44 protein-coding genes, 4 tRNA genes, 1 pseudogene and 1 riboswitch (1 of these 50 cut by a window edge) are annotated in these 57,512 nt (G+C 74.3%); of the genes and pseudogenes, 21 read left to right on the top strand and 28 right to left on the bottom strand.

Translation table 11 applies throughout. The features are described 5' to 3' along the window. Positions 1 to 95: the start of a tyrosine-protein phosphatase gene (locus ACFVXH_RS11225; protein WP_387822362.1), read on the bottom strand. It extends 835 nt beyond the left edge of the window; the window shows 95 of its 930 coding nt (coding positions 1-95); it begins with the start codon at positions 93 to 95; its stop codon lies off the left edge, out of view. A gap of 414 nt (positions 96 to 509) precedes the next feature. Between ACFVXH_RS11225 and ACFVXH_RS11220 the strand changes: the two genes are divergently transcribed. The 8 genes and pseudogenes from ACFVXH_RS11220 to ACFVXH_RS11185 all read left to right on the top strand — a co-directional run bounded on the left by ACFVXH_RS11220 (position 510) and on the right by ACFVXH_RS11185 (position 10,859). Next, complete coding sequence (locus tag ACFVXH_RS11220; protein WP_387822359.1) at positions 510 to 2,870, top strand: hypothetical protein; 2,361 nt, start codon at positions 510 to 512, stop codon at positions 2,868 to 2,870. An 82-nt stretch (positions 2,871 to 2,952) separates the two neighbouring features. Next, complete coding sequence (pelF, locus tag ACFVXH_RS11215; RefSeq protein ID WP_074001823.1) at positions 2,953 to 4,467, top strand: GT4 family glycosyltransferase PelF; 1,515 nt, start codon at positions 2,953 to 2,955, stop codon at positions 4,465 to 4,467. A 150-nt stretch (positions 4,468 to 4,617) separates the two neighbouring features. Then, positions 4,618 to 6,150, top strand: a complete 1,533-nt coding sequence (locus ACFVXH_RS11210; protein ID WP_380780620.1) for a hypothetical protein — start codon at positions 4,618 to 4,620, stop codon at positions 6,148 to 6,150. A gap of 159 nt (positions 6,151 to 6,309) precedes the next feature. Beyond that, positions 6,310 to 7,302: an SDR family NAD(P)-dependent oxidoreductase gene (locus ACFVXH_RS11205; protein WP_117488606.1), complete on the top strand. Its 993-nt coding sequence runs from the start codon at positions 6,310 to 6,312 to the stop codon at positions 7,300 to 7,302. Between the two features lie 75 nt (positions 7,303 to 7,377). Next, positions 7,378 to 8,079 (top strand): annotated as a pseudogene (locus ACFVXH_RS11200) (NDP-sugar synthase); the annotation flags it as partial. Between the two features lie 125 nt (positions 8,080 to 8,204). Further along, positions 8,205 to 9,122, top strand: a complete 918-nt coding sequence (locus tag ACFVXH_RS11195; RefSeq protein WP_387822353.1) for an NAD-dependent epimerase/dehydratase family protein — start codon at positions 8,205 to 8,207, stop codon at positions 9,120 to 9,122. Continuing rightward, positions 9,119 to 9,814 (top strand): spherulation-specific family 4 protein, encoded by a 696-nt coding sequence (locus tag ACFVXH_RS11190; protein WP_387822350.1) that lies wholly within the window; start codon positions 9,119 to 9,121, stop codon positions 9,812 to 9,814. Before ACFVXH_RS11195 ends, ACFVXH_RS11190 begins: the two co-directional genes overlap by 4 nt. Before the next feature lie 22 nt (positions 9,815 to 9,836). Further along, the gene (locus ACFVXH_RS11185) at positions 9,837 to 10,859 is read left to right on the top strand and encodes an endo alpha-1,4 polygalactosaminidase (protein WP_387822347.1); all 1,023 of its coding nucleotides are present in this window, start codon (positions 9,837 to 9,839) and stop codon (positions 10,857 to 10,859) included. Between the two features lie 54 nt (positions 10,860 to 10,913). On the opposite strand, the gene ACFVXH_RS11180 is transcribed toward ACFVXH_RS11185, so the two are convergent. Beyond that, positions 10,914 to 11,114 (bottom strand): hypothetical protein, encoded by a 201-nt coding sequence (locus ACFVXH_RS11180; protein ID WP_049650146.1) that lies wholly within the window; start codon positions 11,112 to 11,114, stop codon positions 10,914 to 10,916. 143 nt (positions 11,115 to 11,257) lie between these two features. Between ACFVXH_RS11180 and ACFVXH_RS11175 the strand changes: the two genes are divergently transcribed. Further along, positions 11,258 to 12,211 carry an aldo/keto reductase gene (locus tag ACFVXH_RS11175; RefSeq protein ID WP_049650145.1) on the top strand — a complete coding sequence of 318 codons (954 nt, stop codon included), beginning with the start codon at positions 11,258 to 11,260 and terminating at the stop codon, positions 12,209 to 12,211. 97 nt (positions 12,212 to 12,308) lie between these two features. On the opposite strand, the gene ACFVXH_RS11170 is transcribed toward ACFVXH_RS11175, so the two are convergent. From ACFVXH_RS11170 to ACFVXH_RS11145, 6 genes are all read right to left on the bottom strand, one after another. Further along, a complete protein-coding gene (locus tag ACFVXH_RS11170; RefSeq protein WP_387822342.1) occupies positions 12,309 to 13,304 on the bottom strand; it encodes a C40 family peptidase in 996 nt (331 codons plus the stop codon). Beyond that, entirely contained in the window at positions 13,301 to 14,575 is a 1,275-nt protein-coding gene (locus ACFVXH_RS11165; protein WP_387822339.1) for an SPFH domain-containing protein, read from the bottom strand. The genes ACFVXH_RS11170 and ACFVXH_RS11165 overlap by 4 nt, the downstream gene beginning before the upstream one ends. Positions 14,576 to 14,769: 194 nt before the next feature. Beyond that, entirely contained in the window at positions 14,770 to 17,037 is a 2,268-nt protein-coding gene (locus ACFVXH_RS11160) for an Ig-like domain-containing protein (protein ID WP_387822336.1), read from the bottom strand. 352 nt (positions 17,038 to 17,389) lie between these two features. Beyond that, positions 17,390 to 17,465: transfer RNA gene (locus ACFVXH_RS11155), tRNA-Arg, on the bottom strand. Positions 17,466 to 17,499: 34 nt separating this feature from the next. Further along, positions 17,500 to 17,572, bottom strand: a tRNA-Arg gene (locus ACFVXH_RS11150). A gap of 217 nt (positions 17,573 to 17,789) precedes the next feature. After that, positions 17,790 to 17,883: transfer RNA gene (locus ACFVXH_RS11145), tRNA-Ser, on the bottom strand. Between the two features lie 177 nt (positions 17,884 to 18,060). Between ACFVXH_RS11145 and ACFVXH_RS11140 the strand changes: the two genes are divergently transcribed. Continuing rightward, positions 18,061 to 21,582, top strand: coding sequence for a PAS domain-containing protein (locus tag ACFVXH_RS11140; RefSeq protein WP_380744357.1), 3,522 nt, complete (start codon positions 18,061 to 18,063; stop codon positions 21,580 to 21,582). A gap of 67 nt (positions 21,583 to 21,649) precedes the next feature. On the opposite strand, the gene ACFVXH_RS11135 is transcribed toward ACFVXH_RS11140, so the two are convergent. Both ACFVXH_RS11135 and ACFVXH_RS11130 read right to left on the bottom strand, forming a co-directional pair. Beyond that, entirely contained in the window at positions 21,650 to 23,311 is a 1,662-nt protein-coding gene (locus tag ACFVXH_RS11135; protein WP_387822332.1) for a long-chain fatty acid--CoA ligase, read from the bottom strand. Between the two features lie 206 nt (positions 23,312 to 23,517). Further along, entirely contained in the window at positions 23,518 to 24,390 is an 873-nt protein-coding gene (locus ACFVXH_RS11130; protein ID WP_107086553.1) for a DUF1906 domain-containing protein, read from the bottom strand. Between the two features lie 152 nt (positions 24,391 to 24,542). On the opposite strand from ACFVXH_RS11130, the gene ACFVXH_RS11125 reads away from it, so the two are divergent. Further along, the gene (locus ACFVXH_RS11125) at positions 24,543 to 25,610 is read left to right on the top strand and encodes a DMT family transporter (protein ID WP_387822327.1); all 1,068 of its coding nucleotides are present in this window, start codon (positions 24,543 to 24,545) and stop codon (positions 25,608 to 25,610) included. Positions 25,611 to 25,669: 59 nt separating this feature from the next. On the opposite strand, the gene ACFVXH_RS11120 is transcribed toward ACFVXH_RS11125, so the two are convergent. Next, positions 25,670 to 26,470: a pyridoxal 5'-phosphate synthase gene (locus ACFVXH_RS11120; protein WP_234348562.1), complete on the bottom strand. Its 801-nt coding sequence runs from the start codon at positions 26,468 to 26,470 to the stop codon at positions 25,670 to 25,672. Between the two features lie 518 nt (positions 26,471 to 26,988). After that, positions 26,989 to 27,318, bottom strand: coding sequence for a hypothetical protein (locus ACFVXH_RS11115; RefSeq protein WP_387822324.1), 330 nt, complete (start codon positions 27,316 to 27,318; stop codon positions 26,989 to 26,991). On the opposite strand from ACFVXH_RS11115, the gene ACFVXH_RS11110 reads away from it, so the two are divergent. Beyond that, positions 27,317 to 27,499: a hypothetical protein gene (locus tag ACFVXH_RS11110; protein WP_387822321.1), complete on the top strand. Its 183-nt coding sequence runs from the start codon at positions 27,317 to 27,319 to the stop codon at positions 27,497 to 27,499. The two genes, ACFVXH_RS11115 and ACFVXH_RS11110, sit on opposite strands and share 2 nt — an antisense overlap. Positions 27,500 to 27,775: 276 nt before the next feature. Here the strand turns inward: ACFVXH_RS11110 and ACFVXH_RS11105 are convergent, their stop codons facing one another. The 5 genes from ACFVXH_RS11105 to ACFVXH_RS11085 all read right to left on the bottom strand — a co-directional run bounded on the left by ACFVXH_RS11105 (position 27,776) and on the right by ACFVXH_RS11085 (position 33,556). Continuing rightward, positions 27,776 to 29,140 carry an FAD-binding oxidoreductase gene (locus ACFVXH_RS11105; protein WP_387822318.1) on the bottom strand — a complete coding sequence of 455 codons (1,365 nt, stop codon included), beginning with the start codon at positions 29,138 to 29,140 and terminating at the stop codon, positions 27,776 to 27,778. 167 nt (positions 29,141 to 29,307) lie between these two features. Further along, positions 29,308 to 30,537, bottom strand: coding sequence for an MFS transporter (locus ACFVXH_RS11100; RefSeq protein WP_387822315.1), 1,230 nt, complete (start codon positions 30,535 to 30,537; stop codon positions 29,308 to 29,310). A gap of 45 nt (positions 30,538 to 30,582) precedes the next feature. Further along, a complete protein-coding gene (locus ACFVXH_RS11095) occupies positions 30,583 to 31,410 on the bottom strand; it encodes a MerR family transcriptional regulator (protein ID WP_074001836.1) in 828 nt (275 codons plus the stop codon). Positions 31,411 to 31,593: 183 nt separating this feature from the next. Beyond that, positions 31,594 to 31,681: transfer RNA gene (locus ACFVXH_RS11090), tRNA-Ser, on the bottom strand. Positions 31,682 to 31,744: 63 nt separating this feature from the next. Next, a complete protein-coding gene (locus ACFVXH_RS11085; protein ID WP_387822311.1) occupies positions 31,745 to 33,556 on the bottom strand; it encodes a S1C family serine protease in 1,812 nt (603 codons plus the stop codon). 266 nt (positions 33,557 to 33,822) lie between these two features. After that, a riboswitch (TPP riboswitch) is annotated at positions 33,823 to 33,967 on the top strand. Here ACFVXH_RS11085 and ACFVXH_RS11080 point away from each other — a divergent pair. From ACFVXH_RS11080 to ACFVXH_RS11065, 4 genes are all read left to right on the top strand, one after another. After that, complete coding sequence (locus ACFVXH_RS11080; RefSeq protein ID WP_079271981.1) at positions 33,960 to 35,378, top strand: cytosine permease; 1,419 nt, start codon at positions 33,960 to 33,962, stop codon at positions 35,376 to 35,378. (Overlaps the previous riboswitch by 8 nt.) Before the next feature lie 109 nt (positions 35,379 to 35,487). Then, complete coding sequence (locus tag ACFVXH_RS11075; protein ID WP_079271982.1) at positions 35,488 to 36,312, top strand: glycerophosphodiester phosphodiesterase family protein; 825 nt, start codon at positions 35,488 to 35,490, stop codon at positions 36,310 to 36,312. A gap of 427 nt (positions 36,313 to 36,739) precedes the next feature. Beyond that, a complete protein-coding gene (locus ACFVXH_RS11070) occupies positions 36,740 to 37,159 on the top strand; it encodes an ATP-binding protein (RefSeq protein WP_380744302.1) in 420 nt (139 codons plus the stop codon). A gap of 69 nt (positions 37,160 to 37,228) precedes the next feature. Continuing rightward, entirely contained in the window at positions 37,229 to 38,212 is a 984-nt protein-coding gene (locus ACFVXH_RS11065; RefSeq protein WP_049655150.1) for a DUF5926 family protein, read from the top strand. A 275-nt stretch (positions 38,213 to 38,487) separates the two neighbouring features. Here the strand turns inward: ACFVXH_RS11065 and ACFVXH_RS11060 are convergent, their stop codons facing one another. Beyond that, positions 38,488 to 39,150 carry a bifunctional DNA primase/polymerase gene (locus tag ACFVXH_RS11060; protein WP_049655147.1) on the bottom strand — a complete coding sequence of 221 codons (663 nt, stop codon included), beginning with the start codon at positions 39,148 to 39,150 and terminating at the stop codon, positions 38,488 to 38,490. A 614-nt stretch (positions 39,151 to 39,764) separates the two neighbouring features. Between ACFVXH_RS11060 and ACFVXH_RS11055 the strand changes: the two genes are divergently transcribed. Both ACFVXH_RS11055 and ACFVXH_RS11050 read left to right on the top strand, forming a co-directional pair. After that, entirely contained in the window at positions 39,765 to 41,213 is a 1,449-nt protein-coding gene (locus ACFVXH_RS11055) for a PP2C family protein-serine/threonine phosphatase (RefSeq protein WP_387822304.1), read from the top strand. A gap of 129 nt (positions 41,214 to 41,342) precedes the next feature. Continuing rightward, complete coding sequence (locus tag ACFVXH_RS11050) at positions 41,343 to 42,842, top strand: aminopeptidase P family protein (protein WP_375875085.1); 1,500 nt, start codon at positions 41,343 to 41,345, stop codon at positions 42,840 to 42,842. A gap of 97 nt (positions 42,843 to 42,939) precedes the next feature. Here ACFVXH_RS11050 and ACFVXH_RS11045 read toward each other — a convergent pair whose 3' ends face one another. From ACFVXH_RS11045 to ACFVXH_RS11035, 3 genes are all read right to left on the bottom strand, one after another. Continuing rightward, positions 42,940 to 44,124, bottom strand: a complete 1,185-nt coding sequence (locus ACFVXH_RS11045; RefSeq protein WP_387822300.1) for a hypothetical protein — start codon at positions 44,122 to 44,124, stop codon at positions 42,940 to 42,942. 256 nt (positions 44,125 to 44,380) lie between these two features. Beyond that, positions 44,381 to 45,829: a hypothetical protein gene (locus ACFVXH_RS11040; protein WP_387822297.1), complete on the bottom strand. Its 1,449-nt coding sequence runs from the start codon at positions 45,827 to 45,829 to the stop codon at positions 44,381 to 44,383. Beyond that, the gene (locus ACFVXH_RS11035) at positions 45,826 to 46,503 is read right to left on the bottom strand and encodes an RNA polymerase sigma factor (RefSeq protein WP_387822294.1); all 678 of its coding nucleotides are present in this window, start codon (positions 46,501 to 46,503) and stop codon (positions 45,826 to 45,828) included. Before ACFVXH_RS11035 ends, ACFVXH_RS11040 begins: the two co-directional genes overlap by 4 nt. Before the next feature lie 234 nt (positions 46,504 to 46,737). Here ACFVXH_RS11035 and ACFVXH_RS11030 point away from each other — a divergent pair, with 234 nt between their 5' ends. Next, positions 46,738 to 47,793 (top strand): helix-turn-helix domain-containing protein, encoded by a 1,056-nt coding sequence (locus ACFVXH_RS11030; protein ID WP_387822291.1) that lies wholly within the window; start codon positions 46,738 to 46,740, stop codon positions 47,791 to 47,793. A 9-nt stretch (positions 47,794 to 47,802) separates the two neighbouring features. Here the strand turns inward: ACFVXH_RS11030 and ACFVXH_RS11025 are convergent, their stop codons facing one another. The 7 genes from ACFVXH_RS11025 to ACFVXH_RS10995 all read right to left on the bottom strand — a co-directional run bounded on the left by ACFVXH_RS11025 (position 47,803) and on the right by ACFVXH_RS10995 (position 54,614). Beyond that, positions 47,803 to 48,624, bottom strand: a complete 822-nt coding sequence (locus ACFVXH_RS11025; RefSeq protein ID WP_387822288.1) for a MerR family transcriptional regulator — start codon at positions 48,622 to 48,624, stop codon at positions 47,803 to 47,805. A gap of 85 nt (positions 48,625 to 48,709) precedes the next feature. Further along, complete coding sequence (locus ACFVXH_RS11020; protein WP_375875080.1) at positions 48,710 to 49,960, bottom strand: hypothetical protein; 1,251 nt, start codon at positions 49,958 to 49,960, stop codon at positions 48,710 to 48,712. Positions 49,961 to 50,185: 225 nt separating this feature from the next. Beyond that, positions 50,186 to 51,328 carry an LPXTG cell wall anchor domain-containing protein gene (locus ACFVXH_RS11015; protein WP_387822284.1) on the bottom strand — a complete coding sequence of 381 codons (1,143 nt, stop codon included), beginning with the start codon at positions 51,326 to 51,328 and terminating at the stop codon, positions 50,186 to 50,188. A gap of 409 nt (positions 51,329 to 51,737) precedes the next feature. Continuing rightward, positions 51,738 to 52,319: an NAD(P)H-dependent oxidoreductase gene (locus ACFVXH_RS11010; protein WP_049651640.1), complete on the bottom strand. Its 582-nt coding sequence runs from the start codon at positions 52,317 to 52,319 to the stop codon at positions 51,738 to 51,740. A 156-nt stretch (positions 52,320 to 52,475) separates the two neighbouring features. Then, the gene (locus ACFVXH_RS11005; RefSeq protein ID WP_117488646.1) at positions 52,476 to 53,360 is read right to left on the bottom strand and encodes an NAD(P)-dependent oxidoreductase; all 885 of its coding nucleotides are present in this window, start codon (positions 53,358 to 53,360) and stop codon (positions 52,476 to 52,478) included. 109 nt (positions 53,361 to 53,469) lie between these two features. Further along, entirely contained in the window at positions 53,470 to 53,901 is a 432-nt protein-coding gene (locus ACFVXH_RS11000; RefSeq protein WP_049651638.1) for a hypothetical protein, read from the bottom strand. 152 nt (positions 53,902 to 54,053) lie between these two features. Then, the gene (locus ACFVXH_RS10995; RefSeq protein WP_387822280.1) at positions 54,054 to 54,614 is read right to left on the bottom strand and encodes a heme-binding protein; all 561 of its coding nucleotides are present in this window, start codon (positions 54,612 to 54,614) and stop codon (positions 54,054 to 54,056) included. Positions 54,615 to 54,944: 330 nt separating this feature from the next. Here ACFVXH_RS10995 and ACFVXH_RS10990 point away from each other — a divergent pair, with 330 nt between their 5' ends. After that, a complete protein-coding gene (locus tag ACFVXH_RS10990; protein WP_387822277.1) occupies positions 54,945 to 56,219 on the top strand; it encodes a sensor histidine kinase in 1,275 nt (424 codons plus the stop codon). A gap of 63 nt (positions 56,220 to 56,282) precedes the next feature. After that, complete coding sequence (locus ACFVXH_RS10985) at positions 56,283 to 56,945, top strand: response regulator (RefSeq protein WP_387822274.1); 663 nt, start codon at positions 56,283 to 56,285, stop codon at positions 56,943 to 56,945. Positions 56,946 to 57,512 lie beyond the last annotated feature (567 nt).

Here is a 57,512-nt window from a genome sequence, read left to right as displayed (position 1 = left end):
CCGAGACTGCGTCCGACCAGCGGCGTTCCGCCCGCCTCCGGTGACGCATTCCGTACGCTCGGGAATCCCCCGGACTCGGTATGCTGATCGACCATGTGAGCACCTCCATTGCATATTCGGACTGTCACATGGCACAGCCGTGCCCGATATTGCATGAACCTGCCCAACTGGGCGGCGAGATGTGCAAGAGTGTCATGCGCAACGACGACAGTGTAGGTGTCCCGCCCGCCCCACTGGGCCGCACCGTCGGTAACCACGTGTAGCAGTCAGCTTCCGGTTTTTCATTTTCAATTCACTATTTGCGCCGCCGGTCCGGTTCCGGTCACAATCAGCGCCTTCATGGCTTCGCCATGAACGTTGGTAACAGGTTCGCTGCACTCTCGCCCAATTGGTCCCTCGCACCACCGTCCCTCGACCAGGATGGGCCCGGGCAGCCTGCTGCCCGCGAACAGCTACACGGGCAGGCGAGCGCCGAGCAGCGTGACGCCTGCACCAAGGGGAGGATCACCATGGGTCGAGCGACCCGAAGAGTCGCCGCGTGCGCGGCGGCAGTCCTGCTGGCCAGCGGCTTGCAGACCACCCTGGCCCACGCCGACGCGGCGCCGCCCAGGATCGACCTCACCGTCCTGGTCGTCGACGACGGCGGCCCGTCCGTCGCTGCCATCACCGCCGAGTTGAAGAGCCAGGGCACGCCCTACAAGGTCATCAGCCTCAATGACCCCAACCGCCCCGTCATCAACTCCGCTTTCCTGAGCGACACGCTGAACGGCCAGCCCCGCGGGAAGTTCCAGGGCATCGTGCTGCCCAACGAAAACCCCTTCCCCAACAGTGCCACCGAGATGACGGCGATCGCGACCTACGAAGCCGCATTCAACGTCCGCCAGATCGACGCGTACACGTGGGCCAACCCGGCGGTGGGGCTGAACTACGCCCAGAATCCCGGATTCGTGGGCACTCTCGACGGATTCCAGGGCGCCACCACGGCGGCCGGAACTTCGGGCCCGTTCGGGTACCTCAAGGGCAGCGTCCCGTTCGAGGACAACGACCCGAACGTCGGCGAGAGCTACGGCTACCTGGCCACTCCGCTCGCCAGCCTGCCGGCCGGCGCCTCGTTCGTCCCGCTGGTCGACGCGCCGATACCCAACACGGCCAGCCGCGGTTCGCTGGTCGGCGAGTACACCCACGACGGCCGCAAGGAACTGGTCGTCACGTTCGTCTACAACCAGTACCAGCAGCAGTACCGGCTGCTGGCCCGCGGCATGGTCGACTGGCTCACCCAGGGCGTCCACCTCGGCTACGACCGCAACTACTTCGCCACCCACGTGGACGACGTCTTCCTGGCCGACGACCGCTGGGACACCGTGCTCAAGTGCACCCCCGGCGACGTCACCTGCCCGCCCGGCACCCCGGACACCGCCAACCCGATCCGGATGACCGTCGACGACGCCAACCACCTCAAGCAGTGGCAGGCCGCCAACAACTTCACCCTGGACATGGTGTTCAACGGTGGCGGCAGCGAGGACTGGAAGGCCGACCACCAGACCACGGTGGACCCCACGGCGAACCAGATGATCGCCGACCAGAGCAACTACCGGTGGGTCAACCACACCTACACCCACCCGTACCTGGGCTGCGAGCAGAACGTCACCGTGGTGCCGTGGGTCTGCGCCAAGAACACCGCGGGCGCCACCGTCTGGGTCGACCAGAACACCATCTCCTCCCAGATCAAGACCAACGCCGACTGGGCCACCGCGAACGGCCTGGGCTTCGACCCGCAGTCCCTGGTCACCGGCGAGCACTCCGGCCTGCTGACCGCCCCGCAGGAGACCAGCGACAACCCGAACCTGGCGCCGGCGCTGGCCGCCAACGGCATCAAGTTCACCGCCAGCGACGCCTCCCGCGAGACCGGCCAGCGGCCCGTCGGCGCCGCCCTGACCGTGCCGCGGTACCCGATGAACGTCTTCTACAACGCCGGTACGGCGAAGGAGGAGGCCGACGAGTACAACTGGATCTACACCAGCAAGGCCAACGGTGGCAGCGGCGTCTGCGAGAACAACGCCAACTCCACCTGCCTGCCCCAGCCGCTGGACACCACCACCGGCTACCAGTCGTACATCGTGCCGCTGGAGGCCCGGATCGACCTCGGCCACGTGCTGAGCAACGACCCGCGGCCGCACTTCGTGCACCAGTCGAACCTGTCCGAGGACCGCATCCTGTACCCGGTGCTGGAGAAGATCCTCGGCACCTACCGCTCGCTGCACGCGGACAGCGCCCCGATCGTGAACCTGAGCCAGCGCGAGATCGGCCAGGAGTTCCAGCGCCGCGCGGCCTGGAACACCGCCCTCGCCTCCGGCCAGGTCACCGCCTACCGGGTCGGCAGCACCGTCACCGTCAACGCGCCGTCCGGCGTTCAGGTCCAGGCCACCATGCCGACCGGAACCGCTCAGAAGCTGGCCATCGGAACGGGCGGGTTCGGTTCGTCCTACGCCGGTACCCTCTCGGGTTGGGTGTCCCCGGGCGCGCTGCAGAGCAGCGTCACCCTGCAGCTGCCGTCCGCGCCGGCCGCCCCGGCCCCCGTCGCGCCGGGCGTCGCGGCCAAGTCCGTCCCGGCCCCGGCGCCGGCGGACAAGAAGGTCGTGCCGCAGGGTGTCGCCACCCCGGTCCCGGTGGGGCCGAGCGACACCACCCGCAAGCCCGCTCCGTCCCTGGTCCCGGGTAGCGGAACCCCGGTGCCCGGCAAGGATGTCCTCGCTGGCACCATCGGTCAGGGCGGCAACGGCCACGACGACAAGGTTGCGACAAAGAACGGCAAGGCCTCTGGGGGGACGGCCACGCCGAGCAGCACCACCGGACGCTCCGGCAACCGGTAACCGGTAACCAGCACCACCCGCCACGGCTCCCGTTCCGGTCATCCAGGCCGGAACCTACGCAAGAACAGGAGGGGGGACAGGAATGCGCGTCACCCTGCTCACCGAGGGGACGTATCCGCACCAGCACGGCGGCGTGAGCGTCTGGTGCGACCAGCTCGTTCAGGGCATGCCGGACGTCGAGTTCGACGTCATCGCCGTCACCGGAACCGGCCACGAGCCACTGGCCTGGGAACTGCCCGCCAACGTACGGTCGGTCACCACCGCGCCGCTGTGGGGGCCCGCCTCGGAGGGCCGACCGCCCCGCGGCAAGGAGATGCGGCGCTTCCTCAACGCGTACGAGCGCTTCCTGCACTCCATCCTCGACCCGGTCTACACCACCCACTTCGGCACCGAGCTGTACAACTTCGCCGACCTCGCCCGGCACGGGCTGCTCAGCCCGGCGCTGCGCAGCGAGCGCGCGCTGCGCACCCTCCAGCAGGTCTGGACCCGCGACTACCTGCCGACCGCCGTCTCCCGGCCCACCCTGCACGACGCCCTGAACGCCACCGACCTGCTGGAGCACGCCCTGCGGCCGCTCTCGGTCGAGCCGCCCAAGGACGGCGTCGCGCACGCGGCCAGCGGCGGCCTCGCCACCCTGCCGGGGCTGATCGCCGCCCAGCAGTACGGCGTACCGTTTCTGCTCACCGAGCACGGCATCTACCTGCGCGAGCGCTACCTCGGCTACCGCACCGGCCCCTACCGCTGGCCGGTCAAGGCGCTGCTGCTCGGCTTCTACCGGATGCTCGCCGAGGAGAGCTACCGGCAGGCCGCCCTCGTCACCCCCGGCAACCGGTACAACCGGCGCTGGGAGGAGCGCGGCGGCACGCCGTCCTCGCACATCCGCACCGTCTACAACGGGGTGGACCCGGCGGCCTTCCCGCCGGCCGGCCCCGAGCCCGAGACGCCGACCCTCAGCTGGGCCGGCCGGGTCGACCCGATCAAGGACCTGGAGACGCTGATCCGGGCCTTCGCCATCGTCCAGCGGGAGATCCCCGAGGCGCGTCTGCGGCTCTTCGGCGGCACCCCCAAGGGCGGCGAGGCGTACCGGGACGGCTGCATAGCCCTGGCCGCCGAGCTCGGCATAGCCGACTCGGTGGCCTTCGAGGGCCGCGTCGCCGACATCACCGACGCGTACGCGGCGGGCAACGTGGTCATGCTCTCCAGCATCAGCGAGGGCTTCCCGTTCACCCTGATCGAGGCGATGTCCTGCGGCCGCGCGACCGTCTCGACCGACGTCGGCGGCGTGCGCGAGGCCGTCGGCGACACCGGACTGGTCGTCCCGCCGCGCGAACCCGAACCGATGGCGGCCGCCGCGATCGAGCTGCTGCGCGACGCCGAACGGCGCGCCCGGCTCGGCGAGGGCGCCCGGCTGCGGGTGATCGAGCAGTTCACCCTCCGCCAGAACATCGACGGCTTCCGCGGCATCTACACCGAGCTCCTGGGCACCGCCCGCTGGATGCCCGGCGGCATGGTCGCCGTCACCGACCAGGTCCCCAGCCCCGACTGGGACCAGCAGCTGGCCGCCGCCCGCCCCGAGCCGAGCGAGGTCGGCGCGTGAACGGGAACGGCGACAGAACCATCGAGAGGCGCGTGTCCCGCTCAGCGGCCGCCGAGCACAGCGAGGTGGACGCGTGAACGAGCGCAGCGAGCGAACCATCGAAAGGCGCGTGTCCCGCGAAGCGGCCGCCGAGCACAGCGAGGTGGATGCATGAGCGGTCCGTTGCGACTGATTCCGGGCGAGGCCGGCCCCGACCAGACCGTGCAGCTGCGCGCCCTGCCGCTCAAGCGCCGCCGTCCCGCCCCGTCGGAGCAGGAGCCGGAGCCGGAGCCGGATGACTCGCTCTACCTCCCCGCGGACCCGCTGGACGAGCTCGCCGAGCGCCTGCGCGACGTCTGCGCCGACGCCGTCCACCCGTACGAGATCGCGGCCTTCCTGGAGTCCGACGGCCTGTCGGACGAGCAGGCCGCCCTGCTGTACGGCCGCCCCGACGCGTTCACCGTCGCCGAGGAACTGTTCGAGAAGGTCGAGCGCCGCTACCCCGGCCCGAGCTCCGAGTTCGCCAACCCCTGGCGGGCCGACCCCTGGCGCTGCGTGGTGCGCGGCCTGGTGTTCGCCCTGCCGGGGCTCGGCTACCTGCTCGGCGCCAACCTGTTCGCGACCACCCGGATGCGCTTCGGCCTGCCCTCGGGCATGCTCGCGCTGTCCGTCGCCACGCTGGTCAGCTGGGGCTTCAACCAGGCGCTGGCGCACCGCTCCTACCGCTGGCTGGGCCGGCTGCGCCGCCGCGAGGCCGCGGTCTGCCTGGCCGTCGGCGCCCCGGTCGGCGCGCTGGTCGCGGCGGCCGCCGCGTACGTGGTCGGCGGGCCGCTGGGCGCGCTGTGCTTCGCCGCCGGGCAGTCCTGCTACCTGGGCGCGGCGACCGTGCTGCTGGTGCTCGGGCGGGAGAAGTTCCTGCTGCTGGCGCTGGCCCCGGCCTCGGTCGGCGCGGGCGTGGTGCTGGCGGCGGACGTCCCGCAGCCGGTCCGTACGGTCGTGCTGCTCGTCTCGCTGGTGCTGGCGGTCGGACTGGCCGTCCGGGAGCTGCTGGTCTGCATCCGCGGCGGCGAACGCGAGTCCGTCGAGCTGAGGCTGCCGGTCCGCCAGGAGGTCCCGCACCTGCTGTTCGGCCTGGCCTGCGGCGCGCTCACGCTGATCGCCGGCCTCGGCGGGACGATCCACCAGGCCGTGCAGTCCGGCGGCCTCCCCGCGCAGGCCACGTCGACCACCCCGACCGGGCCGGCCATGATCGCGCTGACGCTCAGCCTGGGCCTCGCCGAGTGGCTGCTCTTCCGCTACCGGGCGATGGCGGTGGCCGCGTTGCGCACCAGCCACACCAGCGGCCAGTTCACCCGCCGCACCGGCGGGATCCTGCTCGGCTGCCTCTTCATCTACCTCACCACCGTGGCCGCGCTGGACGCCGCCGCGACCGTGCTGTGGCCCGGCGCCCCCGCGCTCGGCGTGCCGCAGCTCGGCGCGATGCTGCTCCTCGGCGGCTCGCTCTGGCTGGCGCTGCTGCTGAACGCCTTCGGGTTCAGCTGGAGCACCGCCCTCGTCTGTCTGGCCGCCGCGGTCGCCGAGAGCGCCGGGCTGCTGGCGGGTGCGGACCCGATCGTCCTGCAGCTGATCGGCTGCGGGACGGCCGCCTTCGTCCTCACCGCACTGGCCGGGCCCGCGCTCGGCCGCACCACCCAGCACCGCTGAAAACGCACCACCCAGCACCGCTGAACACATCGAATATCCCGCACGCCTCCTTCGCGTGCACCGCCGTACCCGTTCCACCTGAGACACCCACCGGGCCAACGGCGGCCGGCCACCCCAGTGCGTCCGGCCGCCCCGGCAGATCGAGAAAGCGACATCCGCATGAGCAGCGTTGCGGTTACCGGAGCCGAGGGCTTCATCGGCTCCCACCTCGTCGAGACCCTGGTCGCCGACGGGCACCACGTCCGCGCGATGGTCCAGTACAACTCGTTCTCGTCCTTCGGCTGGCTGGAGACCCTGTCCGAGGAGGTGCTGGACTCGGTCGAGATCGTCCTCGGCGACGTCCGGGACCCGGGCTCGGTCAACGGCCTGGTCAAGGGCACCGAGGCGGTCTACCACCTGGCCGCCCTGATCGCGATCCCGTACTCCTACCGCGCCCCCCACTCGTACGTGGACACCAACGTCACCGGCACCCTGAACGTGCTGGAGGCGGTGCGCCACCAGGAGATCCCCCGCCTGGTGCACACCTCCACCAGCGAGACCTACGGCACCGCGCAGACCGTGCCGATCACCGAGGACCACCCGATCAACACCCAGTCCCCGTACGCCGCCTCCAAGGCCGGCGGGGACCGGCTGGCCGACAGCTACCACGCCAGCTTCGAGACCCCGGTCGTCACCCTGCGCCCGTTCAACACCTTCGGCCCGCGCCAGTCGATGCGCGCCGTCATCCCGACCGTGATCGCCCAGGTCGCGGCCGGCCAGACCGAGATCACCCTCGGCGACCTGCGCCCGACCCGCGACTTCACGTTCGTCAAGGACACCGCCAACGCCTTCCGCACGGTGGGCACCGCGCCCGCCGACACGGTGGTCGGCCGGACCTTCAACGCCGGCACCGGCGGCGAGATCTCGGTCGGCGACCTGGTCACCCTGGTCGGCAAGCTGATGGGCGTGGACCTGGTGGTGAAGGAGGACGAGCAGCGCATCCGTCCGACCAACTCCGAGGTCATGCGCCTGGTCGCGGACGCGACCCGGCTGCGCGAGGCCACCGGCTGGGCCCCGAACTTCAGCCTGGAGCAGGGCCTGGAGCAGACCATCGAGTTCTTCCGCGACCCGGCCAACCTGGCCCGCTACAAGACCGACATCTACAACGTCTGACCCGCCCCGACCGATCTTGCTCGTCCTGGTAACCAAGGTTCGTGTCCTGCACATCCTTTCCGTGGGGGAAACACCATGCACGCAGTGATCCTGGCCGGCGGTAAGGGCGTCCGTCTCCGCCCGTACACCACCGCGCTTCCCAAGCCGCTCGTCCCGATCGGCGACCAGCACGCGATCCTGGAGATCGTGATGCGCCAGCTCGCCGCCGCGGGCTTCCAGAGCGTCACCCTGGCCATCGGCCACCTCGGCCACATCATCCGCGCCTACGTCGGCAACGGCTCGCAGTGGGGCCTGCGGGTCGGCTACGCCGTCGAGGACAGCCCGCTCGGCACCATGGGCCCGCTGCTCACCATGCAGGAGCGCCTGCCCGAGCACTTCCTGGTGATGAACGGCGACATCCTGACCGACCTGGACTTCGCCGGGGTGCTCAAGCACCACGAGGCGTCCGGCGCCCCGCTGACCATCGCCACCTACGCCCGCCAGGTCAAGATCGACTTCGGCGTGCTGACCTCCGAAGAGGGCACCATCACCGGCTTCCAGGAGAAGCCCAGCATCGACTACCGCGTCTCGATGGGCGTGTACGGCGTCTCCCGCTCGGCGCTGGCCAAGTACACCCCCGGCCTGCCGCTGGGCTTCGACGAGCTGGTGCTCGACCTGCTGGCCGCCGAGACCCCGCCCGCCGCGTACGAGTTCGGCGGCTACTGGCTGGACATCGGCCGGCCCGACGACTACGACCGGGCCAACGCCGAGTTCTCCACCATCCGTCCGGTCCTGATGCCCTTCGAGTCGAGCGGCATCACACCGGGTGTCGCGGAGCTGCCGATCCCGGCCGCCCGCACCGCCCCGGACGACGCGACCACCGAGCCCGCCACCGCGGGCGCCGAGAGCGACGGACGGGCCGCGTGAGAATTCTGCTCCTCGGCGGCGACGGCTTCCTCGGCCGTCACGCCACCGCCGTCCTGCGGTCAGTGCCCGGTGCCACCGTGCTGACCGCGGGCCGGCGGCCCGCCCACGACCTCCGGCTGGACCTGGCCACCGCCCAGGCCGGCCCGCTCGGCGAGGAACTGTCCGCGCTGGCCCCCGACGCGGTGGTCAACTTCGCCGGCGCGGTGGCCGGCAGCGCGGTCAAGCTCGCCGAGGTGAACGCCCGCGGCCCGGCGGTGCTCTGCGAGGCGCTCTCCCTCGGCGCCCCGAAGGCCCGCCTGGTGCACATCGGTTCGGCCGGCGAGTACGGCGTCTGCGCGCGGGGCGAGTCCCTCGCCGAGGACGCCGACGCCCGCCCGGTCGGCGTGTACGGCGCGACCAAGCTGGCCGGCTCCCTCGCGGTGGCCGGCTCGCCGCTGGACGCCGTGGTGCTGCGGGTGTTCAACCCGGTCGGCCCCGGCGCCCCGGCGGGCTCGCTGCCCGGGCGGCTGGCCGCCGAGCTGCGCCGGGTGGCGCCCGAGGGCGCCGACGGCGTGATCACGGTCGGCGACCTCTCCGCCTACCGCGACTTCGTCGACGCCCGGGACGTGGCGAAGGCGGTCGGCCTGGCCGTCACCGCCGACCGTCCGCTCCCCCGGGTGCTCAACCTGGCCTCCGGGCACGCCCGGCAGGTCCGGGCGATCGCGGACGGGCTGGTCGCCGCGGCCGGCTTCACCGGCCGGATCGACGAGAGCGGGGCGGGCTCCGAGCGCTCGGCCGCGGTCTCCTGGCAGCAGGCCGACGTGTCGGCCGCCGACCGGGAGCTCGGCTGGCGGCCGGAGACGGACCTCGCCGACACCCTGCGCGACCTGTGGCTCGGCGCCGCCGGGCCCACGCCCGACCCGGTGGTCGCATGATCGCCGGGCACACCCCCGACGGCCGCCTGCTGGTGCCGCTGTACGTCCACCCCGCGGTGGACCCGGCGGCCTGGCAGGCGGTCGCCGCCGCCGACCCCGCCCGGATCGCCGCCGTCGTGCTCAACCTCGCCGACGGTCCGGGCGAGTTCCCGGACCACGTCTTCGCCGAGGCCGCCGACGAACTCCGCGCCGCCGGACTGCCGTTGGTCGGCTACACCGACACCGACTACGGCCGCCGGCCGCACGCGGCCGTGGTGGCCGACATCCTGACGTACCGTCAGCGTCACGGCATCACCGGCGTCTACCTCGACCAGGTCTCCACCCACCCGGGTGCGCTCGCGCACTACCGGCGGCTGGCCACGGCCGCCCGCGCGGCCGGCTGCGGCACCGTGGTGTTCGGCCACGGCGAGCACCCGGACCCTGGCTACGCCGAAGTCGGCCTGGCCGACCTGCTGGTGACCTTCGAGGGCGACTGGGACGCCTACCGCGCCATGACGCTGCCGCTGTGGACCGGCCGGCACGCGGCCTCCCGCTTCTGCCACCTGGTCTACGACGTCCCTTCCGAGCACGCCCAGGACGCCGCCGCCCTGATCGCCGCCCGGCGAGCCGGCGTCGGCTGCGCCGTACCGGGGGCCGGGGAGAACCCCTGGCGCACCCTGCCGTACGGCCTGAACGCCGCCGAACTGACCTGACCCGATCCGGAGTCCGACTACCGTGAACCGCCGCAACCACCGGCACCTCCCGGCCGCCCTGGCCCTCGCCACCGCCACCGCCCTGCTGGTCAGCTCGTGCAGCAGCTCGGGATCGGAGGACGACCAGGACTCGGCCGACGGCACCCCGAGCAACTCCCCCGCGGCCACCGCGCCGAGCACCCCCGGCACCCCCGACCCGAGCACCACCGAGCCGGGCACGCCGACCCCCGCGCCCACCGCTCCCGGCACCACCGCACCCGCCCCGGGCACGCCCGGCAGCAGCACGCCTCCCGGCACCCCGCAGGGCACCGGCACCCCGCCGGGCAACCCGGCACCGCCGGCCGGCGCCCGCTGGCAGCCCACCCCGGGCCTGGCCTGGCAGTGGCAACTCGGCGGCGGCGTCGACCAGTCGGTGGACGTCCCGGTCTACGACATCGACGGCTTCGAGAACGACGCCTCGGTGGTGGCCGCGCTGCACGCCAAGGGCCGCAAGGTGATCTGCTACATCAACGCCGGCTCCTGGGAGGACTTCCGCCCCGACTCCGCCGCCTTCGCCAAGTCCCTCCAGGGCTCGGACACCGGCTGGAAGGGCGAGAAGTGGTTCGACATCCGCAAGCTCGACCAGCTGAAGCCGCTGATGGCCGCCCGCTTCGACATGTGCCGGAGCAAGGGCTTCGACGCCGTCGAGCCGGACACCATCGAGGCGTACAACCAGAACAGCGGCTTCCCGCTGACCCCGGACGACCAGCTCAAGTACAACCGGATGCTGGCCCAGCTCGCCCACGAACGCGGCCTGGCCATCGGCCTGAAGAACGACCTGGACCAGATCCCGGCCCTGCTCCCGGACTTCGACTTCGCGGTCAACGAGGAGTGCGCGCAGTTCGACGAGTGCGACCGGGTCGCGCCCTTCGTCAAGGCGGGCAAGGCGGTCTTCCACGTCGAGTACAAGCTCGACACGGACCAGTTCTGCGGCAAGGCCAAGTCGCTGGGCTTCAGTTCGATGCGGAAGAAGCTCGAACTGAACGCCTGGCGCAAGCCCTGCTGAGGTGTTCGTCTTCCGTCGCGCGGGTGACCCGGACGAGGGTCACCCGCGCGAAGGTCACTTGACCGCCAGCCAGACGACGGCGCCCAGGACGACCAGCACGACGACGGCGACCAGCGCGATCACGCCGGTGCGGCCGCTGCTCTTGCTGCTGCCGTAGGTGGAAACGTTGCCCGGGGCCTGGGGCGCCGGGCTCTCGTCGACGAACGCCCGGAACATCTGGGTGCTGCCGGCGGGGTCGTAGTCGTTGTCAGCCATGGCACGGACTCTAACGAATCGGCCCACCTCGGGCACACCCCGGACCCCCGTCGCGCGGACCACACCACCCTTCCGTGCAACAGCCTCGTGAAGACCGCGGGGTTCCCGGAATGCCGGGCCGGGCCATGGGGTTGACTGCCTTCATGACCGGAAACCACAGCCGGGTGAGCCTCGGCACCTCCGACCTGTCCGTCTTCCCGCTCTCCCTCGGCGGCAACGTCTTCGGCTGGACGGCCGACGAACAGCAGTCCTTCGCCGTCCTGGACGCCTACGCGGCGGCCGGCGGAAACTTCGTCGACACCGCCGACGTCTACTCCTCCTGGGCCCCGGGCAACACCGGCGGCGAGTCCGAGACCGTCCTCGGCAACTGGCTGCGCAGCCGCGGCAACCGCGAGGACGTCGTGATCGCCACCAAGGTCGGCATGCTCGCCGAGCGCGGTGGCCTGGGCGCCGCCAACATCAAGGCCGCGGCCGAGGACTCGCTGCGCCGCCTGGGCGTCGAGCGGATCGACCTCTACTACACCCACCGGGACGACGACACCCCGGTCGAGGAGTTCGTCACCGCGCTGGACGAGCTGGTCCGCGAGGGCAAGGTCCGGGCGGTCGCCGCCTCCAACATCTCCGCCGAGCGGCTCACCGAGGCGCTGGCCTTCGCCGAGCGCGAGGGCCTGGCGAAGTACGTCGCCGTCCAGCCGCACTACAACCTGGTCTCGCGCGGCACCTTCGAGGGCCCGTTGGCCGACGTGGTCGCCGAGCACGGCCTGGCCACCGTCCCGTACTACGCGCTGGCCTCCGGCTTCCTGACCGGCAAGTACCGTCCGGGCGCCGACGGCGTGGCCAGCGCCCGCGCCGAGGGCGCCGCCCGCTACCTGGCCGAGCCGCGCGGCCCCAAGGTGCTGGAGGCGCTGGACACCGTCGCCGCCGAGCAGGGGGTGGAGCCCGCCTCCGTCGCCCTGGCCTGGCTCGCCGCCCGTCCGACGGTCGCCGCCCCGATCGCCAGCGCCCGCACCGTCGAGCAGCTCCCGCCGCTGCTGGTCGGCGCCACCCTGCAGCTCACCCCGGAGCAGACCGCCCTGCTGGACGCCGCCTCCGCCTGAGCCCACCCGGCACCGCGGCCGCTCCGAACGCGGTCCGGGCCCCGACAGCGGCGCGCTGTCGGGGCCCGGTACGGCCTTCGCCGTTACGGCCGCGCGGTCACGGCCGCCCGAAGTGGGTGGGGTAGTAGCCCTGGCTGAGGGTCGAGATCCGGACGGTCGTGCCCGGCCGGGGAGCCTCCACGAACTTGTTGCCACCGAGGTAGATCCCCACGTGGTGGATCCCCGAGGCCCGGCCGCTGTCGGACCAGAACACCAGGTCGCCGCGGCGCAGCTGCCCGGCGCTGATCGGCGTGGTCGCCGCGTACTGGTCGTCGGCCACCCGCGGCAGGCTGATCCCCGCGCGCCGGTAGGCCTGCTGGACCAGCCCCGAGCAGTCGTAGCCGGACGGGCCGTTGCCGCCCCAGACGTACGGCTTGCCCAGCTGGGCGAGCGCGTAGTCGATGGCCGACTCCATGCTCCCGGAGGCCGGTGCGGGGTTCGCCGACGGACGGCTCGCGGGGGGCGCGGGCTGCGCGGGGGTCCGGGCGGAGCCGCCGGACTGCCCGGTGCGGCTCGCGTAGACGTCGTAGTGGCTGGTCCAACGCCACTCGCCGCTGCCGTTCTTGAACCAGTACTTCGAGCCGTCCCAGCCCTGGCGCACCCCGGCGGAGGAGGCCGAGCCGTTGGAGACGGCCTGAGCGGAGGAACCGGAGGAGCCGGCGGAACCGCCGGACTGCCCGGTGCGGCTCGCGTAGACGTCGTAGTGGCTGGTCCAACGCCACTCGCCGGAGCCGTTCTTGAACCAGTACTTCGAGCCGTCCCAGCCCTGCTTCCCGGCCGCGGCGTGCGCGGATCCGGCGCCGGCCGTCAGGCCGACGACGCCGGCGCCCGCCAGCACGGTGGTGGCCAGGCAGGTGCCCCGCACGGCCCGGTGTATTCGGCTGCCGCCGGCCGCCGCCGCGGAGCGGGCGGTGCGCGGCCGGACGACGCAGTTCGGGCAGCCGCAGCCCGCGAGCGCGGGGATGCTGCCGAGGCGCTCCTCGAAGCCGATCAGTCCGGGATCGCCGTCGGGGCCGATACCGGACTCGGCGTACGCGCCGGTGGCTATCCTCATGCGGGTCGTCCTTCCTTCCGCCCGGCACGGGCGGCCGGGGACGGTACCGAGGCGGCCACTCCGGCCGGGGCGACGAAGGCGACCAGCAGCTGCTCCATCAGCGCGCTGCGGGCGGCCTCGTCCAGTTCGTGCGCGGTGGCCCGCTCCAGCCGGCGGACGGCGAGCGCCGCGGCCTCGACCGCGTCGTCCACCAGCACCGTGCGCAGGCCCGCGTCCAGGTCGGCCAGTCTGCGCCGGCGCATCGACTCGGCCACCTCGGGCGCGTAGTCCAGGGCCAGCGGCTGCACCGAGTAGACCTCCAGGCCGGCCGGGGCGACCTCGGCGGCCAGCGCCCTGGTCATCTCGTCGGCGAACCACTGCCCGTCGCGCAGCGCGGGGCCGGGCGCGGCGTTGCTGTCGCAGGGCAGGGTGGACGCGGTGCGGGTGAGCACGGCCTGGACCTGCTCGCGCAGGTAGCTCTCGTGGTCCTCGATCGCGAGCAGCGCCCGCGCGGTGTCCTTGACCCGCCAGACGATCAGCAGCCGGACCACGATCGGCGTGCCGGTGCGGTCCACCACCTTGACCGGCTCGCTGCGCCAGTGCCGCAGCCGCACGTCCACCCGGCGGCGGCGCAGCAGCGGGTTGACCCAGACCAGGCCGGTCCGGCGGACGGTGCCCCGGTAGCGGCCCCAGCGGGTCAGCACCCGGGTCTCGCCGCCCGCGTTGGCCAGCAGCCCGGCGAGCGTGAACACCACCAGCAGGCCGGCGGCGGCCACTGCGGCGATCCACGGCGCGTCCACCTCCACCCGGCCGCTCTCCCGCGCGGCGCTGCCGCGCAGGTCGGGCAGCGCGTCCCAGTACGGGATGACGCTGGTGCGCAGCAGCACGAGCAGCACGCCGCCCACGCCGATCAGCACCGCCAGCAGGGCCAGCCAGCCGGGCAGCGCGGTGGCGCGCTGCTCGCGCAGCGCCTGGTCGGCGCGCGGCGGGCGCCGGGAGGTGGTGGCGGTCAGGGCCCCGGCCACCATGGGGTCCGGGAGTTCGACGGTCTCCGGGGCGGCCGACTCCAGCGGGTCCCGCAGGTCCGCCGAGCCGCCGTGGGAGGGACTCGGGACGACGGCCAGCGGGGTGGTCGCCGGACCGCTGTCGGCCGGGCCGCCCGGCTTGAGGGTCTTGACGGCGGTGGTCCCGGCCAGCGGGCCGGAGCCGACGGCGGAACGTTCCGGCAGGGCCGGCGGGAGCGCCTTGGGCAGGTTGTCGGGTCGCTGCGAAGAATCGCGGGTGACGTCCATGCACGGATCCTCTGGGTCGGTGTGTCGCGCAACGGGCGGCCCGGATCTGACGGGCAGTGCCAGGGTCAGGCTAAGTTCATACGTCATCAAATGCGACATTTGAGCCGAGGTGTGTCGACATTTACTGACGAATCATCCAAAGCCGACCTGACGCGCAGGCACATGAACTGATGGTCGGGACAGTTCGGCGCAGTTCAGCGCCGAGGAGCACCTGGCCTGCGGGCGAACACCCGACGGGTGATCAGCCCGAGGCCGGTGAGCACCAGCAGGAATCCGGCGATTCCACCGCGCCAGCCGGCCGCCCCGGACCGCCCGGACGCGCCCTGCGCGGTCTCCACCGGCGGCGCCGCCAACGGCGGAACCGCGGGCCCGGCGGGCCCGGCGGAGTCGACCGGGTCGGCGGCTCCGGCCGGTGAGGGCCCGGGCCTCACCGCGACGACGGCCGCGGCCGGGGCGCCGTGGCCGGTAGCGGGGGCCGGCGTCAGGCTCGGGGAGAAGGCCTCGGCGGTCGAAAGGGTCGGGACGACGGGCCTGGTGGAAGCGGCGGACGCGGCCGCCACGGTCTTCGCAGGCCCGGGAGTCGCCCTCGACGGCCCCGCCGACGGGCCCGCCGACGGACCGGAGCCCACCGGACTCGCCGTCACCGGCCGTGCGCCCACCGACGGAACGGCGACCGGCGCCCCCGCGGGCGCCGCCACGACGGACGGAGTCGGCGAGGCCACCGCCGCACCCTGGGCGCTCGGGCTCGGCTCGGCGGGGCCCGGGGGCACCGCCGCCGCACCGGACGCCACCGGAGTCGGCGACCCCGGCCTCGCCGCCACCGGGCTCGCTGCCGAACTCGACGCCGACACCGCCGCCGTCGGGCTCGACGCCCCCGGAACCGAAGCCGAAGCCGTCGCTGTTGCCGTTGCCGTCGCACTCGGAGCCGCCGCACTCGGCAGTACCGAACTCTGCACCGCCGCACTCGGCACCGCCGGGCTCGACGCCCCCGGAGCGGGCGCCGCCTCCGTCGTGGCGACCCGTACCGGCACCGGCTCCGCCGAGGCCGCGTTCCCCGCCCGGTCGGTCGCCGTGACGGTCAGCCACTGCTCCCCGGCCGCCAGGTCCCGGTTGGCCGTGCAGCTCCAGCTCCCGTCGAACGCCGTCGTCGCCCCGCAGAGCACCGTCCGCCGTTCCGGCTCCGCGCCCGCGTCGGCCCCCGTCGTGACCAGCACGTCCGTGCCCGGATCCGCCCGGCCGGCCAGCTTCGGCCGGCTGACCCGCACGGTCTCCCCCGGGGCCGGCGAGGTGAGCACCGGCCGGCCCGGCAGGGCGGTGGAGACGACCACCGGGACCGGCAGCCCGGCCGTCCGGTTGCCCGCCCGGTCGACCGCGACCGGGGTGAGCAAGTGCTTCCCGTCCGTCAGGTCCTCGACCGGCAGGCAGGACCACGCGCCGCCCGCCGGCACCCCGGTGATGCACAGTTCGTCGCTGGAGCCCTCGTCGAGGACCGAGACGGTGCTGCCCGCCTCGCCGGTGCCGGTGAGCCGGAGCCCCGGGTCGTTGGTGTACGCGGGGACGGTGAGCGTGGGAGCGCCCGGCGGCACGGTCTTCACGTCGACCGTGACCGGATCGCCGCGCAGCACCACGCCGCCGCCGGTGGTCTCCACCGGGGTGAGGGCGTGCGGACCGACGGCCAGCTCCGTGCCGGGGCGGCAGGACCAGTCACCGCCGCTCCCGACCTCGGTCCGGCAGAGGACGGTGTCGCCCTCCCGGACCTCCACCGTGGCGCCGGCGACCGCGCCGTGGCCGCTGACCTGCGGGCGGGCGTCGGCGAGGACGGCACCGGCGACCGGCTCGGCGATCTCCGGCCGGGCGGCGCCGACGGTCAGCTCGATCCGCTGGTCGGCGGCCTGTCCGGAGTCGGCGAAGCCGCCGGAGGAGACGAGCTGTCCGGCGTCGCGGCCGATCCGCAGCCGGGCCCAGGTCTCGCCCGAGGCCGCGCCGGGCGGGACGGTCCACTCCAGGGTCGCGGTGGCGGCGCCGACCGGGATCTCGGTCTGCACCCGCTGGGCGGGGTCGAACCGGCCGGTGCGGCCGAAGTCGATCCAGCCGGCCAGGGTGGCGGGCCGGTCGCCGACCGCGACCGGGACGGTGAGCCGGTAGTAGCGGCCGATCGCCGCCTCGGTGGGGAAGGGGAAGGCGATCGACGCGTCGGCGCCGCTGCGGCCGGTGCGCGCCGGGGCGGTCGCGCCGGCGCCCAGGAGGAGGTCGGAGGCCACGTGCGTGGCGGTGCCGTACTCCTGCGGGGCGGCGTCGAGGTCGACCCGGGCCGGGAGCCCGGAGGGCGGCACCGCCCGGTGTTCGGCGGACCGGGTGTCGGGGGACTGCAAGGCCGCCGCGAGCGGGACGTTCCACGCGGTCAGCAGCCCGCTCGCGAGGACGGCCAGGGCGACAGCCGTACGGGGAAACTGTCGGCTCATCCGGCTCTCCTTCGCGGTCGGCTGCCGGGGGGTGGGCAGTCTGCACAAGATCCGACAAAAAGGAATCACGATCCTGGGCCGGTCATACTGCGACACCGGTGCTTTTGGCCGTGTCCCACCCGTTCGGCGGTCATCCGGGCGGCAGGACGGGATGTACCCGAAACGGCTGCATTTCATCCATTAGGCGGCAATCGGCACCACCCGAACGGACGCGGGAATGGCACCTCCAGGCCCATTCGGCGGGCCCCGGCCTCCGGGACGCGGCCACCCACCCGTGGCCTGTGTTCGAATCACTCGCCGGGCACGCCGGGGAAACGGAGAAGCCCCCGGCCGGTGGCCGGGGGCTTCTCGATGGTGCGCTCAGCAGGATTCGAACCTGCAACCTCTTGATCCGTAGTCAAGTGCTCTATCCGTTGAGCTATGAGCGCAAGGAACGGGCGAACCCGATCTTGCGGAGTTGAGTGCGCTCAGCAGGATTCGAACCTGCAACCTCTTGATCCGTAGTCAAGTGCTCTATCCGTTGAGCTATGAGCGCTCGCCCTGGTGAACGTTGCCGCCGGGGCGTTGCGGGGACAACATTACATGACCTGCGGCGTAGGACGAAATCGGTTGTTCCGGGCCCCGCCCGACCCCTCCCGACCTCCTCCCGGCCCCGCCGGGGCCGCGCTCCGGGCCGTCCCGGACCGCAGCCGGACCGCAGCCGGGAACGCGAAGAGCCCCCGCCGACGAGATCGTCGACGGGGGCTCCCGACTGGCGGAGGCTGAGGGATTTGAACCCTCGATCAGGAATAACCCCGAAACCGCATTAGCAGTGCGGCGCCATAGACCGGACTAGGCGAAGCCTCCCCACAGGGATCGTACCCGCGCGAGCGGAGCCGTTCCGTGTGTCAGTGATGATGCCACAACCGTGGGGCTCGGCACCAACCGCCGCCAACGTTACTAGGCGGGTCGACTCCGCCGCAAAGAAGAATGAGATACTGCCGTCTCCGGAGGAGCTGCCCCGAGCCGAGGAGACCTGTCGACGTGAGCAGCAGGCCGATCCGAGGCGCTGCTCGCCTCGCCGCCATACTCGACGCCCTGCCCGACGCGTTGCTGCTGGTGAACAGCAACGGCACCGTCGTGGACGCCAACAGCGCGGCGGTCCAGGCGTTGCAGGCGCCGGGCACCTCACTGGTCGGCATGGGCGTGCTGGGTCTGCTGCCCGAGTTCGACCCCAGCCGCATCCCCGGCTCGATGCGACCGGCCACCCGCGACGGCGACGCCCTCGACCGCCCGGTCCGGATGACCGCCCACCGCACCGACGGCACCACCTTCCCGGTCGAGGTCTCCGGCAACGACTTCGCCGACGACGGCGACGGCCGCGGCTACGCGCGCTCCCCGTACGACTCGTACCGCGAGAACTCGCCCTCCTCCTCCGACCTGCTCCTGCTGCTGGTCCGCGACCTCTCCGGCCGGCTGGGCGTCGAGGCCGAGCTGCGCCGCCAGCACAAGCAGACCGAGATGATCCTGCGGGCCGCCGCCGAGGGCGTGCTCGGTGTGGACCTCGAAGGCCGCTGTGTGCTGGTCAACCCGGCCGCCGCGCACATCCTGGAGTACCGGGCGAGCGAGCTGGGCGGGCGCGAGCTGCACCCGCTGATCCAGCACTCCCGGGCCGACGGCACCCCGCTGGCGCTGGAGGAGTCGGCGCTGCTGGACACCCTCACCTCCGGGCGCAAGCACCGGGTGCGCGGCACCGTGCTGTGGCGCAAGGACGGCCGGCCGGTCACCGTCGACCTCACCACCGCCCCGGTCCGGGACGGCGACCAGCTGGTCGGCGCGGTGATGACCTTCACCGACCGCAGCCGCGAACTCGCCCTGGTCGCCCGCAACGAGCACCTCACCGCCGTCCTGGAGAGCGAGCTGGGCAGTGCCCTGAACGCGCTGAACGAGCGGCTGGACGCGCTCGCCGCCGACCCGGCCGGCCAGCTCTGGCCGGAGGCCAACTGGACGCTGCGCCGGCTGGCCGCCGAGTGCCGCCGGTACGGGAAGCTGATCGACGGGGTGCTCGACCACCAGCGCTGCGAGGCCGGCGAGAGCGGCGCCGCCGAGGCCAAGGACGGCAAGGACGGCAAGGAGCCCAAGGCCGGCGCCAAGGACGGCAAGGACGGGCCGAAGGCCGCGTCCCGGGTCCCGGTCGGCCTGGACAAGGTGGTCCGCCGGGCCGTCGAGGAGGCCGGCGAGCTGGTCGGCCCCGGCCGGGTGCGGTTCTCGGTGCACGCCGCCGCGGTCGAGGTGATCGCCGACGAGCGGCGGCTGGCCCAGGCGCTGGCCCACCTGGTCGCCGACGTCAGCGGCGTCGGACTCTCCCTGGACGCCCCCGTCGCCCCCTCCCCCGGCCTGACCGTGCCCGGGCTGAACGGCGCCGCCGCGCCCGCGCTGCCGCCCGCCCCCGAGCCGCCGACCGTCGTGCTGGCCGCCGCCCAGCGCGGCGAGGTCGCCCGGGTCGAGATCCGCGGCCCCGGCGTCGGCGGCAGCCCCGTCCACCTGCCGATAGCCCGCGCGGTGGTCGAGCGCCACGGCGGTGTGCTCCAGCCGCACGAGCTGCCCGGCAAGGCCGGCACCACGTACGTCGTCGAGCTGCCGCTGGACCCGGTCGCCGCGAAGGCCGCCGCCGAGCGCGCCGCCGCCGAAGGCCGCTCCGACCGGCCCAAGGAGAGCGACAGCGCCGTCCTGCCGGAGCTCCCGGGCATCCCGCAGCTGCCCAGCAGCGGCGAGGGCGCCGAGCCCGCGGCGGCCGACGAGCAGCCCGCTTCCGAGACCCCCGAGGCCGCCGCGGCCCCCGCCGCGGAGCGGGCGCCCGCCGAGGAGCCGCCCGCCGAGCGGCGCGGCCGCCGCGGCCGCCCGGCCGCCGAGACCCCGGCGTCCGACACCCCCGACGCCCCCGGCGTCCCCGGTGCTCCCGGCAACCCCGACATCCCGGCCGACCAGTGGCCGAACGCCCCCGCCCGGGTCGAGCGGGCCGTCCCCGAGCAGTGGAACGGCACCGGCAACGACCCCGCGTACGGCCGCCAGGGCCTGGCCGGGCCGAACGGCGCCCAGAGCGACCCGTGGGGCAAGGACGACGGCCGCTCCGGCCCCGCCTACGCCGTGCCCGTCGAGGGCCACCGGGCGCAGCCGAACCGCCCCGGCGGGCGCGAGCCGCTCGCCCTCGGTCCGGCCCCCGCGCCCGCGCCCGCCGCCCCGGACGGCACCCCGCCCGGCGGCACCCCGACCGCCGAGGCGGCCCAGGAGCAGGCCTCCGGCGAGACCAGGCACCGCCGCCGCCGCGCGCTGCCCTCGGCCGAGGAGTCCTCCGGCGGCTTCGCCCTGCCCGGGGCGGCCGACACCCCGGTCTACCCCGGTCTGGAGCACGCCCTGCCGGCCGGCCCCGCGCCCGCGCCGCCCGAACCGGCCGCCGCCCCGACCGGGCGCCGCCGCCGGCTGGCCGTCCCGCCGGGGCCCGGCCCGGACGCCCTGGTGAACGCCTCCGGCCCGTCCGGACAGGGAGGCCAAGGAGGCCAGGCCGGCCAGGCGCAGCCCTCCCCCGGCACCGCGCTGGCGCCCGCCCGGGCCGCGCTGCCCGCCGCCGAGGAGCCGTCCGGCCCGCGCCCGGTCGGCACCGGACTGGGCGAGCTCGCCCCGCCGCGCCAGCTCGGCCCGGTGCCCGCCGCCGCGCCGCAGCCGCCCGTCCCGGCCGACGCCGCCCGGACCGCGCCGCGCCCGATGGCCGAGCTCCCGCCCGCCGAGGAGCGGCCCGCACCCGAGCAGCCGTCGGCCCCGACCGGCGAGCTGGCCAACACCCGTCGGCTGCTGGTCTGGCCCGAGCCCGACCCGGCCACCAAGCAGGCCCTCCAGGCGCGCGGCTACCTGCCGGTGATCGTCCGCTCCCGCGAGGAGGTGGACGCCCAGGTCCCCGGCTTCCCCGCCGCCCTCTTCGTCGACCCGCTGACCGGCCCGATCACCCGCACCGCGCTCCAGTCGCTGCGCACCGCGGCGCTCAACCGCCGGGTCCCGGTGCTGGTCACCGCCGGCCTCGGCCAGGCCACCCGGGACGCCGCGTACGGGGCCGACCCGGCCGTCCTGCTGCGCGCCCTCGCGCCGCGCGACGGCGAGCAGCACGCCCCGCGGGTGCTGCTGGTCGAGGGCGACCCGGACATCGCCGCCGCCATGATCAGCAGCCTGGAGCGGCGCGGCATGCACGTCGAGCACGCGGTGGACGAGAACGACGCGGTGGCCCGGGCCAGCAGCGTGCAGCCCAACCTGGTGGTGATGGACCTGCTGCAGATCCGCCGCCGCCGGGTCGGCCTGCTGGACTGGCTGCGCGCCAACGACCGGCTGCACCGCACCCCGCTGGTGGTCTACACCTCGGTGGACCTCGACCCGCGCGAACTGCCCCGGCTGCGCACCGGCGAGACGGTGCTGTTCCTCGCCGAGCGCTCGACCAGCGAGGACGTCCAGTCCCGGATCGTCGACCTGCTCGGGCGGATCGGCGCGATGGGCGAGGCGGGCGTCGCCGCCGCCGGCTGAGGCACGCCGAACACGTGGAAGGGCCGGCCGCCCCCGTTCGTACGGGGGCGGCCGGCCCTTCGCGCGGTCACTCCTTGCCGAGCACCGTGACGTCCAGCTCCTCGGCCGCGTAGCTGGCCCGGATCACCTTCTTGTCGAACTTGCCGACCGAGGTCTTCGGCACCGACTCCACGATCGACCAGCGCTCCGGCAGCTGCCAGGAGGCGATCCGCTCGCCCAGGAAGGCCCGCAGCTCCTTCAGCCCCGCGGTCGCGCCCGGGCGCAGCACCACGGTGGCCAGCGGACGCTCGCCCCACTTCTCGTCCGGGACGGCGACCACGGCGGCCTCGGCCACGTCGGGGTGGGCCATCAGGGCGTTCTCCAGCTCGACCGAGGAGATCCACTCGCCGCCGGACTTGATGACGTCCTTGGCCCGGTCGGTGAGGGTCAGGTAGCCGTCGGCGGTGATGGTGCCGACGTCGCCGGTGCGCAGCCAGCCGTCCTCGGAGAACTTGTCGTCCGGGCGGACCGGGTCCTGGCCGGCGCCGCCGTAGTACGCCCCGGCGATCCACGGGCCGCGCACCTCCAGCTCGCCCGCCGAGACGCCGTCGTGCGGCATCCGCTCGCCGCCCGGGCCGATCAGCCGGGCCTCGACGGAGGCCGGGAAGATGCCCTGGGTGATCCGGTACGGCCACTCCTGCTCGCGGGTGAGGCCGCCCGGCGGCTGGGCGAAGGAGCCGAGCGGGGAGGTCTCGGTCATGCCCCAGGCGTGCAGCACCCGGATGCCGTGGCGCTCCTCGTAGGCCTTCATCAGGGAGGGCGGACAGGCGCTGCCGCCGATGACCACCATGCGCAGGCTGGAGGTGTCGTAGTCGCCGGCGTCGAGCTCGCCCAGCAGGCCGGCCCAGATGGTGGGGACGGCGGCGCTGACGGTCGGGCGGACGGCCGCGATCATCTCGGCCATCGGCTTGGGCTGGAGGAAACGATCCGGCATGAGCAGGTTGGCGCCGGACATGAAGGCCGCGTGCGGGATGCCCCAGGCCTGGACGTGGAACATCGGGACCACCGGCAGCGCGGTGTCGCTCGGGGTGAAGGCGAAGTTGTCGCCGGTGTTGACCTGGAGGCAGTGCAGGTAGACCGAGCGGTGGCTGTAGAGCACGCCCTTCGGGTCCCCGGTGGTGCCGGAGGTGTAGCAGAGGACGGCGGCCTGCCGCTCGTCGATGTCGCGCTGCCACGGGTACTCGGTGGGCCGGCCGGCGATCAGCTCCTCGTAGTCGTGCACGCCGCCCGCGAAGCCGGCCAGCACCGAGCGGTCGCCGGGGCCGCTGACCACGATGTGCCTGAGGGTCGGCGCGAGGTCCGGCAGGACGGCGGCGAGCAGCGGCAGGACGCTGCCGTTGACGATGATCACGCGGTCGGCGGCGTGGTTGACGATGAACGACAGCTGCTGGGACGGCAGCCGCAGGTTCAGCGTGTGCAGCACGGAGCCCGCCGAGGGGACGGCGAGGTACGCCTCCAGGTGCTCGGCGTTGTTCCACATCAGCGTCGCTATGACGCTCTCCTCGGTGCACCCGAGCTCGTCGCGCAGCGCCCAGGCGAGCTGGGCGGCGCGGGCGCCGACCTCGGCGTAGGTCCGGACGACCGGGCCGGTGCCGTCCCAGGTGGTCACGGTCGAACGGCCGTGGACCGTGGACCCGTGCTCCAGGATTCGGGCGACGGTGAGCGGAACGTCCTGCATCGTGCTGAACACGGGTCCTCCTTGACCTGGCGGCACTGGGGGCTGCGCTCGCGGCACCTACCGGGCGGTAATGCGCGCGGACGTGCCCGATTGTGCCGCTCCCACCCCCTGCTGTCAGTATCCCGGCCCCGTTGCGCGGATCACGGATTCGTCCCGGTTCCGCCCCCGGCCCGCTCCCCGCCCTGGGCGGGGAGTGGGCCGGTGATCGGCGGCGGGTCTCAGCGGGCGGTCGGGCCGTCCACGTGGTTGCGGTCCACGGTGAGGGTGGCGCCGCCGAAGGTCTCCTCGACGTTGCCGTGGTACTGGTGGACGCGCTGGTGGAAGGTCCAGAGGTCGGGGGCCAGGGCGCCGGAGCCGTCGGTGTCGGCCTGGCCGTCCCAGCGGGCGTACCAGAGCGCGTCGGGCATCGGGGAGCCGCCGGCCCGGGCGGCGGCGGCGAGGTCCGCGATGCCGGAGTCGAGGCTGGAGTAGAAGCCGGAGCGGTAGCCGGCGGCGTGCAGGCCCGCCGTCCAGCCGAGGGTGAAGTCGACCACGGCCTGGCCGCAGGCCGGGTCGCGCAAGGGATAGGCCTCGATGTCCAGGTAGACCGGGCTGCCCTTGGCGAAACCGAGCGCGCGCAGGGACCGGGCGGCCTCGTCCGCCTCCTCCCGGCCCTGCTCGACGGCCTTCCCCGGGTCGATCCGCTTGGGCTTGTGGCCCGGATCGGCGCACGGCGCCTGCAGTCCGACGTGCACCGGCAGGAACCGCCAGCCCAGCGCCCGCACCTGGCGCACCCACTCGGCGGTGAGCCGCGGCTGGCCGCAGCCGCGCTGGGAGCCGCTGGTGTAGACGCCGAGCGCCCCGTACGGGGAGGCGTCGCGCCAGGCCTTCAGGGTGTCGAGCGGCGGTGCGGTGCAGGCGTCGAAGGCGGGGCCGCTCCAGGTGTCGCGGGCCCGGGGCGGGCCGGACCGGTCGGGCAGCCTGACGGCCCGGATGCGGGGGGCGGCGCCGGCGGCCGGGGTGACGGCTTCGGCGTTCACGACCGTCCCGTCAGTGGCCAGCAGGAGCACGAGGGCGGCGGCGAGGAGGGCGGCGGAGCGGAGATGGCGCACCCCGCCTTGATACTGACGGTCCGTCGGACGACCGCGGCAGCCACGCCGCGACACCCGCGCGAGTCCACCCTTTCGGACGCACCCGTCCGTATCCGTCCCGATTTTTGTAACGAGCTTGCTGGTTCATCACTCCTTACGGCAAACTCACAAATATGCCCACCTCCCATACCAGCGAAACCCCTGCCGCCTCGTCGTCGGCCGCCGCCGTCGCCGAGGCCCTGGCCATGCCGCCCTCCCCCAAGGGCGAGCCCGCCGGCGAGCGGGGCAGCTGGCGACGAGGTGGGGCGTCCGGCCCCTCGGCGCCACCCGAAGTCCACCCCGGCCGGTCCACCGGCCGGTTCGGCAAGGTCCTGCGGCGCCCGGAGCGGATCCCGGCGCCGCTTCTCTGTCTGACCGCGATGTTCCTGGTGCAGACCGGCATCGCCCTGTCCAAGCCGCTGTTCGGCCCGCTCGGCGTCAGCGGCACGACCTTCCTCCGGCTCGGCTTCGCCGCCGTCATCCTGCTCGCCGTCACCCGGCCGAAGCTGCGCGACAAGCGCCCCCGCGACCTCGCCGCGGCCGCGCTGCTCGGCATGGCCTCGGCCGGGATGACCTTCCTGTTCGCCGGGGCGATCGACCGGCTGCCGATGGGCACCGCCGCGACCATCGAGTTCCTCGGCCCGCTCGCCGTCGCCCTGGTCTTCGCCCGGCGCGCCAGCCACCTGCTCTGGGCGCTGCTCGCGGCCGCGGGCGTGGCGCTGCTGACCCTGCTCGGCGAGGGCGACGGCGGCGGATCGCTCGACCCGGTCGGCCTGCTGTACGCCTTCGGGGCGGCCGCCTGCTACGCCCTGTACATCCTGTTCACCGACAAGGTCGGCGCGGCCTTCCAGGGCTTCCAGGGCCTGGCGGTGTCGATGACGGTCGGCGCGCTGACGCTCGCGCCGTTCGGGCTCGGCCAGGCCTGGCACGGGCTGACCGCGCCCGAGGCCTCGCCGATGGCGCTGCTCGCCGCGGTGGCCGGGGTGTCGCTGCTGCTGCCGGTGATCCCGTACGCGCTGGAGATGACCGCGCTGCGACGGATGCCGCAGCGGGTGTTCAGCGTGCTGGTCAGCCTGGAGCCGGCGGTCAGCGCGCTGGTCGGGCTGGTGGTGCTGGGCCAGCTGCTGGGCGCGCCGCAGCTGGCCGGGATCGGGTGCGTGGTCGCGGCCAGCGTGGGGGCCACGCTGGCCGGGCGACGGTAGCCCTCGCTTCGGTCCCCAGGACGCCCTGGGTGCCCTGGGGACCCGGCGGCCTTACGGCGTTACGGCCAGAGCAGGGTGCGCGACCACTCCGGGGAGCTGACCGGGCCGGTGCGGGTGTAGCGCAGCCGGGTGTGCCGGCGCTGGGCGTCGCCCTGCCAGAACTCCACCTCGTGCGCCCACAGGGTGTAGACCGCGTGCCCGGGCGCGACCGCGTCCGGGTGCGCCTCCAGCCGGCGACGGGCGACCGCCTCCGCCTCGTCGTACTCGGCGACCGAGCCCAGCGGCTCGCTCTGCCGCCCGACCAGCGCGCCGACCCGGGCGGCGGGCGAGCGGGTGGCGAACTCGGCGGCGGCGACCAGGTCGGCGGCCCGCTCGACGGTGCCGCGCACCCGGACCTGGCGGCCCAGCTGCGGCCAGTAGACGGTCAGCGCGGCGGCCGGGTGCTCGGCGAGCTGGCGGCCCTTGGGGCTGTCGGCGGCCGCCGAGAAGTTCCAGCCGGTGCCGGCCGCGTCGACGTCACGCAGCACCAGCACCCGGGCGTCCGGCATGCCGTCCGCGTCGACGGTCGAGAGGGTGAAGGCCTGCGGGTCCAGCACCCCGGCGTGCAGCGCGGTGGCGAGCCAGTCCACGAACAGCGGGCCGGGCTCGGCGGGGGCGGCCTGGTGGTCGAAGGACGGCAGCGGGCGGGCCATCGGCGGGCGGCCGAGCAGTAGTTCGGGGACGGACCTGGGCCCGGAGCGGTGCTCGTGGAGCGGCTCGGCCGACGGCTCCGGACGCGCGTCCGCCGCCGGCTCCGCCCCGGCCTCCGGTGCGGGCCTGGCCTCGTCCGGGCCGGTCAGGCCCTCCTCCTCCGCCGCCATCGCGCGCCCTTCCTTCCGATTGCCGCGGTCGCCGCCCCGGCCGGGCCGGTCCGTCCGGGCCCGGGCACGTGGGTGCGCTGTCGGAGCGCAACCGTACCGCCGTGGGCCGACGGCTCCGGGCGCGGGCCCTCGGTGGACGGATCCGGGCCGGTCGGCGGGGGATTCCGGGGATGCCTGGCGGGGTGCTCCGACGGCGATGCGCGGCGGGGAGGCCCTGCGGGGACGCCCGGGCCGACGGCCGGGGAACCCGGGACCTGCGCCGGACACACTCGTGGGCGGTGCCGATGGCGGCACCGCCCACGAGACCGGTTTCGCGGTGACCCTTTCCGCAGGCCGGTCGTTGCGCTGTTCCCTCTGGTGGTGATGCGTCGGTGGTTCGGTGTCCGTTCCGGCCGTTCCGTTCCGGTCCGGGCCTGTCGGCGGGTGCTCAGCTCACCCGCGTCCACCCACGTCCGGCGCCCCCGCCTTCCGTGGTGCCCGGTGCCGTCACTCGGCCGTGCGGCCGGTCAGTCGGCCGGTCAGTTGAAGGTCGGGGCGACGACGACGTTGACGTCCTTGTTGCCCTGGCCTCCCTGGACGGTGCCGGTGTTGTCCTTCACCGCGATGGTGTTGTCCTGGTTCGTGGCGCCGGAGCCGGCGGCGGTCTGCTGGGTGGAGACGTAGTTTCCGTCGACCCCGCCGAACACGTTGCCGGTGCCGGTGTCGGCGACCGCCCCGGCGTTGGAGGCGCCCTCGGCGCCCGCGCCGTTGTCGGCGGCGGCAGCCCCGGCACCGGCCAGCAGCAGGCCGGCCGCGAGCGGGCCGGCGAGTAGGAGCCCGGCTGTTCGACGGGGGTGGGTGCGAGCCATGAATGCCTCCGGGAAGCTGCTTGTCGCGCAATGGTCGATCAAGGTGCGCAAGGTTCGTCGACCGGACGAACACCTGCGGGCTGCGACGCCGGAAGACAGACTTCCGCAACAAATCGACAAAGCGCTAGCTCACGCGGCGAATTTCGCCCGTTTGCGTGATATCCACCCGGGCCGCGCATGACGGCCGGGAAAACGGAAATCGCGGCGAGATACCCCGTCTGAGCTGGGACTTCACCCGTACGGTCGCTGCTCGATGGTCGATCCGGGGGACGGCGCGGCACCGTCACACGATCCGCTGGGCGCACCACCCTGGCGCATGCGAACCGCACGCGCGCCCCCGGAAAAGTTCGGTCACCCTCCCATGTCGACTTTCCCGGTCATGAAAAGGCCGTCGGATGCCACACCACGATGGCAGGGGTTCGGACGTGCGGTCCCCGCCGAAATACTTCAGTGAAAATCAGATCATCTTGCCGGGATTCAGAATTCCCAGCGGATCGAAGACCGCCTTCAGCTGCCGTTGCAGGTCCAACGCCACCGGGCCCAACTCACGGGCCAGCCAGTCCCGCTTCAGCAGCCCCACACCGTGCTCCCCGGTGATCGTGCCGCCCAGCTCCAGCCCGAGCGCCATGATCTCGTCGAAGGAGCGCTGGGCCCGGGCCGTCTCCTCCTCGTCCGAGGCGTCGAAGATGACAATCGGGTGGGTGTTGCCGTCCCCGGCGTGACTGACCACCCCGATGGTCAGCCCGTGCCGCTCGGCGATCACCGCGACACCGTTCAGCATCTCCGCCAGCCGGGAGCGCGGCACCGCCACGTCGTCGATCATCGTGGTGCCCAGCCGGTCCAGCGCGGGCAGCGCCATCCGCCGGGCGGCCAGCAGCAGATCGGACTCCGCCTCGTCCTCGGCCGGCACCACCTCGGTCGCCCCGGCCTCCCGGCACAGCCGCGCGACCCGGGCCAGCTCGGCCACCCGGTCCGGCCCGTCGAAGGCCACCAGCAGCAGCGCCTGGGTGGACTCCGGCAGCCCCATCCGCCCCAACTCGTTGACGGCCCGCACCGAGACCGCGTCCATCAGCTCCATCAGCGACGGGGTCAGACCGCGCGCCATCACCTCGCAGACCGCCGCCCCGGCCGTGTCCGCGCTCGGGAACTCCGCCGCCAGCGCCAGCTGCGGGGCGGGCGCCGGCCGCAGCGACAGAACCGCCCGGACCACCACCCCGAGCGTCCCCTCCGAGCCGACGAACAGCCTGGTCAGGTCGTACCCGGCCACGCCCTTCGCCGTCCGACGGCCGGTGGACAGCAGCCGCCCGTCCGCCAGCACCACGTCCAGCCCGAGCACGTACTCGCTGGTGACGCCGTACTTCACACAGCAGAGCCCACCGGCCCCGGTGCCGATGTTGCCGCCGATCGTGCAGGACTCCCAGCTGGACGGATCCGGCGGATACGAGAGGCCCAACTCCTCGACAGCCCTGGACAGTTCGGCGTTCACCACACCGGGCTCGACCACCGCGATCCGGTTCACCGGGTCGATCTCCAGGATCCGGTTCAGCTTCACCAGCGACAGCACGACGCAGCCGTCCACCGCGTTCGCCGCACCCGACAGCCCGGTCCGGGCGCCCTGCGGCACCACCGGGACGCGCAGCTCGGTCGCGGTGCGCAGCACGTGCCGCACCTGCTCGACCGTCTCCGGGAACACCACCGCCGCGGGCTGCCCGGCCGCGCAGAAACCCGCCATGTCGTGGCGGTACGCGGCGGTCACGTCCGGGTCCACCACGACGGCCCCGTCCGGGAGGCCCCGCACCAGTCGGTCCGTCAGATCACTCATCGCCGCCTCCACTCGCCGCCCGACCGCCTCCACCTCCGCACTCTGCCCGGACGGCAGGGGGCGGGCAAGTGGGCCACGGGAAGGGCGGGCACCGGGGCTGGCGGCAAGGGCCGCCGTACGGGGAGGTGCCGGCCGGATCCCGGGGCCGGCGCGGGCGACCGGTCGGCTCAGGCCCGGCGGAGGGTCGGGGTGGCCAGGGCGATGAGGCCGGCCGCGGCGGTGGCGAGGGCGCAGAGGAGCGTGGGCGGGGCGGCGCCCGCCGCGTCCGCGAGCAGGCCCAGCAGGGCGTTCGAGAGCACCAGGGCCAGGCTCTGCACGAGCGTCAGCAGGGCCTGGACCCGCGAGAGATGGGTCGGCGGCGCGCCGGTCAGCACCAGCGGGCCGAGGTGGCAGGCGAAGAGCCCCGAGCCGAGGCCCGCCACCGTACTGCCGGCCACCGCCGCCACCGGCCCCGCGGCCAGGGCCAGCAGCGCGATCCCCGCCGACGCCGTACAGAGCCCGGCGGCCGCCCCCACGCCGGCCCGGGGCAGCGCGCCCCGCCGGGCGACCAGGACGGCCACCGCCAGTACCCCGGCCGCCTGCCCGCCGCTCACCAGTCCCGCCGTCCCGGCTGACCAGCCGTGCGCCCGGGCGAGCAGCGGGCCGAGCAGCGACACCACCGGCAGCAGCGCCCCGGCCGCCGCACCGGTGAGCAGCAGCGCGGCCCGCAGCAGCGGGTCGGCCAGGGCGAGCCGGACGCCGGACGCGGCCTCGCTCAGCAGGCCGGCCCGCGGACCGGACGGCCCGTCCGCCCCGGGGCGGACCCGCAGCAGGACCAGCAGCACGACCCCGAAGCTCACCGCGTCCACGAGTGCCGCGCCGGGCAGCCCGCCGGCCGCGACCAGCAGGCCGCCGAGCGGCGCCCCGAGCAGGACGGCGCCCTGCCCGCCGGCCTGCCGCAGGGCGAGCGCCCGGGGCAGCCGGTCGGCGGGCACCAGCCGGCGCGGCATCGAACCGCTCGCCGGGAGGTGGAAGGCGTCGACCGTCCCGATCACGGCCGCCGCCGCGACCAGGAGCCAGAGCGGTGTGCCCCGGTCGGCCGCGACCAGCGCCAGCGCGGCGGTCGCGGCCAGCATCACCGTGTCCCCGACGAGCATCACCCGACGGGCGCCGAACCGGTCCGCGACCGCGCCGCCCAGCAGGACCAGCGCGGTGCGCGGCACCGTGACCGCCGTCAGGACCAGCCCGGCCGCGCCGCCGCCGTGCGCGGAGGCGGCCCAGCCGAGGGCGAAGTACAGCGCGGCGTCGCCCAGCAGTCCGGCCTGGACCCCGGCCAGCCAGAGCAGGTACGTCCGGGGCAGCGCGGCCCGCGAACCGACGGCGGCGGTGGCAGCGGCGGTGGCAGCGGCAGTGGTCATGCCCGGTGACGCTAGGACCCTCGACCGGGTCGAGGGCAAGCCCGGCTACCCGCGGACCACCGGCTCCTGGAGCTCGGTGACCCACCCGGCCGGGTCCTCCGGGCACTCCAGGTACAGCTCCCGGGCGTAGCCGGCCGAGCGGTAGCCGTTCTCCTCGATGAAGCGGGCCAGCTCCTGGCCCGCGCCCAGCACCTCGTCCATCGGGCCGCGGTGCACGATCGTCGCCGCCTCCCCGATCGGCGGCAGGTCGACCACCTCGAAGTCGTGCGCGCCCGCCCGCACCGACGGGCCGACCGGGACGGCGGCCCCGACCAGCACCGAGCCGTTGCCCTCCGGGGCGTCCTGGTAGTGGGCGACGGACGGGCCGGCCGCCTCGATCCCGGCCCCGGCCAGCCGCCGGCACAGCTCGGCGAACAGCGGCCCGATCACCGGCCCGATGTCCTCCGGCTCGTAACTCGCGGCCACACCGGTCAGTTGGGCCACCCGGACGGACGGCACCGGCTTCACCACGACATCCCGCACGGACATGGTCCCCTCGCTCTCGATCGTCCGGAGCCTCGCCTCCACCCGGGCCAGCCGCAGCTCGTCGGCCGCGATCGCCGCGGCGAGCTGGGCCCGCCGCAACCGCAGCATCCCGCGCAGCTCGGCCGCGTCCACCCGCTCGTCCAGGACGGCCCGCACCTGCTGCAGGGTGAACCCGAGCTCCTTGAGCGCGATCACCCGGTTGAGCCGGGCCAGTTGGGACGCCTCGTAGAAGCGGTAGCCGCTGACCGGGTCCACCCGGGCGGGCCGCAGCAGCCCGATCGCGTCGTAGTGGCGCAGCATCCGCACCGACACCCGGCCGTGGCTGGCGAAGTCTCCGATGTTCAACATGGTGCGACCACTCCACCCCCTGCCACCGTGTCAGGGTCAACCCCCGCCCCGCCCTCGCCCGTGGCCGTTCCACGGCAGTTCCCCACCTGGCCCACAGCCGGCGCCCGCACCCGCCCGGGAAACACCGAGGGCGGGTGCCGAGTGGTCTCGGCACCCGCCCTGAGCAGGTGGTTCTCCTACCGGCGGAGAGCGTGGGATTCGAACCCACGGTACGGGGTCACCGCACGACAGTTTTCAAGACTGTTCCCTTAGGCCGCTCGGGCAGCTCTCCAGGCGGAGGTCAGCCTAACGGGTCCGGCGGGGTTCGGTGCACACGTTTCGGTGCGGGCGGGGGTTACGGCTGGTCGCCCTCGCGCTGGCCGAGAGTGACCTTGGTGTTGAGGGTCTGGCCGTTGCGGGTGTACTCGACGTCGACGGTCTCGCCGGGCTTGTGCGTCCAGATCCGGCTGACCAGGGCGGGGCCGTTGTCGATCGGGACGCCGCCGAGCTTGGTGATGACGTCGCCCGGCTTGAGGCCGGCCTTGTCGGCCGCGCCGCCGGGGGTGACGGCGGGCTGGCCCTGGATGTCCTTGGTCTGGATCTGCGCGCCGTCGCCCTTGTAGTCGTCGTTGCGCAGCACGTCGAGCTTGGCGTAGACCGGCTTGCCGGTCTTGATCAGGGTGTCCGCGACCCACTTGGCCTGGTTGATCGGGATGGCGAAGCCCAGGCCGATGCTGCCGGCCCGGCCGTTGGCGGAGGCGTTGGACTGGATCGCCGAGTTGATGCCGATCACCGCGCCGCCGGAGTCGAGCAGCGGGCCGCCGGAGTTGCCGGGGTTGATGGAGGCGTCGGTCTGCAGGGCGTTCATGTACGAGGCCTGCGAGCCGGTGTCGTCGCCGGAGGCCACCGGGCGGTCCTTGGCGCTGATGATGCCGCTGGTGACGGTGGACTCCAGGCCGTACGGCGCACCGATCGCGACGGTGGCGTCGCCGACGTTGACCTTGTCGGAGTCGGCCAGCGGCAGCGGGGCCAGCTTGCTCTTGGGCGGGTTGTCGATCTTGACCACGGCGACGTCGTAGCCCTCGGCGTGGCCGAGCACCGAGGCGCTGTAGGAGCTGCCGTCGGCGAACTTGACGGTCAGTTTGCCGCCGCTGAGGGTCGGCGCGACGACGTGGTTGTTGGTGAGGATGTGGCCCTCGGTGTCGAAGACGAAGCCGGTGCCGGTGCCCGACTCGCCGTTGCCCTGCGCCTTGATGGTGACGACGCTGGGCAGCGCCTTCTGCGCGATGGCGGCGATCGAGCCGGGGACGGGCTCGTTCTTCTGGGTGTCGCTGGCCTGGACGGTGGTGCTGCGGTGGTCGTTCGCGGAGCTCCTGCGGTCGGAACTGTCGGAGACGGACACGCCGAGCGCGCCGCCGGCCACACCGGCGACCAGCGCGACGGCCGCGATCAGGGCGACCAGGCCGCCGCGCTTCTTGCGCGGGCCGCCGGGGCCGCCCGGACCGCCGGGGTACTCCGCCGGGTAGCCGAGCGGGCCGGCCGGGCCGCCGGGGTAGCCGGCGCCGCCGGAGGTGGAGTCGTGGGTGGGGCCCCAGCCGCCGAGCGGCTGGCCGGCCCCGAAGGGGTGGTGGCCGTGCGCGGCGGGGGCGGCGGGCGCGGCCGGAGCGGCGCCGTACCCCTCGTGCGCGCCGGCGGCGGGGACGCCGTGGGTCGGGGTGGCGTACGGGTTGCCGGCCGGCGGCAGGGCCGGGGCGGCGGGCGCGGCGGCCACCGGGGCGGGCGGAACGGGCGGCAGGACCGGCGGCGGCGCGTCGATGTAGCCGGTGGCCGGGTCGACGGTCGGCTCCTCGACGGCGAGTACGGCGGGTGCGGCGGGTGCCACGGGCTCGGCGGCTGCCTCCGGTGCGGGCACCTTGGTGAAGGCGACGGTGGGCTTGTGCCCACCCCCGGCCGGGACCTCCTCGGCCGGAACGGCGTCGGCGGACGGCGCCGCCTCGGCGGCGGCGGCCTCGACCGCGCCCGCCTCCGGCTCGGGCACCCGCCGGAACGCCATGGTCGGGTTGTGCCCGCCCTGAGCGGGGCCCGCGGCAGCGGACTCGGCCGCCCCCGGCCCGGCGGGCTGCTCCCCCTGCGGCCCGGTGGGCCCAACCTCGCGCTCGGTGCTCACGGACGACCTCCATAGCTGGCAGAACCAAGGACCATAGTTTTTCGCACTGTCGATTCGTTTGCCGTAAGGACCCCTCTGAAGAACTCATAAGAATCCTTAGCCGGCACCGACACCGGCACTGGCGTCAGCACCCACAGCGGCACCGACACCGGCTCCGGCACCCGTACCGACGGCCGGGGCTCCCCTCCCCGTCGGGCGTCCGCGATGCGGACCGCCCCGCCCTCGGCCTTGGGCGTCGGCACCCGCGCCGGTTAGCCTGGCGCTCCAAACTGACACGCGGGAGCTTGGACCCACCAGGCTGAGAGTGCGCATGTCGACCGTACGCCACACGAGTGACGGACGTTCGAGGGGGCGCTGACCGCCGGAACCTGTCCGGGTAATGCCGGCGTAGGGAGTATCGGCCATGCCGCCTGCTTCGCCATCCTCTTCTTCGGGTACGAACGCCTCCGACTCCGGCGCGAACGCCCCCGCGCCGGGCGCGACCGCCCTCCTGGAACGCGCCGAGCACGTCGAAGCGCCCCTGGTCCTGGACACCGAACCGCCGCGCACGCTGCGCTTCCGGGACCACTTCGCGCTCTGGATGAACCTGGGTGTCAGCCTGATCGGCTTCTCCACCGCCGCCACCGTGCTCGGTGCCCCCGGCAGCGAGCTGTCGCTGGCCGCCGCGGTGACCGCGATCACGATCGGTACGGCGGTCGGCACCGCGATGCTCGCCGTGGCCGCGCTGATCGGCGCCCGCACCGGCGCCCCCGCGATGGCGAACCTGCGCGGGCTGTTCGGCACCCGGCTGTCGTACCTGCCGACGGTGCTGAACATCGTGCAGTGCATCGGCTGGGGCGTCTTCGAGCTGCTGACCATCTCGGCGGGCGCGCAGACCGTCGCGCACACCACCGGCTACCGCTGGCTGTTCGTCCTGCTCGCGGGCGCGCTGACCACCGCGCTGACCATCTGGCCGCTGGGCTCGATCGCGGTGCTGCGCCGCTTCGTGGCCGGGGCGGTCGCGGTGGCGATGGTGTACTTCACCGTCCAGTTGGGCCGCCAGGGCGTGCCGGACCCGGGCGCGGGCAACTGGCACGGCTTCCTCGGCGCCACCGACGCGATGATCGCGGTGTCGGTCTCCTTCGTGCCGCTGGCCGCCGACTACACCCGGCACTCGCGCACCCCGCGCTCGGCGTTCTGGGGCAGCTTCTCCGGCTACACGGTCGCCCAGGTCTGGTGCTACGTGCTCGGCCTGATGGCGCTGCTGCAGTCGGACGGCGACCCGAACCGGATCTTCGACTCCTTCCTCGGGGTCTGGGCCGGCTGGCTGTTCCTGCTGGTGCTGGTGCTGCGCGAGACGGACCAGTCCTTCGCCAACGTGTACTCGACCGCGATGTCGGTGCAGAACCTGCTGCCGAAGGTGGACCGCCGGGTGCTCTCCGGCGCGATCGGCGTGCTGATCACCGTGCTGGCGCTGCAGATCGACGAGTTCACCGACACCTACTACGGCTTCCTCGGCCTGATCGGCTCGGTGTTCGTGCCGCTGCTGGCGGTGCTCGTGGTGGACTACTTCCTCGGCGCCGGCCGACGCGGCTGGAACCTCTCCGCCGACGCGCCGTCCCGCTGGCTGATGCTGCTGCCGTGGGCCCTGGGCTTCGCGGTCTACCAGTTCATCGCGCCGACCAAGGTCGCGGGCTGGTGGACGGACTTCTGGACCTCCGCCCAGGAGGCGCTGCACTTCACCCCGCAGGAGTGGACCTCGGCCTCACTGTTCGCCTTCCTGGTGCCGGCCCTGGCCACCTGGGCGCTCACCCCGCTCGGCCGCCGCGCCGTCCGGGGCTGACGGAGCGGAGGGAGCGGGGGCCCGAGCGGGCCCCGCAGGTACGGAGACGGCCCCACAGGTTGGGGCCGTCTTTGTCCGCGCTTCACCTCCGCCGCCTATCGTTGGGCCTGTGACCAGCCCAGACCTGTCCTCGGCGGCGGCGCGCACCGTGCCGCCCGTCCAGGTGATCGCCCACCGCGGTTCCTCCCACGCCCTGCCCGAGCACACCCTCGCGGCCTACCGGCGCGCGCTCGACGAGGGCGCGGACGCGCTGGAGTGCGACGTCCGGGTCACCGCCGACGGCGCGCTGGTCTGCGTGCACGACCGCCGGATCGGCCGGGTCTCCAACGGCCGGGGCACCGTTTCGGCCATGACCCTCGCCGAGCTGGAGGCGTACGACTTCGGCGCCTGGAAGACCGGCCGCCCCAGCACCGACCCGGAGCTGCGCGGCGTGCTGCGGCTGGAGCGGCTGCTGGAGCTGGTGGTGGAGTGCGGCCGCCCGGTGGACCTGGCGATCGAGACCAAGCACCCGGTGCGCTTCCGCGGCCGGGTGGAGGCCGAGCTGCTGCGGACCCTGGAGCGGTTCAAGATCGGCGCGACCCGGGAGGGCGACCGCCCGTCCGCCCGGATCATGAGCTTCTCCTCGGTCGCGCTGAACCGGGTGGCCGCCGCCGCGCCGCGGTACCGGCGGGTCTTCCTGTTCGAGCGGACCCTGCCGCTGCTCGGCCGGCTGCGCGAGGGCTCGCCGCTGCCGGGCGGGGCGCGGATCGCCGGCCCGGGCATCGAGCTGGTGCGGGCCCGCCCGCAGCTGGTGACCCGGCTGCGCGAGCTCGGCCACGAGGTGCACGTGTGGACAGTGGACGAGCCGGCCGACGTCGAGCTCTGCCTGGAGCTCGGGGTGTCCGCGATCATCACCAACCGGCCCGCGGAGGTACTGGCGCAGCTCGGCCGGTGATCCACCGGTGATCCGTCGGCGCACCGAAGGCCGTACTCCTCCGAACCCCTCCGATCCGATCACTCTGGTCGGCAGTCAAACCTTCCTCGCGCGAAATTGCCGGAATTCTTGCATCCGGGCGACGGAGGGTGAGCGCGGAATGACCTGATGTCGACCGTCGGTCGCCGCACTCGAAATGGGCTCGCGGGATCGTCCGGTGCTCGTTTCCGACGCATTACCAAGGGGCATCTCTCCCTCGGCATACGCTGAAGGAGGTCCGGGGGTGGCGTTGATGGTGGCGCGTGAAGTGCCGACTTCATCGACCATGGCAGTGCCGCACGGCCCAGCGAGTGTCGGGGTCGCACGGCGCCGACTGCGTCGAGATCTGGGTGACCGGCAGGTACCCGAACCGGTCATCGATGATGCTGTTCTGATCCTTTCCGAGCTGTTGAGCAACGCCTGTCGGTACGCCCGTCCGCTCGGCCCGCTGCCGGCCCTGGGCCGCAGCGCCCGGGCCGAGGTGCTCGGGCAGGTGCTGGTCGGCGTCCCCTCCGGGGCGACCGCCGCGCAGGGCGCCCGCGAGCCCGCCGAGGGTCCGGCCGAGCCGGCCGGCGGGGTGCTGGTCCGCTGGCAGATGCACGCCGACGGGGTGCTCACCCTGGAGGTCACGGACGGCGGGGCGGCCACCCGGCCGCTGCCCGCGAGTCCCTCGCTGACCTCGCGCGGCGGCCGCGGCCTGAGCATCGTCGACCAGCTGGCCAGCGACTGGGGCGTGCGCGACGCCCCAGGCGAGGTCACGGTCTGGGCGGCGCTGCCCGCCCGGGCCCGGCACGCCCGGCGCACCGGGGGCGATGCCCGTAGCGCGTGAGCCGGGCTCGGGGAATGTGTCGTTAGGCTTCCCGGGACACAGGACCACCGTTCCCGGGAGAGCCGCAGCATGGGCAAGAAGGCCGCCAAGAAGGCGCCGCAGCGCCAGTCCACCACCGCCGTCACGGGCGAGATCCCCGTGGTCGGGGCCCGCGAGGACTGCCCCTGCGGCTCGGGCCGCCGGTACAAGGCGTGTCACGGCCGGGAGGCCTCGCACGCGGTGCAGGAGCTGGTGCACCGCCCGTTCGAGGGCCTGCCGGGCGAGGCCGACTGGGTGGCGCTGCGCGAGCTGGTGCCCGCCGCCACGGTGCCGCTGACGCTGGCCGCCGGCGTGGCCGACGGCGCGACCGGTGACGTCCCGTCGGTGACCCTGGCCACCGTGCTGCCGCTGGCCTGGCCGGCCCTGCGCCGCCAGGACGGCTCGATCCTGCTCGGCCTGCAGACCCAGTCCGCCTCCGGCGACCTCAGCCGCGACCTCGCGGACGCCCTGGAGCTGGCCCTGGCCACCGAGCCGGGCAGCCCGGTGCCGGCCCGCCGGACCGTCCCGGGCGGACGCCGCCTGCAGGACCTGCTGGACACCACCGCCGCGTTCACGCCCGCCGTGCACACCGGCTTCGAGTTCTGGCTGGAGGACGCCGAGGCCGCCACCGGCGAGGTCGCCGCCTCCCTGGAGCGCGCCAACGCCTCGGCCATCCCGACCGAGAAGCTCGCGAGCGTGGACTCCGCGTACTGGTGCGGCACCCCGGACAAGAACCACCTGCGCTGGGTGATGACCGTGCCCGAGGAGAAGCTGCTGGACGCGCTGGCCCGGCTGAACACGGCCGGCGAGGCCTCGCTCGGCCCGGACACCCGCCTGGTCGGCTCCTTCCGCGCGCACGGCCTGACCGTCCCGGTGTGGGACCTCCCGCTCGCGATGACCGCCGCCGACTGCGAGAAGCCGGCCGCCGAGTTCGCCGAGCGGCTCGCCGCGGTGCTCGCCGACGCGGCCCCGCTGACCGCCGAGGAGCGGCGCACCCGCGCGAACCTGGTGAACCGTCAGGTCACCTTGAACTAAAGGGCGCAGGATCCGCGTGATACGCGTCACATTGTCGCGGTGAACGCGCAATTTCCGGGCGTGGAGGGCGTCTTGGAAATTGGCGCGGGCGCGGATCCTTGTTACTGTCTAAAGAGTCCGGCCGCTGGTGCATCCCCCGTCGCCAGCGGCCGGATCTTTTCTTTTTCCGGAGTGCCCCGCTCGGAGCCCCCGGACGGGCCCGGGCCGAGGCCCGGGAGAAGCCCGGATCCGGGCCCGGCGGACGGTGTCGACAGCCCGTCCCGCTCCGGTGGCCCTCAGTAGGCCGAACGCCCGCTGTCCAGCCGGACCGTCGCCTCCACCAACTCCCCCAGCAGCGGCCCGACCTGCGGCAGCCAGACCCCGCCGCCGACGCCCGGTCGCGGCGCGAGCACCCAGCGCACCCTCCCCCAGCCTCCGGCCGAGGGCACCCCGACGGCCGCGCCGCCGGGCGGCAGCGGCAGGAAGCCGCCCGCCCCGTGGTAGCGCAACGAGCCTGGCACCCAAGGGAGTTGGGCGAGCATCTCGCCGAGCACGTCCAGCGAGTACGGGGCCACCAGCAGCGCGTAGCGGCCCGGCATCGCCAGCACCGGGCCGAGCGGCAGCCGCAGCGCGCCCAGGTAGACCAGCGCCCGGGCGCCGGCCGCCGCGGGCAGGCTGACCGCCGAGACCGTGGAGCCGGTGGCGGCCAGCACCGGCGCGTCCGGGCTCTGCCGCTCCCACCACCAGCGCACCATCCGGGCGTCCGTGGTGGCGGCCAGCAGCGAGGGGTCGTGCGGGTGCGCGCCGGGGACGGTGCAGTCCAGGTCGCCGCAGGAGCAGCGGCCGTCGCGCAGCACGGCGCCCGGCACCACGGGCCAACGGTGGTCGACGGCGGCCGTCAGGGCCGCGGCCAGCCGGGCGGAACGATCCTCCGACCGGTCTTTCGGGTTCTCACGCATGGCGCTCGTTCCTTTCCCTGACCGCTCGGTTCGCTCCGCTCCGCCGGCGTCCGTCGGGATCCTCCGCGCGGACCCGCCGCGGCACGGACCCGGGCGGCGCGGCGCGGGGCGGGCGGCAGGGCGGACGGCGCGGCACGACGTGGAGCAGGTGTGGAGTACGACGTGAAAGGGCCGCGCAGGGCACAGCCCTTGGAACGAGAATCCCGTACGCGACCGGATGGACGCCGCCCGGGCGCGCTTGGTTCCACCGTACGAGTGAGAGAGTTCCGGCCGACCCGGCTCACGGGCGGCACGGACATACGATCCGGACGGCCGCCCGGGCCGTCCTCCCCGTTCTGCCCGCTCGCGGCCCGCTCCATGCCTCCGGGCCGAGTGGCGCGCGCACCAACCCCGCGCGCCCCCCGACCGGGTCGCGATCGATGTGGAACGGGCCACCGCGTCGTCCTGGATCTGGACATGCCCCGAATGGCCTGTGTAGAAGTGGTGGCATTGCTGTCGATCAATGACGAGTAGTAGCGAATCGAGGCGAAACACGCCCTTTGGCCGTGCTCGCTCCACATTGGCCGTACCTGGGGGTTTCGCATGGCACGTAGCACCGCGTCAGGAGTGACGGCATGAACGAGTCCCACCCGTCGACGGCCCTCCCGACGACGACCGCCGAGCCTGGCGAACCCGGCTGCGCGGGCGGGCTCACCGTCCTCGACCTGCCGGACCTCCCCGGCCCCGTCAACGCCCCGGACGGCACGGCGGACGGCCACACGGCGCCCTCCGCCGCGCTGCAGGACCGTTTGGCCGGACGCCTGTCCGATATCACCAGCCTGCACGAGCACACCGAACGGCTCGCCCGCGCCCGCGGCCTGGCCGCCACCCTGGACACCGTCCTCGCCTCCGGCGCCGCCCTGCTCGGCGCCCGGCGCGGCATGCTGGTCACCCGGCGGCCCGGCGGCGGACCCGGACAGCCGGTCGGCCACGGCCTCGACCGCGCCAGCCTCGGCGCCCTGGAGACCGTCCCGACCGAGCAGAGCCTGCTGGCCCGGCTGCTGCGCGAACGGGACCGGCCCGCCCAGCTGCACTCCCACGACCTCGCCGAGGACCCGGCCACCGGCGCCCGGCTGCGCGAACTCGCCGTCCACCTCGGCCTCGGCGGCGCCTACGGCCTGCCGCTCGCCACCGAGGAGGACGGCCCGCTCGCCGCCGCCCTCTGGTTCTACGACGAGCCCGCCGAACCGACCGACTGCCAGCGCGAACTGGCCCGCCACTACTGCGAGATCGCCGCCCCGCTGCTCGCCAAGCAGCTGGAGGCGGACCGGATCTCGCGCACCACCGAGGCGCTGCGCCGCGGCCTGCTGCCGGACCGGCTCCCCCGGGCCGCCGGGCTGCGGCTGGCCGCCCGGCTCGTCCCCGCCGGGCTGGAGCGCTCCACCGGCAGCGACTGGTACGACGCGATCCCGCTGCCCGACGGCACCATCGGCCTCACCGTCGGCTCCGTCTCCGGCGACGGCCCCGGCGCGGGCCCCGGCTCCGCCCCCGGCGCGGCCGCCGCGATGGGCCGGGTCCGGGCCGCGCTGCGGGCGTACGCGGTGCTGGAGGGCGAGGACCCGGTCTCCGTCCTGGGGGACCTGGAGCTGCTGCTCAAGACCACCGAGCCGACCCGCACCGCCACCGCCGTCTACGCCTGGATCGAGCCCGAGGAGCGCCGGATCACCCTGGCCGGCGCCGGGCACTGCCCGCCCGTCCTGGTCGGCCGGCACGGCGCCGAGTTCGTGGAGACCTCGCTCTCCGCCCCGCTCGGCATGCTGGCCTGCTGGGAGGCCCCCGGGGTGGAGTTCGTCGCCGAGCGCGGCGACACCCTGCTGCTCTACACCGAGGGCCTGGCCCGCCGCTGCGGCCCGACCCTGCACGCCGGGCAGGCCAACCTGCGCCGGGCCGCCGCCGACGCCCCGCGCGACGTGCGGATCGACCCGGACCGGCTCTGCGCCCACCTGCTGGCCGTCTGCCCGGACCCGGACGCCGGGGGCACGGCCACCGACGACCTGATGCTGCTGGCGGCCCGCTTCGAGTGACGGTTCGGGCCCGGAACGAACGGGCGGCCGGGCGTCCGTACCATGGACGGACGCACGGCCGCCCGCGCGTGTCGCGATCCGACACCTCCCCCAGGGGCGGCGGTACCACCCCCCAAGGAGGCGTTGCACGTGACCGAGGACCGTACCCCCGCGGTGGCCGAGAACCCCGAGGCCGAGGGCGGCGAGGAGCCTGAGCAGCACAAGGGCCGCAAGAACGGTCTCTACGGCGACATCTCCGACGAGCTGGCCGCCTCGATGAAGTCCGGCTGGGCCGACACCGAGCTGCACGGCCTCGCCCCCGTCGCCCAGGCCCCGTACGCGGCCGAGCGCCGCGCCGCGCTGTCCGCCGCCTACCCCGGCGAGCGCCTGGTCGTCCCGGCCGGCAACCTGCGGGTCCGCTCCAACGACACCGACTACGCGTTCCGCGCCGCCAGCGAGTACGTCCACCTCACCGGCGACCAGACCGAGGACGCGGTGCTGGTCGGCGAGCCGACCGGCGCGACCGGCCACGACTTCGTGCTCTACCTGCTGCCCCGCTCGAACCGCGAGAACGGCGAGTTCTGGCTGGACGGCTACGGCGAGCTGTGGGTCGGCCGCCGGCACAGCCTGGCCGAGCAGGAGCAGCTGCTCGGGCTGCCCGCCCGCGACGTGCGCAAGGCCGCCGAGGAGCTGGCCGCGAAGGCCGCCGACTCCGCCGTGCCGACCCGCATCGTCCGCGGCTACGACGCCGGCCTGGAGGCCGCGCTCGCCGACGCCCTGGACGCCGACGAGGACGCCGGGCTCAAGGAGTTCCTGAGCGGCCTGCGGCTGGTCAAGGACGCGTGGGAGATCGGCGAGCTGCGCGCCGCCTGCGACGCCACCGTCAAGGGCTTCACCGACGTGGTCCGCGAGCTGGGCCAGGCCGTCGCCACCTCGGAGCGCTGGATCGAGGGCACCTTCTGGCGCCGCGCCCGGGTCGAGGGCAACGACGTCGGCTACGGCACCATCGCCGCGGCCGGCCCGCACGCCACCACCCTGCACTGGGTGCGCAACGACGGCGACGTGCGCCCGGGCGAGCTGCTGCTGCTGGACGCGGGCGTGGAGACCAGCACCCTCTACACCGCGGACGTCACCCGCAGCCTGCCGATCAACGGCAGCTTCACCGAGGTCCAGCGCCGGATCTACGACGCGGTGTACGACGCCCAGGAGGCCGGCATCGCCGCGGTGAAGCCCGGCGCCCGGTTCCGCGACTTCCACGAGGCCTCGCAGCGCGTGCTCGCCGAGCGGCTGCTCGCCTGGGGCCTGCTGGACGCCTCGGTGTACGACGTCGAGAAGGTCCTGGAGCTGGGCCTCCAGCGCCGCTGGACCCTGCACGGCACCGGCCACATGCTCGGCCTGGACGTCCACGACTGCGCCCACTCGCGCCGCGAGGAGCACGTCGACGCGCTGCTGGTCCCCGGCATGGTGCTGACCGTCGAGCCCGGCCTGTACTTCCAGCAGGACGACCTGACCGTGCCGGAGGAGTACCGCGGCATCGGCGTCCGGATCGAGGACGACATCCTGGTCACCGCCGACGGCAACGAGAACCTCTCGGCCGGCCTGCCCCGCAGCGCCGAGGACGTCGAGGCCTGGATGGCCTCGCTCGCCTGAGCCTCCGCACGACGGCCGTGACGCGGCCACGGTGAAGGGCCCGGCCTCCCGAGCAGTGGGAGGCCGGGCCCTTCGGCTCCGGTGCGGGCCGTCGGTGTCAGCGCCGGACGGCGGGCCGCAGGGTGGTGGGGGCGCCGTAGTGGCCGTCCGAGGCGCCGCCGACCTCGATCTCCACCGGCTTGGTGGAACCGGTCCGCTTCAGGCCGACCCGGAAGGTGTACTCGGCCGGGTTGCCCGTCATCACGCCGGTCAGCTGGGCCGGCGCCACCCCGATCCGCCCGTTGCAGTCCTCGGTCGCCTCGAAGGACTTCCACTCGCCGCCGACCTTCGCCTCGATCGTGACGTCCTCCCCGGTCAGGCCCTCGCTCGCGGGCACGGACAGGTACACCGCCGGGCGCAGCAGGCCGGGGCCGTCGGGCGAGGAGACCTTGAAGGAGAACTCGGTCGGGGTCCCGCCGACGACCAGCGGGGTCGGCTTGGAGACCGAGTTCACCACCGGGCGGTGCGAGTCGACGACGGACGTGGTCACCACGCCCTTGGTCAGCACCTTGTAGGTGGACGGCACCACGGCGTCCGCCTCGACGTACAGCTTGCCCGGCTGGTTGCCCGCGTCGAGCACCATCCGGTACTCGACCGTCCGGCTCTCGCCGGCGGCCAGCTCGAAGGCCGCGTCGTTGCCCGTACCCGCGTAGTCCATGCCGCCGCCCTGGCTCAGCGCGGGCATGGCCTTCCAGCCGGTGGCGTCCTTGCGCTCCAGGGTGCCCTGCGCCATCGAGAGCACCCGCCGGCACTCCGCGCCCTCGAACTGCTGGGTGGCCACCACCGGCGCCACCGCGCGGGTGCCCGAGGCGTCGTTGTTCTTCCAGGTCACCGAGAAGGAGACCTGGTCGCCCACCTGGATCTTCTGGCCCGCGCGCAGGCCGTCGAAGGTGATCCCGATGCCGCCGGCGGGCTTGGCCGGGGCGGGCGCGGCCGGGGCCTTCGCGGCGGTCTTGGCCTCGGTCTTGGCGGCCACGGGCGCGGCCGGAGCGGCGGCCGGGGCGGCGTTGGTCAGGGCGGGGGTGGTCGGCGCGGCCTCGGTGGTCGGCGCGGCCGGGGCGGGGACGGTCGGGACGGCGCCCGCGCCGGGGGTGGCCGACGAGGTGGCCGCGGGGGTGGAGGCGGGAGCGGAGGCGGCGACGGACGCCTCGCCGTTCGTCGGGCCGCAGGCCGCGATTCCCACAGCGGTGACGACGGCCAGCGGGACGATCTTCGCAATACGGGCGATAACGGACGCGTTCATGTGACAGTCCCCCCAAGGACATGGTGATGGTGGTGATCGAATGAGCGGGCGCCTACGGTCGCGCCCCGAGGAACCGGCCCGAGCCCCCCGGCTCCGCCGGCTCGCTCTCCCTGCCTCTCACCCTGATAGACGTCCATCCCGCCGGGGGGTTGCAGGCGGGTTCGAAGAATTTTTCCCGGCCCCTCCCCGGAACGCCGAAAGGCGCCGCGACCGGGGGAAACCCGGTCGCGGCGCCTCAACTGCCAGCTTGGAACGGCTACTTCACGACCGTCACCGGGACGATCAGCTCCTTCAGGGAGGTCAGCGACCCGGAGCCTTCGTACGGCAGCGTCGCCTGGACGGACAGCGGCATCGTGCCGGGCCCGTCCATCGGGTCGAGGGCCATCCGGTACGTCACCCTCTTGGTCTCCCCCGGCGCGAGCGAGAACCAGGCCTGCTGGTCCACCTTCGCGTAGTCCATGCCGCCGCCCATCGAGAGCAGGATCTCCCTCCAGGCGCCGCCGTCCTGGCGCTCCAGCTTGCCCTTGTTCATCATGACCATCTCGCTCGGCGGCGTCCCGGCGTACTCCTTCGTGTAGACCAGCGGCTGGAGCTTGTCGTAGGTCTTCTGGCCGGTGTTCCGGTACGTCACCGTGAAGGTCACCGGGGTGCCGTTGGTGGACACCTTCTGCCCGGCGCCGAGGCCGCCGTCGACCGTGATCGCGATGTCCTTCGCGCCCTTGTCGGACGCGGTCAGGGACGGTGACTTGTGGCCGCTCACGTCCAGGCTGTTGACGATCGTCGTCAGGCCCGACTGGTAGTCGCTCTTGAGCCCGTTCGCCACCACGAAGACCTGGTCCAGGCCCATCCCCCACATCTGGGCGGTGAAGGTGTCCCCGGGCTTGCAGGTGACGTTCCACTGGGTCTTGTCGATCGTCTTGCCGGCCACGGTGGACTTGGTCCGCACGGGTGCGCCGACCGAGGAGTAGCCGTTGTCCGGGAAGTAGGGCCGGCCCCAGATCGGGCAGTTCGGCTGGTGGCCCCAGCCGCTGTCGGCGACCAGGTCGTTCGTCGTCGGCCAGGCGCCGCCCTCGAGTTCGTCCGGGGAGTTGTAGGCCACGACCAGGACGCCGTACGGCTCGCACCTGGCCGGCGCCCAGCCCTGCTGCGGCTCCGTCGGCGCGCCCGGACTCAGGACGCAGACCCGGTCGGCCGAGACCGGTACGGCCTTCCAGCCCGCCGGCACCTTGAACTTGACGCCGCGCAGGCTGGACGAGCTCGCCGGGCCGCTCGCGGTGCCGGGGGCGGAGGTCGCGGTGGTCGGGACGCCGTCGGCGAGCGGGACCTCCGTCTCGGCCTCGCTGGTGGGCGTGCCCGGATCGGTGGGGGCGGCCGTCGGGCTGGGGTCGCCGGTCGGCTCGGGCGTCGGGCTCGGCGAGGTGGTCAGGGTGGCGGCCGGGGGCGGGACCTCGTCCTGGGCGACCGGCTCGCCGTGGAAGGTGAGCACGCCGAGCGCCATGGCGGCGGCCAGGCCGAGCGGCACGGTGACGGCGTACACCGGGCGCAGCCGGCGGATCCGGTTCTTCGGGGGAACGGCCGGGCGCAGGCTGGCGGCCGTGACGAGGGAGGCCCGGGCCGTCATCGCCTCGCGGAGCAGCCGTTCCGTCGGTGTCTCGGCCGGCCCGTCGCCGTCGCCGCCGGTGCGGCGGGGGAGCTTGTCGGTCATCGAACCTTCTCCAGGTGCTTTTCCAAGGCGTCCAGAGCGCGGCTGGCGGTGGACTTCACGGCACCCCGGGACAGTCCCAGGGTCTCGGCTATCTGCGCCTCCGACAGGTCGGACCAGTAGCGCAGCACCAGCACCTCACGCTGGCGGGGAGTCAACTCCTGCAGGGCCACCAGCACCCGGCGGTGCTCGTCGTTGAGCACCGCGTGGTCCTCGGCGGACGGGGCGTCGGCCACGTGCGGCGGCACGTACTCGCGGGCGGTCTTGCGGCGGCGCAGCATCGAGCGGGCGCCGTTGACCACCGAGGTGCGCAGGTAGCCGAGCGCGTTGTCGAGGTCGTCCAGCTCCTCGCCGTAGCGCTGGTAGAGCTGGGTGAAGGCGTCCTGGACGACGTCCTCGGCCAGGTCCTGGTGGTCGACCAGCATGACCGCCATCCGGACCAGGCCGAGCCGGTGGGCGTGGTACAGGTCGGTCAGGGTGGGCCGGTCCTCGGCGGGCTTGCGACCGCCGCGCAGCAGCCGGAAACCGGAGCGGCGCTGCTTCGCCTCCTGCTCGGTGGCGGCGCCGGCGAGCGGCTCGCCGGCCTCCTGCGCGCCGAACAGCGCGGTGACGACTCCACGGATGGAGAAGCCCCGCCCCCCTGCCTGCGCGGCGGTCGGCCCGATGGCCATGGACATGCGCGTTTCCGCTTTCCCCCGGGACGGTGACGGCGGCCGCCGTTCCGTCAGGTCACCTGATCAAGATCGTGATCGGGGGGATCATCCCAGCCGCCCTCTGCCGGGTTCCCTCCGCCCCCGTACCAAAGGACGTGTGACGGGGGTGAAGGTTGCAGGCGGGTTCGAAGAAAATTCCGAAGGGGTCGGGACGGCTACACTCACCGGCATTCCGCCACCCGTGAGCAGGGGGTTCGCATGGCCGAGCAGCACGCCGAGGACCGGACCGGTGCCGCCCCGCGGCCGGTGCCCGTCGCCATCGGCCGGCGCCCGGAGCCCGTGCACGACGTCGCGGTGTACGCCTTCCCGGGCATGGCGCCGTTCGAACTCGGCGTGGTGGTCGAGGTGTTCGGGCTGGCGCGGCCCGAGCTGGCCGGGCTGCTGGCGGCGCCCTGGTACGGGCTGAAGGTCTGCGCCGACCGGCCCGGGACGCCGCTGGATGCGGTGGGCGGCTTCGCACTGACCGCCCGGCACGGGCTGGACGAGCTGGCCGCGGCCGACACGGTGGTGGTCCCCGGGGTGCCGAACCCGTTCGGCGGCGTCTCCCCCGACCTGGTCGAGGCGCTGCGCACCGCGCACGGGCGCGGCGCCCGGATCGTGTCGATCTGCTCGGGTGCCTTCGCACCGGCCGCCGCCGGACTGCTGGACGGCCGGGAGGCGACCACCCACTGGCGGTACGCCGAGCTGCTCCAGCAGCGGTACCCGGCGGTGCGGGTCGACCCCGACGTGCTGTACGTGGACAACGGCGACGTGCTGACCAGCGCGGGCAGCGCGGCCGGCATCGACCTCTGCCTGCACCTGGTCCGCCGGGACCACGGCGCCAAGGTGGCCAACGCGGTGGCCCGCCGCTTCGTGGTGGCGCCGCACCGGGACGGCGGGCAGGCCCAGTTCGTCGAGGCGGCGGTCCGCCCGGTCGAGGAGGAGGACGACGGGATCGCCCTCAGCATGCGGTGGGCGCTGGACCACCTGTCGTCCCCGCTGACCATCTCGCAGCTGGCCCGCGCCGCCCGGATGTCGGACCGCTCGTACCTGCGACACTTCACCGCCCGCACCGGGACCAGCCCGATGCGCTGGGTCGTCACCCAGCGCATCGCGACCAGTCTGGCGCTGCTGGAGTCGCCGGAGGGGACGGTGGAGGAGATCGCCGCAGCGGTCGGCTTCGAGAGCGCCGCGACCTTCCGCCACCACTTCGGCCGGGTGATGCGCACCTCGCCGACCGCCTACCGGCGCTCCTTCGGGCGCGGAGTGGCCTGAGCGCGCGGTCTACTGCCCCTCGCGCTCCTCCGCACGCTTCTCCTCGGCCTTCTCCGCGGACGTCCCCTCGCGCCGGTCCGCGTTGGCGACGATCGCGTCGTGCAGCCACTGGGCCAGGCCCGGCGCGATCTTCTCGTAGGTGTCGGTCCAGCGCGGGTCCGAGACGTACAGGCAGGCCAGGCCGCGGTGGATGGTGTACGTGCAGTCGTAGAAGTTCTGGCGGATGTGCTGCCGGTGCTCCTCCGCGAGGCCGGTGGCCACCGTGCCGTCGGCGGGCTCGCCGGCGGTGACCGCCCCGGCCAGGCGCTCGTTGAGCGCGGTCATCTCGGCCTGGATGCGCTGCCAGTCGGCCTTGGAGTAGCCGCCGGTGCGGCGCTGCGACTCGGCCCAGGCCGCGGTGTCGCCCCAGCGCTGCTCGGCCTCCTGCTCCCAGTCCTCCTGGTAGCCCTCGCCGAAGACCTCGAACTTCTCCTCCGGGGTCAGCTGAATGCCCATTCTCCGTGCCTCCATGGCGTGTTCGACGGCTGAGGCGAGCTCCTGGAGGTGACCGATCCGGTCGGTGAGCAACCGGTGCTGCCGCCGGAGGTGCTCGGTCGGGCTGACCGAGTCGTCGTCCAGGATCGCCGCGATCTCGTCCAGGGGGAACCCGAGCTCCCGGTAGAAGAGGACCTGCTGCAGCCGGTCGAGGTCGGCGTCCACGTACCGGCGGTAGCCGGACCGGGTCCGGCCGGCCGGGGACAGCAGGCCGATCTCGTCGTAGTGGTGCAGGGTGCGGACGGTCACCTTGGCGATCTTCGCCACGGCGCCGACCGAGTAGCCCTCACTGGTCATCGGGGTTCCTCCCTGGTGCTGACCACCACCCTCGGCTCTCACGTCGCGTGAGGGTCAAGCCGTGGACGGGGACGGGCCCGTGCCGTCAGACCCCGGCGCCGGCCAGCGCCCGCTCGCGACGCCGACCGCCCCGACCGCCCCGGCGGCCGGTGCCGCCGCTGCCGCCGTCGCCCGGTGCGCCGGGCCGCTGCCGCCGGGACCGCTGGGTGGGCCAGAACAGCACGTACCCGGCGGAGACCACCACGAAGGCGAGCCGGACGAAGCCGCGGGCCGCGTCGGACGGGAGCAACAGCGTGCCGCCGTACAGCGCGGCCAGCGCGATCCAGCTCCACCACGGGACGAGCCGCTTCTGCCCGACGGCGTCCCAGAGCAGGGTGCCGAGCAGGATCGAGGCCGTGTAGTAGGTGTAGACGCTCGGGTCGAGCAGGATGCGGGCGTCCGCGCCCAGCAGCACCACGGCCGGCCAGCGGCCGCGCCAGACGGCGACGCAGCCGAGCCCGATGCCGAGCGCGAACTGGGTCGGCCGGTCCCACCAGGGGGTGGCCGGGTCGGTGACCCCGAACCAGCGCAGCGCGGAGGCGGGCTGGTTCGGGATGGTGAACTTGGCGGCCGCCATGGTGTCCAGGTTGCCCAGGTAGAACGGCAGCCAGGCGATCGCCACCAGGGCGCAGAACCAGAGCGCGGTGCGCAGCCAGGCGGGCCGGGGCAGCGCCAGGATCAGCGGGGCGAAGGCGATCGCCCAGGGCTTGGAGTCCACCGCCAGCGCCAGGAAGACCGCGACCTGGACGGGCTTGCCGCGGGCCAGGGCGTGCGCGGCGAGGGTGGTGAAGAACAGCGCGAGGACGTCGTCCAGGTGCGCGAAGCGGACCGAGACCTCGACCCACATCGGGATGAACGCCAGCCCGGCGATCAGCAGCCGCTGCTGCAGCCGCCGGTGGTTGGTCCCGGTGCCGAGGTAGTACAGGGCCGCGGTGCGTCCGACCACGACCAGCATCACCAGGCCCAGCCCGGCGCTCACCGCCTCGGCGATCAGCTCGCCGGTGTGCGGTGCGAACGGGGCGGTGAGCCGGGCCGCGGCCAGGCTGACCGGGCCGATCTGGAGCTCCGGGTGGTGGGCGTAGAGCGACAGGCCGCCGTCGGGCTGGCCGCTGAAGAGCAACTGCTCGCCCTGGCGCAGGTAGTGCCAGGAGAAGCCGCCGCTGGGCTCGACCAGGAGGAACCAGAGCACCGTCCAGGCGGTCAGCAGGACGTGGTGCCTCCGGAGCGGCAGCCCGGCTATCCGCCCGGTCGTCGCCTCGTAGTCGGTGGTGGTCCGTGCCGTGCGTGCTACCCGCACCTGTCCTCTCCCCGCCGTTCCGCCCCCCTCCGGCCGGACATCCTATGTGACGGAGGAGAACCGTCCGGACCGCCCGCGGGACGGCCCGGGTCGGCCCCCGGAACGGCCCGTGCCGCCCGCGGATCCCTCCGAGGGGACGGTGCGGGCGGCACGGGGGTGTTCCGGATCAGTGCGCTTCGGGTCGGCGCGCCTCGGGTCGGCGTGCTTGCGTCAGCGCGCTTCGCCTCAGCCCTGCTGGGCGGACTTGCGACGGCGCAGCACCACGAGGGTGCCGACACCGGCCACCAGGACGGCGCCGCCGGTGGCCGCGATGGCGGTGGTGTTGCTACCGCCACCGGTCTGGGCCAGGGCCTTGTCGCTGCCGTCCGCGGCGGCCTTGGCCTTGTCGACGGCGGCCGGGGTCAGCGGCGGCGGGGTGATGACCGGGGGCTCCACCGGGAAGTCGATCGGGCCCGAGGTGTCGCCGCTGCTCTCGACCGGGGCCGGGGCGGTGGCCGAGCCGGAGGGCTCACCGGTGGCCGGAGTGGTCGGCTTCTCGGTGGGCTTCTCGGTCGGGGTGTCGGTCGGCTTGCCGGTGGGCGTCTCGGTCGGCTTCTCGGTCGGCTTCTCGGTCGGCGTGACGGTCGCGGTGGCCGACGGCGAGCCGCTCGCGGTCGGGCTGGGCTTGCCCGTCTGGGACTGGGTCGGCGTCGGGCTGGGCTTGCCGGTGTGCGTCGGGGTCGGCTTGCCGCCCGGCGCCTTGATGGTGAAGCCCACGCCGCCGTCGCAGCTGAGGTGGCCGTTGTCGACCGGCTGGTGGGTGGAGTCGTCGAGCTGGGCGGCGAAGACGACCGGGACGACGCCGGCCCGGCCGAGCGGGGAGCCGTCGGTGAAGGACGCCCGGACCTTGATCGGGACGTTCTTGCCGCGGTTCACCCCGAGCAGGTCGTCGGCGACCGGGTTGCCGGCCGAGTCCAGGGTGCCGAGCATCATCAGGACGGAGCTGTTCTTCTCGCCGCTCTGGTCGGGGGCGACCACGGCGGTCTGCCACTCACCGCCGGGGAGCCGGTACTGGACCTTGAGGTCCTTCGCCTGGAGCGAGCCCGCCTTGTTCTTGAACTTGAGCAGCGGGATGAAGACGAAGTCGTGCTTCGTCCGGTTGTCGATCTTGAAGGTGAACTCGCGGGCGTCGCCGCCGGCGATGAAGGTGCCGGGCACGCCGTTCAGCGAGAGGTCGAGGCTCGCGCGCGACGCCTTGTCGGCCTGCGAGGCGACGGCGGACGGGGTGCCGGTGGCACCGACGGCCATGGCGCCCTGGGCGCCGGCCAGGACGAGCGAGGACGCGAGCGCGGCGGCCCCGGCAAGGGCAAGACTGCGACGTATGGACAAGGGAGACCTCACGGAAGTGTCCGGGCGAGGCCCGGGCGCGAGGGGGCGGCCGAAGAACGCCGCGGACCCCCCGCGAAAGCTGAAAGTGCGACGGAGAGTACCGAACGACGGGACCGGTCCGGAAGGCGGGTGGCACACTGCGGTCCGGGCCCGGGAGAGGGCTGCCCGATTCGTCCAACTCTGGCCGTCCGTACGCCTTTTGCGCTCGACCAGGGCGGCGGCCGGATGACGGGTACACGCCCGGAGGACGGTACCGCACGACCCCCGGCGGCGGGCGGCGCGTGCGCGCGGCACCCGGCCCGCCGGGGGTCGGTCCGTGAGGGGGTCGATCTGTGAGGGGGTCGGCCGTGCGGAACCGGCCGTGAGCGATCTGCCCCGAGGGGCCGGCCCGGAAGGCCGGCCCGGAGGATCAGCCCGCGAAGAAGGACTTGGCCGCGATCACCGCGCGCTCGTCCGCCAGCGCCTCGCCCGGGCGGGTGCCGTGGCCCAGCAGCACCCCGCCCCAGCGCATCCCCATGTAGTCGGCGGTCAGCCGGAGGGTGCCGATCAGCGGCTCGGCGTTGTCGTCGTCCTCGGTGGCGAGGGCGGTCACGCCCCAGATGGTGCCGCCGCGCATCCCCTCGCGGAACTCCACGCCGGGCACCCGGAACCAGGCCGACCAGTAGTCGAGGTAGAGCTTGGCGCTGGTCGGCAGCGCGTACCAGTACAGCGGCGCGACGAAGACCAGGTCGGTGGCCGCCAGGGTGGCGTCCAGCAGCGTCCGCTCGTGGCCGGCCGGCTCGGGGTACGTGCCGTCGCCGGTGTGCCGCAGGTCCCGGAAGGGCGGCAGCGGGTGCTCGTCCAGCCGCAGCCACTGCTGCTCGGCACCGGCCGGCAGGCTCGACTCGGCGGCCAGCCGGGCGAGCCGGGCCGAGTTGCCGTCGGGGCGCGCGCTGGCGTCGAGGAACAGGAAACGGCGCGGCGTCTCGGCGCCGGGCGGCTGATCGCCCATCAGGACTCCTCCGTGGTACGTACGGTGCGGACGCAGGAGTGAGCAGCCATCGGACGCCGGTTTATTCCGCCGCCGCGCCAACCGCCGGGCAGCACCCGGGGATTGGCGGGCGCGGGTCCGGTCCGGCAGCCCGGCCCGGGGGCCGGCGGGCGGAGGTCAGTCGGGCAGCCCGGCCCGGCGGCGGGCGACCTCGGCGACCGCCGCCCAGTCCTTGTCCCCGTCGCCGTGGGCCAGCGCGTCCAGGAAGGCGTCCCGCAGGACGCTGCCGATCGGCAGCGGCACGTTGCGCGCGGCCCCCGCGTCCAACGCGAGGCCGACGTCCTTGAGGCCGAGCGGCAGCCGGAACCCGGCCGGCTCGTACCGGCGTTCGGCCACCATCGCGCCGTAGCCGGTGTGGATCGGTCCGGGGAAGAGCGTGCCGGTGAGCAGGTCGACCAGGTCGGTCGGCCGGATCCCGTGCGCCTCGGCCAGGCTGCACGCCTCGGCCATCGACTCGATCGCGCAGGCGATCAGGAAGTTGGTGCTGATCTTGACGGTGTTGGCCTGCCGGGGGCTCTCGCCGAAGTGCCAGGTGCGCTCGCCCATCGCGGCGAACAGCGGCTCGGCCCGCTCCAGCAGCTCGGGCGCGCCCGCGACCAGGATGTTCAGCCGCCCCGCCGCCGCGACCGGCGGCCGGCCAAGGACGGGGGCGGCGACGTAGCCGACGCCGTGCTCGGCGTGCAGCGCCTCGGCCCGCTCCGCGAGGGCGAGCGAGACGGTGGCCATGTTGACGTGCAGGGTCGCCCCGGCGCCGGCCAGCAGCGCGGGGTCGAGCAGCAGCCGCTCGACCGCCGCGTCGTTGGCGAGCATGGAGACCACCGTGTCGGCGGCGAACACCTCGGCGAGCGAGCCGGCCGCCTCCGCGCCCTCGGCCACCATGGCGGCCACCGGCTCGGGCGAGCGGTTCCAGACCCGTACGGTGTGGCCGGCCCGCAGCAGGCTGCCGGCCATGCCGCGCCCCATCGCACCCAGCCCCACGAAGCCGATCGTCCGCCCGGTCATCCGCGCACTCCCGTCGCCGCCGCACCGCTCGTATGCGGCCGACTGTACGTCAGAAGAGCTGCGCTACCTGCCGGTCGGCACGGAAGCACACCCGGAGCCGGGCCGGTTCTCAGGCGCAGGCGCGGGCCCGGGACGGCAGCCGGGTGCGGTCGGCGGCCGCGCCGCGCTCCAGCTCGGCGACCACCCGGGTGCGCAGCAGCTCGTACTGGGCCTGGAGCCGGCCGGGGCGGGCCGGGCGGGCGACCGGTCGGCCTCGGCCGACCAGCTCGTCCGGCCCGAACTGCTCGCGGGTGAGGTCGATCTCGAAGCCGGTGGCGAAACGGTTCCACCAGTGGAGGTCCGTCCGCACCCCGTCGACGTACACCTCGCCCATCATGAGCTCGCCGCCGAGCAGGTCGTGCACCACCATCGCCGTCACCCCGCACTGACCGCGGGCGGGATTGTCGGGACGCCAGTGGGCCAGATCCTCGGGCGCACAGGTGTCGACGCCCCAGGAGGAGCGGATCGCGCGTTCGATGTCGTTGAGGGTCCACGCCGTCATACCGGGAAGCCTGCCACGCGCCACTGACAGCGGCACCGGCTTTTCGAAGGGTCATCCCGTGTTCTGCGGCTACCCTTCCGGCGTTCACCCGAACGAGACCCCGGCCCGGCGGGCCCGGCCCCGGGCGCGGGGCGGGCCCGCCGGGCCCCCGGTCACTTCGCCAGCTCGGCGACGCCCGCCTGCGCGAACTGCTCGTCCAGGTCGCCGCTGGGCGCGCCCGCGACGCCGACGGCCGCGATCGGGGCGCCCTTCGACTGGATCGGGGCGCCGCCGGCCAGGAACAGGGTGCCCGGGATGTCCTTCAGGTTCGGGGCCTGGGCCAGGCGCTTGGCCAGCTCCGAGGTCGGGGCGTTCCAGGACACCGCGGTGAAGGCCTTGCGCTCGGCCGAGACCGGGGCCTGCGGGCCGGCGCCGTCGCCCTTCAGCAGCACCCGGGTGACGCCGTCGCGGTCGACGACCGCGACCGACACGTGCTGGCCGGCCTTGGTGGCCGCGTCCAGGGCGGCCTGGGCGGCGCGGGTGGCGGCGTCGATGGTCAGGCCGCTGCTCGGGGCCAGGTTCTTGTTCTGGGTGTCGGCCTTCGCCGCGGCCTGGACGGCCGGGGTGTCGGTGGACTCGGCGCTGGCCGAGACGGCGCCCACGGTGGCGGCGGCGAGCGCGGCGGCGGCGACGGTGCCGGTCAGCACCCGGGTGCGGACGGAGGTCTTCTTCATGGTCCAGCTCCTCAGCGGATCTGCGGGGTGGGGCGGGGCGGAGTGGGGGAGTTCGGGGGCCGCCGGGCCGTTGGGGGGATCGCCCGGCGGCGTGCTTCGATCCTCCGGCCGGGGAAGGGGCCGCCGCATCGGCGGTCCGGCGCGGGCGTCCGGGCATGATGGGGGACGGCGGCGTCAACCGATCGGCTGATGCGGCCCCGGGCCGGACGGGTCACCATCGAGGGATCGGTGCGGGTCGGTGCGGATCGGGACGGGCCCGTGCGGACCGGTACGGCCGGTACGGGCAGGCGCCGACCGCGCACGCACCACCCGTTCAGCCAGGAGCCACCCGTGCAGCAGCCCCGCCCGACCGCCGGCCGCCCCGCCGCGGACCGCACCGGCGCCGGCGGCGCCCTCGGCCACGACGCCGGCGATCCGGACGCGGGCCGGCTCGCACTGCTGCTGGACTCCGCCTTCCTGCTGCTGCTCGCCGCCTCGCTCAGCCGCTACCTCACCCACCACTCCGGCACCGCGCAGGCGCCCTGGGTGATCGGGCTGAGCGCGGCCCTCGCGGTCGCCCAGCCGGCCGGGTCCTGGCTCGCCCACCGCCGTCCGACCGCCCCGGACCGGCACCGCCGCTGGGCGCTGGCCCTGGTGGTGGCGCTCTGGGTGGTGCTGGTGCTGCTCGCGCCGAGCTTCGCCTGGTGCGCCGTGCCGCTGATCTACACCGGGCTGCGGGTGCTGCCCGCGAAGGCGGCCATCCCGCTGGTCGGCGCGCTGACCCTGCTGGTGGTGACCGCCGAGGTCCGGCTGCCCGGCGGCGCCGACGCCACCCTCGTCCTGCTGCCGGCCGCGGTGGCCGGACTCGCCACCGGCGTCTTCCACTTCATGGCCCGGCAGGCCGCCCGGCAGCGCGCGCTGATCGCCGACCTGGTCCGCACCCGGCGCGAACTCGCCGCCACCGAACGGCGGGAGGGCACCCTGGCCGAGCGCGAGCGGCTGGCGATGGAGATCCACGACACCCTGGCACAGGGCCTGTCCAGCCAGCAGATGCTGCTCCAGGCCGCCGAGCGCACCTGGGACACCCACCCGGCGACCGCCCGTACCCACGTCCGCACCGCCGCCTCGGTGGCCGCCCGGAACCTGGCCGAGGCCCGCCGCTTCGTCCACGACCTCGCCCCGGCGGAGCTGTCCGACGGCCGCACCCTCGACCGGGCGCTGCGGGCGCTGGCCGAGCGGGAGTCCGCCGAGAGCGGGCTGCCGGTCCGCTTCCACCTGGACGGCGCGCCCGTGCCGCTGCCCGCCGCCGCGCAGGCCGCGCTGCTGCGGATCGCCCAGGGCGCGCTGGCCAACGTCCGCGAGCACGCCGGGGCGTCGGCCGCCGCGATCACGCTGTCCTTCCTCGGCGACCAGGCCGTGCTGGACATCGCCGACGACGGGCAGGGCTTCGACCCGGGCGCGGCCGGGGGCGGTGCGGGTGTCGGCGCCGGGGGCGGGGGCGGCCGTGGGTACGGCCTGCCGGCGATGCGGGCCCGGCTGCGGCAGCTGGGTGGCAGGCTGACCGTGGAGAGCGCGCCCGGCGAGGGCACCGTCGTCTCCGCCGCGATCCCCCTGGACGACCGATGAGCCCGGAACACCGGTCCCCCGAAGCACAGATGAGCCCGGACGAGCGATGACCCTGGAGCACCGATGAGCACGACTCCCGGCCGGACCACTCCCGTCCGGACCGCTCCCGTCCGGCTGCTGGTCTGCGACGACCACGCCGTGGTGCGGGCCGGACTGCTGGCGCTGCTCGCGAGCGCCGGCGACATCGAGGTGGTCGGCGAGGCCAGCACCGGGGAGGAGGCCGTCGCGCTGGCCGCCCGGCTGGCCCCGCAGGTCGTCCTGATGGACCTCCAACTCGGCGACGGCATCGACGGGGTGGAGGCCACCCGGCGGATCACCACCACCCCGGACGGGCCGCACGTCCTGGTGCTCACCACCTACGACACCGACGCCGACATCACCCGGGCGATCGCCGCCGGCGCGACCGGCTACCTGCTGAAGGCCGAGCGGCCCGAGGAGCTGTTCGCCGCCGTGCACGCGGCCGCGCAGGGCCGCACGGTGCTCTCGCCGCCGGTCGCCTCCCGGGTGATGGCGCAGATGCGGGCGCCCTCGCCGCAGCTCACCGAGCGCGAGCTGGACATCCTCGGACAGCTGGCGCAGGGGCTGGGCAACCGGGAGATCGCCCGGGCGCTGTTCATCAGCGAGGCCACGGTGAAGACCCACCTCGGCCGGATCTACGACAAGTTGGGCGTGGACACCCGGTCGGGCGCGGTGGCGGTGGCGAAGGAACGCCGGCTGCTGCGCTGAGCCCGCCCGCTCTCCCCTCCCCCGGCCGCTTACCCGGCTGCTTCCCCGGCCGCTTCCCTGGCCGCTTCTCCGGCTGCGCTGGGCGCCCGTCCGGTGTCACAGCGTGCTGCCATGATGCTCGGAATGTCGGATTCCACGGCGGCGTCCAGCACTACGTGTCCGCGCCCGGCGTCGGGCGGCTCGGGCGGCGGACACCCCGGTGGGACAACAAACCGCTGGTCCTGGGCCTTTCCGACCGCCGCGGAGCACTCCGTCACGATGTGGATGTTTTGTGGATTCCGCTATTGACAAACCAACCACGCGGTTTGTTAGTTTGAGATCAACGACGTCCCCGGAGGTGGGGGCTCGCCGGGCCTGTGCGGACCGCTCTCGCCGGAGGGGGGTGTGGCCAGGGGGGAACGGCGGGTTTGCCGGGGTGTCGGGGGGAGCGGCAACGCCGAAGCCGCGCGACGAGGCGGCGTGGGGGGGGGGGGGGGGGGGGCGCGCCCCCCCCCCCCCCCGGCCCCCCCCCCCCCCCCGGGCCCCCCCCCCCCCCCCCGCCCCCCCCCCCCCCCCCCCCCCGCCCCC

It is taken from the genome of Kitasatospora sp. NPDC058184, from assembly GCF_042883725.1.
In the GTDB taxonomy this organism is placed as follows: domain Bacteria; phylum Actinomycetota; class Actinomycetes; order Streptomycetales; family Streptomycetaceae; genus Kitasatospora.
Note: the sequence above shows the minus strand (reverse complement) of the source record. Positions and strands in the feature narration are given on the sequence as shown.

Coding starts and splice junctions, on each gene's coding strand:
- ACFVXH_RS11160 (WP_387822336.1), bottom strand. CDS start 17,037: ATGAGCCGACAGTTTCCCCGTACGGCTGTCGCCCTGGCCGTCCTCGCG.
- ACFVXH_RS11170 (WP_387822342.1), bottom strand. CDS start 13,304: ATGAGGATAGCCACCGGCGCGTACGCCGAGTCCGGTATCGGCCCCGAC.
- ACFVXH_RS11125 (WP_387822327.1), top strand. CDS start 24,543: ATGCCCACCTCCCATACCAGCGAAACCCCTGCCGCCTCGTCGTCGGCC.
- ACFVXH_RS11055 (WP_387822304.1), top strand. CDS start 39,765: ATGAACGAGTCCCACCCGTCGACGGCCCTCCCGACGACGACCGCCGAG.
- ACFVXH_RS10995 (WP_387822280.1), bottom strand. CDS start 54,614: ATGAAGAAGACCTCCGTCCGCACCCGGGTGCTGACCGGCACCGTCGCC.
- ACFVXH_RS11180 (WP_049650146.1), bottom strand. CDS start 11,114: ATGGCTGACAACGACTACGACCCCGCCGGCAGCACCCAGATGTTCCGG.
- ACFVXH_RS11065 (WP_049655150.1), top strand. CDS start 37,229: ATGGGCAAGAAGGCCGCCAAGAAGGCGCCGCAGCGCCAGTCCACCACC.
- ACFVXH_RS11175 (WP_049650145.1), top strand. CDS start 11,258: ATGACCGGAAACCACAGCCGGGTGAGCCTCGGCACCTCCGACCTGTCC.
- ACFVXH_RS11165 (WP_387822339.1), bottom strand. CDS start 14,575: ATGGACGTCACCCGCGATTCTTCGCAGCGACCCGACAACCTGCCCAAG.
- ACFVXH_RS11030 (WP_387822291.1), top strand. CDS start 46,738: ATGGCCGAGCAGCACGCCGAGGACCGGACCGGTGCCGCCCCGCGGCCG.
- ACFVXH_RS11115 (WP_387822324.1), bottom strand. CDS start 27,318: ATGGCTCGCACCCACCCCCGTCGAACAGCCGGGCTCCTACTCGCCGGC.
- ACFVXH_RS11010 (WP_049651640.1), bottom strand. CDS start 52,319: ATGGGCGATCAGCCGCCCGGCGCCGAGACGCCGCGCCGTTTCCTGTTC.
- ACFVXH_RS11205 (WP_117488606.1), top strand. CDS start 6,310: ATGAGCAGCGTTGCGGTTACCGGAGCCGAGGGCTTCATCGGCTCCCAC.
- ACFVXH_RS11220 (WP_387822359.1), top strand. CDS start 510: ATGGGTCGAGCGACCCGAAGAGTCGCCGCGTGCGCGGCGGCAGTCCTG.
- ACFVXH_RS11040 (WP_387822297.1), bottom strand. CDS start 45,829: ATGACCGACAAGCTCCCCCGCCGCACCGGCGGCGACGGCGACGGGCCG.
- ACFVXH_RS11060 (WP_049655147.1), bottom strand. CDS start 39,150: ATGCGTGAGAACCCGAAAGACCGGTCGGAGGATCGTTCCGCCCGGCTG.
- ACFVXH_RS11110 (WP_387822321.1), top strand. CDS start 27,317: ATGAATGCCTCCGGGAAGCTGCTTGTCGCGCAATGGTCGATCAAGGTG.
- ACFVXH_RS11045 (WP_387822300.1), bottom strand. CDS start 44,124: ATGAACGCGTCCGTTATCGCCCGTATTGCGAAGATCGTCCCGCTGGCC.
- ACFVXH_RS11210 (WP_380780620.1), top strand. CDS start 4,618: ATGAGCGGTCCGTTGCGACTGATTCCGGGCGAGGCCGGCCCCGACCAG.
- ACFVXH_RS11190 (WP_387822350.1), top strand. CDS start 9,119: ATGATCGCCGGGCACACCCCCGACGGCCGCCTGCTGGTGCCGCTGTAC.
- ACFVXH_RS11000 (WP_049651638.1), bottom strand. CDS start 53,901: ATGACGGCGTGGACCCTCAACGACATCGAACGCGCGATCCGCTCCTCC.
- ACFVXH_RS10985 (WP_387822274.1), top strand. CDS start 56,283: ATGAGCACGACTCCCGGCCGGACCACTCCCGTCCGGACCGCTCCCGTC.
- ACFVXH_RS11025 (WP_387822288.1), bottom strand. CDS start 48,624: ATGACCAGTGAGGGCTACTCGGTCGGCGCCGTGGCGAAGATCGCCAAG.
- ACFVXH_RS11095 (WP_074001836.1), bottom strand. CDS start 31,410: ATGTTGAACATCGGAGACTTCGCCAGCCACGGCCGGGTGTCGGTGCGG.
- pelF (WP_074001823.1), top strand. CDS start 2,953: ATGCGCGTCACCCTGCTCACCGAGGGGACGTATCCGCACCAGCACGGC.
- ACFVXH_RS11105 (WP_387822318.1), bottom strand. CDS start 29,140: ATGAGTGATCTGACGGACCGACTGGTGCGGGGCCTCCCGGACGGGGCC.
- ACFVXH_RS11080 (WP_079271981.1), top strand. CDS start 33,960: ATGCCGCCTGCTTCGCCATCCTCTTCTTCGGGTACGAACGCCTCCGAC.
- ACFVXH_RS11100 (WP_387822315.1), bottom strand. CDS start 30,537: ATGACCACTGCCGCTGCCACCGCCGCTGCCACCGCCGCCGTCGGTTCG.
- ACFVXH_RS11005 (WP_117488646.1), bottom strand. CDS start 53,360: ATGACCGGGCGGACGATCGGCTTCGTGGGGCTGGGTGCGATGGGGCGC.
- ACFVXH_RS11035 (WP_387822294.1), bottom strand. CDS start 46,503: ATGTCCATGGCCATCGGGCCGACCGCCGCGCAGGCAGGGGGGCGGGGC.
- ACFVXH_RS11120 (WP_234348562.1), bottom strand. CDS start 26,470: ATGGCGGCGGAGGAGGAGGGCCTGACCGGCCCGGACGAGGCCAGGCCC.